Annotated in this window: 53 protein-coding genes and 3 pseudogenes (2 of these 56 cut by a window edge); 32 read left to right on the forward strand and 24 right to left on the reverse strand. The window is 64.7% G+C overall.

Annotated features, from left to right (window positions below; translation table 11 throughout):
- The 3 genes in view from F8197_RS03455 to F8197_RS03465 are tightly spaced (at most 18 nt apart) and all read left to right on the forward strand, a layout consistent with a single transcriptional unit that may run on beyond the window.
- On the forward strand, nucleotides 1-231 hold the 3' portion of the coding sequence (locus tag F8197_RS03455; protein ID WP_152879970.1) for a DUF3240 family protein. It extends 87 nt beyond the left edge of the window; 231 of the gene's 318 nt are visible here — the last part of the coding sequence; the start codon falls outside the window, past its left edge; the stop codon is at nucleotides 229-231.
- Complete coding sequence (locus F8197_RS03460; RefSeq protein WP_152879973.1) at nucleotides 228-1,556, forward strand: TolC family protein; 1,329 nt, start codon at nucleotides 228-230, stop codon at nucleotides 1,554-1,556. Before F8197_RS03455 ends, F8197_RS03460 begins: the two co-directional genes overlap by 4 nt.
- Before the next feature lie 18 nt (nucleotides 1,557-1,574).
- Complete coding sequence (locus F8197_RS03465) at nucleotides 1,575-1,910, forward strand: hypothetical protein (protein WP_152879976.1); 336 nt, start codon at nucleotides 1,575-1,577, stop codon at nucleotides 1,908-1,910.
- A 36-nt stretch (nucleotides 1,911-1,946) separates the two neighbouring features.
- On the opposite strand, the gene F8197_RS03470 is transcribed toward F8197_RS03465, so the two are convergent.
- The 7 genes and pseudogenes from F8197_RS03470 to F8197_RS03495 form a co-directional block, all read right to left on the reverse strand.
- A complete protein-coding gene (locus tag F8197_RS03470) occupies nucleotides 1,947-2,306 on the reverse strand; it encodes a DUF86 domain-containing protein (RefSeq protein WP_152879978.1) in 360 nt (119 codons plus the stop codon).
- Nucleotides 2,303-2,593 (reverse strand): nucleotidyltransferase family protein, encoded by a 291-nt coding sequence (locus F8197_RS03475; RefSeq protein WP_152879980.1) that lies wholly within the window; start codon nucleotides 2,591-2,593, stop codon nucleotides 2,303-2,305. The genes F8197_RS03470 and F8197_RS03475 overlap by 4 nt, the downstream gene beginning before the upstream one ends.
- A gap of 101 nt (nucleotides 2,594-2,694) precedes the next feature.
- On the reverse strand, nucleotides 2,695-2,832 hold the full coding sequence (locus tag F8197_RS28475) for a hypothetical protein (protein ID WP_193333314.1): 138 nt from the start codon (nucleotides 2,830-2,832) through the stop codon (nucleotides 2,695-2,697).
- Between the two features lie 32 nt (nucleotides 2,833-2,864).
- Nucleotides 2,865-3,053, reverse strand: a complete 189-nt coding sequence (locus tag F8197_RS28480) for a response regulator (protein WP_227012106.1) — start codon at nucleotides 3,051-3,053, stop codon at nucleotides 2,865-2,867.
- Between the two features lie 144 nt (nucleotides 3,054-3,197).
- Nucleotides 3,198-3,750: pseudogene (locus F8197_RS03485) on the reverse strand (sensor histidine kinase); the annotation flags it as partial.
- Nucleotides 3,638-4,447 carry a PAS domain-containing protein gene (locus F8197_RS03490; protein ID WP_152879986.1) on the reverse strand — a complete coding sequence of 270 codons (810 nt, stop codon included), beginning with the start codon at nucleotides 4,445-4,447 and terminating at the stop codon, nucleotides 3,638-3,640. The gene F8197_RS03490 and the pseudogene F8197_RS03485, both read right to left, overlap by 113 nt.
- 42 nt (nucleotides 4,448-4,489) lie before the next feature.
- Complete coding sequence (locus F8197_RS03495) at nucleotides 4,490-5,533, reverse strand: alpha/beta hydrolase (RefSeq protein ID WP_227012039.1); 1,044 nt, start codon at nucleotides 5,531-5,533, stop codon at nucleotides 4,490-4,492.
- A gap of 292 nt (nucleotides 5,534-5,825) precedes the next feature.
- Here F8197_RS03495 and F8197_RS03500 point away from each other — a divergent pair, with 292 nt between their 5' ends.
- From F8197_RS03500 to F8197_RS03540, 9 genes are all read left to right on the forward strand, one after another.
- Nucleotides 5,826-6,851, forward strand: coding sequence for a LacI family DNA-binding transcriptional regulator (locus F8197_RS03500; RefSeq protein WP_152879988.1), 1,026 nt, complete (start codon nucleotides 5,826-5,828; stop codon nucleotides 6,849-6,851).
- Entirely contained in the window at nucleotides 6,848-8,134 is a 1,287-nt protein-coding gene (locus F8197_RS03505; RefSeq protein WP_152879990.1) for an extracellular solute-binding protein, read from the forward strand. Before F8197_RS03500 ends, F8197_RS03505 begins: the two co-directional genes overlap by 4 nt.
- The gene (locus F8197_RS03510; RefSeq protein ID WP_227012040.1) at nucleotides 8,131-9,210 is read left to right on the forward strand and encodes a carbohydrate ABC transporter permease; all 1,080 of its coding nucleotides are present in this window, start codon (nucleotides 8,131-8,133) and stop codon (nucleotides 9,208-9,210) included. Before F8197_RS03505 ends, F8197_RS03510 begins: the two co-directional genes overlap by 4 nt.
- Nucleotides 9,207-10,094: a carbohydrate ABC transporter permease gene (locus tag F8197_RS03515; RefSeq protein WP_193333317.1), complete on the forward strand. Its 888-nt coding sequence runs from the start codon at nucleotides 9,207-9,209 to the stop codon at nucleotides 10,092-10,094. Before F8197_RS03510 ends, F8197_RS03515 begins: the two co-directional genes overlap by 4 nt.
- A gap of 14 nt (nucleotides 10,095-10,108) precedes the next feature.
- Nucleotides 10,109-11,086, forward strand: coding sequence for a family 43 glycosylhydrolase (locus tag F8197_RS03520; protein WP_152879992.1), 978 nt, complete (start codon nucleotides 10,109-10,111; stop codon nucleotides 11,084-11,086).
- Between the two features lie 42 nt (nucleotides 11,087-11,128).
- Nucleotides 11,129-13,657: a GH32 C-terminal domain-containing protein gene (locus F8197_RS03525; protein WP_152879994.1), complete on the forward strand. Its 2,529-nt coding sequence runs from the start codon at nucleotides 11,129-11,131 to the stop codon at nucleotides 13,655-13,657.
- A 1-nt stretch (nucleotide 13,658) separates the two neighbouring features.
- A complete protein-coding gene (locus tag F8197_RS03530; RefSeq protein WP_152879996.1) occupies nucleotides 13,659-14,762 on the forward strand; it encodes an ABC transporter ATP-binding protein in 1,104 nt (367 codons plus the stop codon).
- Complete coding sequence (locus F8197_RS03535) at nucleotides 14,759-15,697, forward strand: carbohydrate kinase (RefSeq protein WP_152879998.1); 939 nt, start codon at nucleotides 14,759-14,761, stop codon at nucleotides 15,695-15,697. Before F8197_RS03530 ends, F8197_RS03535 begins: the two co-directional genes overlap by 4 nt.
- A gap of 87 nt (nucleotides 15,698-15,784) precedes the next feature.
- Complete coding sequence (locus tag F8197_RS03540; RefSeq protein ID WP_152880000.1) at nucleotides 15,785-18,631, forward strand: TonB-dependent receptor; 2,847 nt, start codon at nucleotides 15,785-15,787, stop codon at nucleotides 18,629-18,631.
- Between the two features lie 117 nt (nucleotides 18,632-18,748).
- On the opposite strand, the gene F8197_RS03545 is transcribed toward F8197_RS03540, so the two are convergent.
- Nucleotides 18,749-19,132, reverse strand: coding sequence for a helix-turn-helix domain-containing protein (locus F8197_RS03545; RefSeq protein WP_152880002.1), 384 nt, complete (start codon nucleotides 19,130-19,132; stop codon nucleotides 18,749-18,751).
- A 192-nt stretch (nucleotides 19,133-19,324) separates the two neighbouring features.
- Here F8197_RS03545 and F8197_RS03550 point away from each other — a divergent pair, with 192 nt between their 5' ends.
- Nucleotides 19,325-20,467: an NADH-dependent flavin oxidoreductase gene (locus tag F8197_RS03550; RefSeq protein WP_152880004.1), complete on the forward strand. Its 1,143-nt coding sequence runs from the start codon at nucleotides 19,325-19,327 to the stop codon at nucleotides 20,465-20,467.
- Between the two features lie 43 nt (nucleotides 20,468-20,510).
- Here the strand turns inward: F8197_RS03550 and F8197_RS03555 are convergent, their stop codons facing one another.
- The 6 genes and pseudogenes from F8197_RS03555 to F8197_RS28780 all read right to left on the reverse strand — a co-directional run bounded on the left by F8197_RS03555 (nucleotide 20,511) and on the right by F8197_RS28780 (nucleotide 28,313).
- On the reverse strand, nucleotides 20,511-21,629 hold the full coding sequence (locus F8197_RS03555; RefSeq protein ID WP_227012041.1) for a glycoside hydrolase family 43 protein: 1,119 nt from the start codon (nucleotides 21,627-21,629) through the stop codon (nucleotides 20,511-20,513).
- A 22-nt stretch (nucleotides 21,630-21,651) separates the two neighbouring features.
- Nucleotides 21,652-25,029 carry a glycoside hydrolase family 2 TIM barrel-domain containing protein gene (locus F8197_RS03560; RefSeq protein WP_152880006.1) on the reverse strand — a complete coding sequence of 1,126 codons (3,378 nt, stop codon included), beginning with the start codon at nucleotides 25,027-25,029 and terminating at the stop codon, nucleotides 21,652-21,654.
- A gap of 119 nt (nucleotides 25,030-25,148) precedes the next feature.
- Complete coding sequence (locus F8197_RS03565) at nucleotides 25,149-26,663, reverse strand: tryptophan halogenase family protein (protein WP_152880008.1); 1,515 nt, start codon at nucleotides 26,661-26,663, stop codon at nucleotides 25,149-25,151.
- A 104-nt stretch (nucleotides 26,664-26,767) separates the two neighbouring features.
- Nucleotides 26,768-27,535 (reverse strand): annotated as a pseudogene (locus F8197_RS03570) (GMC oxidoreductase); the annotation flags it as partial.
- A pseudogene (locus F8197_RS29420) lies at nucleotides 27,502-27,600 on the reverse strand (FAD-binding protein); the annotation flags it as partial. The pseudogenes F8197_RS29420 and F8197_RS03570, both read right to left, overlap by 34 nt.
- 32 nt (nucleotides 27,601-27,632) lie before the next feature.
- Nucleotides 27,633-28,313: a helix-turn-helix domain-containing protein gene (locus tag F8197_RS28780; RefSeq protein WP_193333318.1), complete on the reverse strand. Its 681-nt coding sequence runs from the start codon at nucleotides 28,311-28,313 to the stop codon at nucleotides 27,633-27,635.
- A gap of 110 nt (nucleotides 28,314-28,423) precedes the next feature.
- Between F8197_RS28780 and F8197_RS28790 the strand changes: the two genes are divergently transcribed.
- The 4 genes from F8197_RS28790 to F8197_RS03585 all read left to right on the forward strand — a co-directional run bounded on the left by F8197_RS28790 (nucleotide 28,424) and on the right by F8197_RS03585 (nucleotide 30,210).
- Entirely contained in the window at nucleotides 28,424-28,603 is a 180-nt protein-coding gene (locus F8197_RS28790) for a hypothetical protein (protein WP_373996773.1), read from the forward strand.
- Nucleotides 28,604-28,624: 21 nt separating this feature from the next.
- Nucleotides 28,625-29,098, forward strand: a complete 474-nt coding sequence (locus F8197_RS28795; RefSeq protein ID WP_373996774.1) for a GMC family oxidoreductase N-terminal domain-containing protein — start codon at nucleotides 28,625-28,627, stop codon at nucleotides 29,096-29,098.
- The gene (locus F8197_RS28800) at nucleotides 29,095-29,247 is read left to right on the forward strand and encodes a GMC oxidoreductase (protein WP_373996775.1); all 153 of its coding nucleotides are present in this window, start codon (nucleotides 29,095-29,097) and stop codon (nucleotides 29,245-29,247) included. Before F8197_RS28795 ends, F8197_RS28800 begins: the two co-directional genes overlap by 4 nt.
- A 207-nt stretch (nucleotides 29,248-29,454) precedes the next feature.
- The gene (locus tag F8197_RS03585; protein WP_152880012.1) at nucleotides 29,455-30,210 is read left to right on the forward strand and encodes an alpha/beta fold hydrolase; all 756 of its coding nucleotides are present in this window, start codon (nucleotides 29,455-29,457) and stop codon (nucleotides 30,208-30,210) included.
- Nucleotides 30,211-30,212: 2 nt separating this feature from the next.
- Here the strand turns inward: F8197_RS03585 and F8197_RS03590 are convergent, their stop codons facing one another.
- Both F8197_RS03590 and F8197_RS03595 read right to left on the reverse strand, forming a co-directional pair.
- Entirely contained in the window at nucleotides 30,213-31,178 is a 966-nt protein-coding gene (locus F8197_RS03590) for a DMT family transporter (RefSeq protein ID WP_152880014.1), read from the reverse strand.
- Between the two features lie 75 nt (nucleotides 31,179-31,253).
- A complete protein-coding gene (locus F8197_RS03595) occupies nucleotides 31,254-33,035 on the reverse strand; it encodes a YbhB/YbcL family Raf kinase inhibitor-like protein (protein ID WP_152880016.1) in 1,782 nt (593 codons plus the stop codon).
- Between the two features lie 297 nt (nucleotides 33,036-33,332).
- On the opposite strand from F8197_RS03595, the gene F8197_RS03600 reads away from it, so the two are divergent.
- Nucleotides 33,333-34,892 carry a sigma 54-interacting transcriptional regulator gene (locus tag F8197_RS03600; protein ID WP_152880018.1) on the forward strand — a complete coding sequence of 520 codons (1,560 nt, stop codon included), beginning with the start codon at nucleotides 33,333-33,335 and terminating at the stop codon, nucleotides 34,890-34,892.
- On the opposite strand, the gene F8197_RS03605 is transcribed toward F8197_RS03600, so the two are convergent.
- Complete coding sequence (locus F8197_RS03605; protein WP_152880020.1) at nucleotides 34,889-35,500, reverse strand: hypothetical protein; 612 nt, start codon at nucleotides 35,498-35,500, stop codon at nucleotides 34,889-34,891. The genes F8197_RS03600 and F8197_RS03605 overlap by 4 nt on opposite strands.
- Complete coding sequence (locus tag F8197_RS03610) at nucleotides 35,497-37,803, reverse strand: serine/threonine-protein kinase (RefSeq protein WP_152880022.1); 2,307 nt, start codon at nucleotides 37,801-37,803, stop codon at nucleotides 35,497-35,499. The genes F8197_RS03605 and F8197_RS03610 overlap by 4 nt, the downstream gene beginning before the upstream one ends.
- 294 nt (nucleotides 37,804-38,097) lie before the next feature.
- Here F8197_RS03610 and F8197_RS03615 point away from each other — a divergent pair, with 294 nt between their 5' ends.
- From F8197_RS03615 to F8197_RS03645, 7 genes are all read left to right on the forward strand, one after another.
- Nucleotides 38,098-38,613, forward strand: a complete 516-nt coding sequence (locus tag F8197_RS03615) for a lysozyme (RefSeq protein ID WP_152880024.1) — start codon at nucleotides 38,098-38,100, stop codon at nucleotides 38,611-38,613.
- A gap of 93 nt (nucleotides 38,614-38,706) precedes the next feature.
- Nucleotides 38,707-39,489, forward strand: a complete 783-nt coding sequence (locus F8197_RS03620; RefSeq protein WP_056147330.1) for a DUF2589 domain-containing protein — start codon at nucleotides 38,707-38,709, stop codon at nucleotides 39,487-39,489.
- 71 nt (nucleotides 39,490-39,560) lie between these two features.
- Entirely contained in the window at nucleotides 39,561-40,208 is a 648-nt protein-coding gene (locus F8197_RS03625) for a DUF2589 domain-containing protein (protein ID WP_152880026.1), read from the forward strand.
- Nucleotides 40,205-40,396 carry a hypothetical protein gene (locus F8197_RS03630; protein WP_019924330.1) on the forward strand — a complete coding sequence of 64 codons (192 nt, stop codon included), beginning with the start codon at nucleotides 40,205-40,207 and terminating at the stop codon, nucleotides 40,394-40,396. The genes F8197_RS03625 and F8197_RS03630 overlap by 4 nt, the downstream gene beginning before the upstream one ends.
- 5 nt (nucleotides 40,397-40,401) lie before the next feature.
- A complete protein-coding gene (locus F8197_RS03635) occupies nucleotides 40,402-40,884 on the forward strand; it encodes a DUF2589 domain-containing protein (RefSeq protein ID WP_193333319.1) in 483 nt (160 codons plus the stop codon).
- A 19-nt stretch (nucleotides 40,885-40,903) separates the two neighbouring features.
- Nucleotides 40,904-43,117: a CTQ-dependent lysine 6-oxidase LodA gene (gene lodA / locus F8197_RS03640; protein WP_152880030.1), complete on the forward strand. Its 2,214-nt coding sequence runs from the start codon at nucleotides 40,904-40,906 to the stop codon at nucleotides 43,115-43,117.
- Between the two features lies 1 nt (nucleotide 43,118).
- Nucleotides 43,119-44,216: a tryptophan 7-halogenase gene (locus F8197_RS03645; RefSeq protein WP_193333320.1), complete on the forward strand. Its 1,098-nt coding sequence runs from the start codon at nucleotides 43,119-43,121 to the stop codon at nucleotides 44,214-44,216.
- A gap of 12 nt (nucleotides 44,217-44,228) precedes the next feature.
- On the opposite strand, the gene F8197_RS03650 is transcribed toward F8197_RS03645, so the two are convergent.
- Together F8197_RS03650 and F8197_RS03655 are read right to left on the reverse strand one after the other, a co-directional pair.
- Nucleotides 44,229-44,471 (reverse strand): hypothetical protein, encoded by a 243-nt coding sequence (locus F8197_RS03650; protein WP_152880034.1) that lies wholly within the window; start codon nucleotides 44,469-44,471, stop codon nucleotides 44,229-44,231.
- Nucleotides 44,468-45,235 carry a hypothetical protein gene (locus F8197_RS03655; protein WP_152880036.1) on the reverse strand — a complete coding sequence of 256 codons (768 nt, stop codon included), beginning with the start codon at nucleotides 45,233-45,235 and terminating at the stop codon, nucleotides 44,468-44,470. The genes F8197_RS03650 and F8197_RS03655 overlap by 4 nt, the downstream gene beginning before the upstream one ends.
- Before the next feature lie 193 nt (nucleotides 45,236-45,428).
- Between F8197_RS03655 and F8197_RS03660 the strand changes: the two genes are divergently transcribed.
- Nucleotides 45,429-46,967 carry a CitMHS family transporter gene (locus F8197_RS03660; RefSeq protein ID WP_152880038.1) on the forward strand — a complete coding sequence of 513 codons (1,539 nt, stop codon included), beginning with the start codon at nucleotides 45,429-45,431 and terminating at the stop codon, nucleotides 46,965-46,967.
- A gap of 77 nt (nucleotides 46,968-47,044) precedes the next feature.
- Nucleotides 47,045-47,230, forward strand: coding sequence for a DUF1289 domain-containing protein (locus F8197_RS03665; RefSeq protein ID WP_019924335.1), 186 nt, complete (start codon nucleotides 47,045-47,047; stop codon nucleotides 47,228-47,230).
- 1 nt (nucleotide 47,231) lies between these two features.
- On the opposite strand, the gene F8197_RS03670 is transcribed toward F8197_RS03665, so the two are convergent.
- Entirely contained in the window at nucleotides 47,232-47,948 is a 717-nt protein-coding gene (locus F8197_RS03670) for a hypothetical protein (protein WP_152880040.1), read from the reverse strand.
- A gap of 46 nt (nucleotides 47,949-47,994) precedes the next feature.
- The gene (locus tag F8197_RS03675; protein WP_227012043.1) at nucleotides 47,995-48,360 is read right to left on the reverse strand and encodes a hypothetical protein; all 366 of its coding nucleotides are present in this window, start codon (nucleotides 48,358-48,360) and stop codon (nucleotides 47,995-47,997) included.
- A gap of 103 nt (nucleotides 48,361-48,463) precedes the next feature.
- On the opposite strand from F8197_RS03675, the gene F8197_RS03680 reads away from it, so the two are divergent.
- Together F8197_RS03680 and F8197_RS03685 are read left to right on the forward strand one after the other, a co-directional pair.
- On the forward strand, nucleotides 48,464-48,649 hold the full coding sequence (locus F8197_RS03680; protein WP_019924338.1) for a hypothetical protein: 186 nt from the start codon (nucleotides 48,464-48,466) through the stop codon (nucleotides 48,647-48,649).
- Entirely contained in the window at nucleotides 48,646-49,635 is a 990-nt protein-coding gene (locus F8197_RS03685) for an alpha/beta hydrolase (RefSeq protein ID WP_152880042.1), read from the forward strand. Before F8197_RS03680 ends, F8197_RS03685 begins: the two co-directional genes overlap by 4 nt.
- Here F8197_RS03685 and F8197_RS03690 read toward each other — a convergent pair.
- Complete coding sequence (locus F8197_RS03690) at nucleotides 49,613-49,984, reverse strand: translational machinery protein (RefSeq protein ID WP_152880044.1); 372 nt, start codon at nucleotides 49,982-49,984, stop codon at nucleotides 49,613-49,615. The two genes, F8197_RS03685 and F8197_RS03690, sit on opposite strands and share 23 nt — an antisense overlap.
- Before the next feature lie 187 nt (nucleotides 49,985-50,171).
- On the opposite strand from F8197_RS03690, the gene poxB reads away from it, so the two are divergent.
- From poxB to F8197_RS03705, 3 genes are all read left to right on the forward strand, one after another.
- Nucleotides 50,172-51,893, forward strand: coding sequence for a ubiquinone-dependent pyruvate dehydrogenase (gene poxB / locus F8197_RS03695; protein ID WP_152880045.1), 1,722 nt, complete (start codon nucleotides 50,172-50,174; stop codon nucleotides 51,891-51,893).
- Nucleotides 51,894-51,908: 15 nt separating this feature from the next.
- Nucleotides 51,909-53,018: an NADH:flavin oxidoreductase/NADH oxidase gene (locus tag F8197_RS03700; protein WP_152880047.1), complete on the forward strand. Its 1,110-nt coding sequence runs from the start codon at nucleotides 51,909-51,911 to the stop codon at nucleotides 53,016-53,018.
- 105 nt (nucleotides 53,019-53,123) lie between these two features.
- Nucleotides 53,124-54,764, forward strand: coding sequence for a family 43 glycosylhydrolase (locus F8197_RS03705; protein WP_227012044.1), 1,641 nt, complete (start codon nucleotides 53,124-53,126; stop codon nucleotides 54,762-54,764).
- A 64-nt stretch (nucleotides 54,765-54,828) separates the two neighbouring features.
- Here the strand turns inward: F8197_RS03705 and F8197_RS03710 are convergent, their stop codons facing one another.
- Nucleotides 54,829-55,752, reverse strand: the 3' portion of a protein-coding gene (locus F8197_RS03710; RefSeq protein ID WP_227012045.1) for a sugar porter family MFS transporter. Its footprint extends 504 nt past the window's final position; only the last 924 of its 1,428 coding nucleotides appear in the window; its start codon lies off the right edge, out of view — the gene reads right to left on this strand; the stop codon is at nucleotides 54,829-54,831.

Raw genomic sequence — 55,752 nt, forward strand, 5'->3', positions numbered from 1 at the left:
CCGAAGTGGGCAGGTGGTTTTTCCATCATCGCCGCGCAGGGCATGGGGCAGGGCGCGCGGCTGCAATCGGCAATGGAGCTGGTGCAGGGCCGCAGCGCGCGCAAGCTGGTGCTGATTGCCGGCGTGTACGCCGAACTGCAACTGCTGATCGCGGCGCTGGCCGCCGAGATGCCGGCGCCCGATGTCGATTACTGGATGAGCCCCTTGCTGGCTAGCGGGAGGCTGGCATGAGAACGGTTTTGACCGGGATAGTGCTGGCCTGCGCGCTGGTGGCCGGCGCAGCCAATGCAGCCAATGCAGCCAATGCAGCCAATGCAGCCAATGTCGCCAGCACCAGCCTGCTGCCGGCCCCCAACGCCGCCGGCGCCAGCCTGCCGCTGGCCGGCGACCTGCTGTACGCGCTGCCGCCCGAGCAGGCGGTACGCCGCACGCTGGAGTCATTGCCGCCATTGCGGCTGGGGACCATGGAGCAGGAGCTGGCCACCGCCGAACAGGCCAGGCTCAATGCCGGCACCCACGAATGGACGGTCCGCGCTGGCGCCTCGCAGCGCCGCGTGGAGGGCGAGCGGCGCTACAAGGAACAGGAACTGGGCCTGGAGCGCGGCATCCGCTGGTTCGGCAAGGCGGACCAGGACCGCAAGATCGGCGAGAAAGGCGTGACGCTGGCGCAGGCCCAACGCGCCGACGCCTGGCACGAAGCGTGCCGCAGCCTGATGCAGGACTGGTACGACGCCCTGCGTGCGCTCGCCACCGTGCAGCGCCTGGCCGAACAGCACGCGCTGGTGCAGCAGCTGCAAGCGGCCGCCGAGCTGCGCGTCAAATCTGGCGACAGTCCGGCACTGGAAGTGATGCAGACCGGGACCGAACTGGCCCGGTCCGAAGTGCTGCTGGCGCAAGCCCGCCACGACGCCGCGCAGGCGCTGGCACTGCTATCGACCACCTACCGCCAGCTACCGCAACCGCAACTGGACCGCCTGCCGGAACCGCAAGGGGACCAGGACGACATGCCAACGCGGGTCGCCCGCATCACCGACGACAACCACGAACTGGAACTGGCCGAGGTGGAAGCGCAGTTCCAGGCATTGAAGGCGCGCCGCGCCGCCAGCGAACGCATGCCCGATCCGGTGCTGGGCATCCGCAGCACGCGCGAACGCGACGGCCAGGAACGCACGCTGGGCGTGAGCCTGTCGATCCCGCTCGGTGGCGCCGCCCGCACCGCCGAGGGCGACGCCGCTGCCGTGCGCGCCCGCATGGCGGAAGAGCGGGTCAGCCAGGTGAAAATCCGGGTGCAGCTCGATGCCCAGCGCGCGGTAGCCGCGCAACGCCATACTTACCAGGCCTGGACCAGCCTGCGCCAGGTGGCGCAGCAAAGCGCCCGCCAGGCGCAGTTGATGGAGCGCGCCTGGCAGGCCGGTGAAGCGAGCTTGAGCGACGCGCTGCTGAGCCGCCGCCAGGCGCTGGACACCACGCTGGCCGCGCAAACCGCCCAAATCGCGGCACTGGCCGCCGCCGCGCGCGTGCAGCTTGATGCCCACGCGCTGTGGACGATCGACTGATATCGAAAGGAACTGAACATGAACAGACTACGCAGCATGGTGGCGGTAGCCATAGTGGCGGCCACGAGTGGCTGCGCCACGTACGGGCCCGCCGACCAACGGCACGGCTACATCGACAAGGTGTACGCCGACGGCGAGCGTCCCGCGAAGCTGCCCGATTGCCTGGTGGCGCTCGATGCCGGCCAACTGGCCGGCACCCGCTTCGTGGCGGTACAGTACGGCACCATGCGGCTACGCAAATACACGATCGCACTGGCGCCTGCCGGGATGCGCCTGGCTGAGCGGGACAAGGTGGCATTTGTGCCGGCGCAGTGCCTGGGTGATGCGGTGCCGACAATTATTGCAAAACAGTAAATTGAAAAATTTCAGCTTTTCAATGTTCCTGATTCGCTACTCAACGTCAGCATCATGGCGCACGGCAGGTAGTTGCTCCAACAGAGCAGGCAGCGCTGTCTGCACCGTTTCCCACACCACATCGAGGTTGATGTCGAAATAGCCGTGAGCGATGCGATTGCGCATCCCTCGCATGCTGCGCCACGGTACGTCGGGGTGCGCCTGGATAAAATTGGCATAACCGTCCATCACCTTGGTTGCAGCTTCGCCGATAATGATGAGGCTCATGATAACGGCCTGCTGGGTACGCTTGTCCGCGAGGAAATTGGCTCGATCCAATCCTTCAACAAAGCTGCATGCGTCCTGGGCGGCCTGTTGCATATGGTCCAGGTAATCAGGAAGGCGATTTTCGTTCATACCGGCTGGGCCTCCGCGAGTACCTGGGCACGGAATTTTGGAGACAGGTCGGCAGGCGTCAACAGATCCACGTGTATCCCCAGGAGCGCTTCCAGTTCCGCCTGCAGGCCGCCAAGATCAAACAATGTTGCGCCTGGTAGAGCGTCAACGAGCAGATCCAGATCGCTACCGTCCTGATCGGTGCCATGTAGCACGGAGCCAAAGATACGAGGGTTCGCCGTGCGAAAGCGGCTCGTTGCTTCACGAACGGCATTTCGCTTGAGGTCAAGTGCCAGTGACGGTCGCATGAAGATCCTTTTTATTGAAACTCAACGAAATAATAAGAGATCGAGAATAGTACTTCAAGAAACGGGACTTAGCGCCCCGACTTTTCCTGCTTTCCGCTTTCTTATTCGCTCTGCCTGTGCGGTTGCCGCAGCAACGCCAGCAATTTTCCGTTATCGAGCGGCTTGGAAAAGAACTGGTCGAAGCCTGCCGCCTGGGTCGCCAGTTTGTCTTTTTCCTGCGCATAGCCGGTCAGTGCCACCAGTAACGCATGTTTTGTCTCCGGCTGGCTCCTCAACCGCGCGCCAGCTCGTTGCCATCCATTTCCGGCAAACCGATGTCGAGGATGCAGACTTCTGGCTTTTCCAGCGCGGCGCTAAGCAGGGCGCTGCCGGGCAGGTGTTCCACGAAGGTCTGGTGGCCGTATGCTTCCAGGTACTGGGCCAGCGTGCTGGCCGCCTCTTCATTGTCATCGACGACCATGATGCGCAACGGTCCACTCGATGGTAGCTGCCACGGTTCAACCGGTCGGGCCTGGGCAGATAAATCACCGTTCAACGGCAGATGTTTCGGCAGCGTCACCGTGAAGCGGCTGCCAGCGCCTTCCCCATTGCTGAAACAGCTGATCTCCCCGCCGTGCATTTCGGTCAGGCTTTTCGCCAGCGCCATGCCGATACCCAGGCCGCTGGGAGCGGTCGGAAGTGCGCTTGGCCTGGGTGAACAACTCGAAAACCCGTGATTGCAGTTCCGTCGCCATGCCGATACCGTTGTCCTCCACCGACAACGTGATGGTGTCCACCGTTGCAGTCACCTTGATGTCGATGGCGCCGCCCGGCGGCGTGTACTTGGTCGCATTGCCGAGCAGGTTGGTGACGATCTGCACCAGGCGTTTATGGTCGCCCAGCACAAAAACCGGGTCCGGGGCGACGTGCACGCGCAGTTGCTGCTGGCGGGATTCGATAAAGGAGCGCACCTGTTCTATCGCGCTGTCCACCACCGGCGCCAGGTCCAGCGGCACCTTCTCGATATCGACCAGCCCTTGCGTCACTCGCGACACATCCACCAGGTCATCGACCAGGGCGGTCAGGTGTTTTACCTGGCGCAGAACAATCGCCCAGCCGGCCCCGCTCAAGCACAGGAACGCTGACCGAGGCGGTTGCGGTGCCTGCACTGGCCGCATCACCCTCGGCGACGATGGGTTTTCCTTGCTTGAGATCATCGATGTGCAGACCGACATCGTGCAGCGAGAGCTGCTCGGCCTGCGGTGCGATACCGGCCGCATGCCATTCGCGCACGACGTGCAAGGTCTCGGCGTTGGCGTCGATGGTGGCGTAACCGACCCGGCTCGCACCCAAGGCCCGCCCCAGCGCTTCGGCGGCGCTCATGGCGATATCCTCCGGCGTGGTCAGATTGCGCAGCAGGTCGCTCAGGTTCGACAACGCCTGGCGCAGTGCTTCTTCCTTCATGCGCTCGGTGATGTCGCGGAAATAGATTGACAAACCACCCTCGGCCGGATAGACGTTGACGTCGTACCAGCGGTCATGATCGGGGTAATAGGCGTGGAAGCTGGCCGCGGTGCGCGTGCTTGCCGTTGCGCGACACACGCGCTCGAACTCGCTGCCGACAGTTCCCGGAAATACCTCCCAGATGCTGCGGCCGATCAGGTCACTGGCGGCATGTCCCAGCACCTGCTCGGTACGCCGATTGACATAGGCGAACTCCCAGTTGCGGTTCAGCGTAAAAAAAGCGTCGGTGATGCTGTCCAGGATGGTCTGGGCATCACCGAGTGCGACAGCGTGCGGAGCGGAATTGTGCGGCATACATTCGACAGGTGATTTTTCACCAGTGTAATGTAATTTTTCTGCGAGGTTCCGCATGATTGCACCGCAGCCCGGGATAGCCGGGCTGCGGTTTCCGCCTTACTTTTTCGCCGCGAATGCTTTGGTCAGCGCATCGGCCGCGAATTGCTCGGCGTCCTTTGCTTTCGGCACCACGGCGCCCATGCCGAAGAATTCGTGGGTGACACCGTTGTACAGCTTGTAGGTCACTGGCACGCCGGCCTTTTGCAGGGCGTCGGCGTAGGCCTTGCCTTCGGACAGCAGCGGATCGATTTCAGCGGCAATGACGGTCGCCGACGGCAGGCCTTTGAGGTCGGCGTTCTTGAGCGGCAGCGCCATCGGGCTCTTCGGATCGGCGGCGTAGTGCTTGAAGAACCACTCCATCATCGGCTTGTTGAGCGGCTTGGCAGCGGCATTGGTCACGTAGGACGGACGCGTCATGTCGTTGTCCACCACTGGGTACACCAGCAACTGGTGTACCGGCAGCGTCGCCTTCTTGTCACGCGCCATGATCGAGACCACGGTGGCCAGGTTACCGCCCGCGCTCTCGCCACCGACAGCTACCCGGGCCGGGTCGCCATTGAATTCCTTGGCGTGTTCCAGGGTCCAGGTGTAGGCTGCATAGGCGTCGCCAGGTGCGGCCGGGAACTTGTTTTCCGGCGCGCGGTGATAGTCGGCCGACACGATGATGGCCTTGGCCATCTTGGCCAGCGCGCGTGGCGAAGCGTCGTACACCTTGGTATCGGCGATCACGAAGCCGCCGCCGTGGTAGTACACCATCACCGGGAACGGGCCTTTGCCCTCGGGCGTGTAGATATGCACGGGGAAGTCGCCGGCCGGGCCTTTGACGGTCATCTGCTTGACGGTGACGCCCGCTTCCGGCGCGGTGCTCTTGCCCATGTCGGTCAATACTTTTTTGACCGCATCGGCCGGCGTGGGCTGTTTGCGCGCTGCTTCCGGCGTCAGCGTTTCGATCGGCTTGCCGCCAAGTGCGGCTAGTGCATCGAGCACTTTTTGCATGCTGGCGTCGGCTTTTGGGGGCGTGGCCGGGGCCGCTGCGAAGGCGGCGTTGGTGCAGAGCAGGGCGCCCAGGGCTACAGCGGAAAGAGTGAAGTTGCGTGTCATTGAAAATTCCCGGTAAGTTGTCAAGCGGCGCACGGTGCGCCGATCAGAGTTCCGGATCGAGATTAACGGCGCTGCCTGGTTCTGTGTGTTCGTGTACGTACCAATTCACGTAGCGAAAACACAAAAAAGTTGAAACCGAACGCAGGCCAGCCACGTAGTCGGGACAAAATTCGCAATGGTTTTTTGCGTTGACATTTTTCTCACGGCTGCTTATCATCGCTAAAAATGACAACGTTGGACATTTTCAGGTTGCAGCCGAGTCGATTCCAAAAACAGCAGCAGAGGAGACGGTGTGTCGACGATTCATGATGTCGCTGAAAAAGCGGGCGTATCCATCAAAACCGTGTCGCGGGTGCTAAACGGCGGTACCGAGGTATCGCTCAAAACCCGCACCCGCATCGAGCAGGCCATGCAGGCGCTCGAATTTTCGCCTTCAGCCGCAGCGCGCATGTTGCGCGGGCGGCCAACCGGGCTGGTGGCAGTGATTGCCGAGAAGCTGACCACCACGCCGGATTCCACCGAGATCATCAAGGGCATCCAGCAGGTGTGCGAGCAGATGGGCAAAGTCATGCTCATCGGCGAGACCGGCGGCCATCCGGACGTGGCCCGGCGCCTGGTGGCCGACATGCGCGAGCGCCGCGTGGAGGCGATCCTGTTTGCCACGCCATTCCACCGCCAGGTCACGCTGTCGGCCGCGCTGGGCGGCACCCCCACGGCCCTGGCCAACTGCTTCGAAGCCGCGCAGCACCACATGCAGGTCGTGCCCGACGATGAAGGGGGAGGATATGCCGCTGCGCAAATGGTGCTGCAGGCGGGGCACCGCAAGATCGCCTTCCTGCAGCTGATTTCGGGCATGGTGGCGACCGACCTGCGCCAGCGCGGCTTCCACCGCGCCATGCGCGAACATGGCGTCGCGCCCGATCCCGCCTGGCTGATCCATGGCGCCGAAGCGGACGACGCCAACGAATTCGCCCACCTGTCCGGCGCGGTGGACCGCCTGTTTGCCAGCGCCGACCGGCCCACCGCCATCCTGTGCGGTAACGACAAGATGGCCATGCGCGTGATCTTCATCCTGCAACGGCGCGGCTTGCGCGTGCCGGCCGATGTCTCGATCGTCGGTTTCGACGATTTTCGCCTGATTTCCGAGGCGCTCGATCCGGGGCTCACCACCGTCGCACTGCCATACCGCGAGATCGGCGAGATCTCCGGGCGCTACGTGCTGGCGCCCGACGCCGATGCGGTGCGCACCATCAAGGTGCCGTGCGCGCCGGTCATGCGCGGCACGGTCGGCGCGCCGGCCACCCGGAGCAAGGCATGAGCCGCGTGCGCCTGACGCTCGCCGCGCTGGCAGCAGCAACAGCAATGGCGGCAGCGCCGGCAGTGGCCGCGCCGGTGGACATCAAGGTATGGCGCCACGATACCGGCGACCTGGAAATGGCTGCCGGCCGCGCGGCGGTGGACCGCTTCAATAAGGCGCAATCGCGCTGGCGCGTGGTGGTCGAAGCGATACCGCAAGGCTCCTATACCGAGTCGATTACCGCCGCCTCGATGGTGGGCCAACTGCCGTGCGTAATCGCGCTGGACCAGCCCACGGTGCCCAATTTCGCCTGGGCGGGCCACATCCGCCCGCTCGATACGCTGCTGCCCGCATCCGCCTTGAGCGGCCTGCTCGAGGGCGGGCGCGGCATGTACAAGGGACACATTTACAGCGTGGGCCAGCTCGACGTGGCGCTGGCGCTGTTTGCCCGGCGCTCGCAGCTGTCCGCACTAGGCGTGCGCGTGGCCTCCATCGAGCATCCGTACACGGCGGCTGAGTTTCACGATATTCTGGCGCAGGCCAAACGCAGCGGCAGGTACCGCTTTCCGCTCGACGTCAACGGCCGCTTCAAGGGCGAGTGGTATAGCTACGCATTCTCGCCGTGGCTGCAAAGCGCCGGCGCCGACCTGATCGACCGCAGCGGCTACGTCCGCGTCGATGGCGTGCTCAATAGCGACCAGGCCGTGGCGGTGGGCCGTTACTACGGCCGCCTGTTCAAGGAAAAGCTGGTGGAGCGCCATCCGGCCGACGACCGCGCATTCGAGCAGGGCCGCGTGCTGTTCCACTACACCGGCTCCTGGAAGGCGCGCGAATACAGCGAGCAGTTCGGCGCCGACCTGGTGGCCATGCCGCCGCCCGATTTCGGCAAAGGGCCGAAGATCGGCGCCGCATCGTGGCAGTGGGGCATTACCCGCAGCTGCCGCCAGCCCGACGGTGCGGCGGCGTTTCTCGCCCACCTGGTGTCGCCGGCGGAAATCGGCGCCGCCTCGCGCATGACCGGGCTGGTGCCGGTCACCACCGCCGGCGCCATGCTCACCGATCACTACAAGCCGGGTGGCGACTGGCGCGTGTATTTCGAGTTTGCCCAGCGCTACGCGGTAGCGCGCCCGGCAACGCCGGCGTACCCGGCCATGTCGTCGTCGTTCGAAAAAGCCATGGCCGACATCCGCAGCGGCAAGGACGCGGCCGAGGCGCTGGACGAGGCGGTGGAAGCAATCGACAACAACATCGCCCGTAACAACGGCTACGGCTTCACCGTGCGCAAGGCAGGAGACGGAACATGAAAATCAAACTGGGCCAGGACCATCCGCTGGCAGTGGCGCTGTTCGCAATGCCCGCGGTACTGCTGTTCATCGTGTTCGTCGCGCTGCCGCTGCTGCTGGCGGCCGGCGCCACGTTCACCAACCACCGCCTGATGTCGCCGGAGCCTACCCGCTACGTGGGGCTGGCCAATTTCCAGCGCCTGCTCGCGCTCGACGTTGCGGTGGTCGAGCCGCTGCGCGGCGCCGATGGGCAGGTACGCACCGACGACGACGGCGTGCGCTACCCCACCTGGCGCCAGGTGCGCCAGATGCATCCCGAACTGGCAACGTATCGCGAAGCGTTTCGTCTCGACCTGCCGGCCATGCTGGGCCATGCCCGCGTGCTGCTCGCTGCCAGCGATCCGCTGTTCTACCGTTCGCTGATCAATACCTTCCTGTTTGCGCTGCTGGTGCTGCCGTTGCAGTGCGGCGTGGCGCTGGGGCTGGCGATCCTGGTCAACCAGAAGATACGCGGCCGGGTGTTTTTCCGTACCGTCTATTTCGCCCCGGTGGTGACGTCAATGGTGGTGGCGTCGATCGTGTGGGCGTTCATGCTCAACACCGATCGCGGCATGCTCAACGAATTGCTGCGCGGCCTGCTGGGCAATCCCGACGCCGGCCCCGACTGGCTCGGCGACAGCCGCTACGCGCTGCCGGCGATTGCCCTAATGTCGGCCTGGCAGGGCGCCGGGTTCCAGATGCTGGTATTCCTGGCGGGCTTGCAGTCGATTTCGCCGGAGCTGTACGAAGCCGCCAAGCTGATGGGCGCCAATTCCTGGCAGCGCTTCGTCCACGTCACCTTGCCGGGCCTGCGCAACACCATCGTATTCGTGGCGGTCTCGACGACCTTGCTGGCGTTCGGGCTGTTCACCCAGGTGGATGTGATGACCTCGGGCGGTCCGCTCGACTCGACCACCACCGTGGTGTACCACGCCGTGCGCAGCGGCTTCAAGGAACAGGATGTCGGTTACGGTTCGACCATCACCCTGGTGTTTTTTGCGATCGTGCTGGTGCTGTCGTGGATGCAGCGCACCCTGGCCGCCAAAGGAGAAAAATGATGACCACCACCTGGCGCAGTCGCCTGCGCGACGTCGCGCTGTTCCTGGCCATGAGCGCCATCGGCATCGTCTTCATCGCGCCGCTGCTGTTCATGTTCATTTCGTCGTTCAAGAGCGATAGCGCGATCTTTGCCAATCTCGATCGCTGGTCGGCCTACCTGCCGTCCGCCGACTGGTCGCTGGCCAACTACACGGCCGTTTTCGAGAAAAGCGATTTGCCGTCGTTCCTGCTCAACTCCACGCTGATCGCGGCGCTGGTTGTCGTCGGCGGTGTGCTGGTCAACAGCATGCTGGCGTTTTCGATTGCCCGCATGCGCTGGCGCGGCCGCAACCTGGTGCTGGCGCTGGTGGTGGCCATGGTGATCGTGCCGTTCGAGGTGATCGCCATCCCGCTGCTGTCGCTGGTTGCGCGCCTGCCGTGGCCGGCCATCGAGCACGGCCAGCTGGTGCTGCACACGGGGTGGTTCAACAGCTTGCAGGTGCAGGTGATTCCGTTCCTGGCCAACGCTTTTTGCGTGTTCCTGTTCTACCAGTTTTTCCGCGACATTCCGCCCGAGCTCGACGAAGCGGCCAAGATGGACGGCGCCGGACCGTGGACCGTGTATGCCCGCATCATCATGCCCAACAGCGGCCCGGTGATTGCCACCGCCGCCATCGTGCTGTTCATCTCGGCGTGGAACCAGTACCTGTGGCCGATCATGGTGATCCAGGGCGAAGCATTCCGCCCGGTGCAGCCCGGCATACAGCAGTTTTTTGGACGCACCAACTCGTGGGGGCAGATCATGGCCTACGCGTCGGTGATTACTTTGCCCGTGCTCGCGGTGTTCCTGGCTTTCCAGCGGCAGTTTGTCGCGTCGGTGGCGGGCGCCGGGGTCAAGGGCTAACCTTTGGAAGCAACATGACACTTCACATCAACGACAAATTCATCTGGGACTTCTGGCACTACGAGGAAGCAGGGCAGCAGCACCTGTTCTTCCTGCAGGCCGACCGCGCCATCGGCAATCCCGACCTGCGCCACTGGAATGTCTCGATCGGCCACGCCGTTTCGACCGACCTGCGCCACTGGACCCCGAAGGGCACCGTGTTCGCGCCGTCGGCCACGCCGGCCTGGGACGACTGCACCACCTGGACCGGCTCGGTCATCAAGGTGGACGGCGGCTACCACCTGTTCTACACCGGCACCAGCCGCGCGGAGAACGGCATGCGCCAGCGCATCGGCCACGCGGTCGCGGCCAGCATCGACGGCCCGTGGGAGCGGGTGGGCAGCGGCCTGGCGCTCGACCTCGACGAGCGCTATTACGAAGAACACGCGGAAGGCCGCTGGCACGACCGCGCGCTGCGCGACCCGTGGGTGCTGCCGGAGAAGATCGACGGCGTGTACCACATGTTCTTCACGGCCCGCCGCAACGACGGTCCCCTGTACGAGCGCGGCGTGATCGGCCACGCGGTATCACCGGACCTGGTGCAATGGCAGGCAATGCCGCCCGTGTACCAGGGCGGCCACTACGGCCAGCTTGAAGTGCCGCAGGTCTTCGAGCGGGAGGGGCGCTGGTACTGCGTGTTCTGCAACGTCGCGCCGCACTGGTCGGAAGCGATGCGCGCGCAGCACGGCGGCGGCGTGTCCGGCACCCACTACCTGGTGGCCGACCATCCGCTGGGACCATGGCAGCCGGCGCCCGGTTTCCTCGATGGCGATATGCCATGCCGCCGTTATGCCGGCAAAATCCTGCGCGATCCGGTCACCGGCGGCGACTGCCTGATGGCATTCGAAGACACCGGCGCCGATGGCCAGTTCGTGGGCCGCATCACCGACCCGATTGCACTGCGCATGGAGAACGGCCTGTACCATCTGGACCATCCTTTGGCTGCAAGATGACAACGATAGACATCGGCTTATAAAAATAATCGAGGAGACACGATGAACAAGGAAACCCCGGGGAATGGCGCCAAGGCATGCGGCCCTGGCCGGCTTGGCTGGTGGGTGCGGCTGGCTGGTTCGGGCCGGTCGGGCAAAGCGGCACGCCGGATCCGGCTGGCAGATGTGGTCCATGCTGCCGGTGCGGCCGGCGTGGCCGGACTAATCGGGCTGACATGGGCAGGATCGGCGGCACTGGCCTTGCCCGCAGCATCGGCAGCAGCGTCGGCAACGCCGGCAACTGCCGCCGCCGACCAGTCGCACGCACCGCTGGCCCACTGGCCGCTCGACGACGGCGCCGGCCATCTGGCCGCCGAAACGGTTTCGGGACGGCGCGACCCGGTCAATTACGTATTCAACCGCGCCCGCTTCAAGCCCGACTCGGCGCCGCTGTGGCGTCCGGCCGGCCAGTGCATTCGCGGCGGCTGCCTGCTGTTCGACGGCTATTCGACCGACATCGCGGCCCCCGGTCTGACTGCCGCGCAGGTCGCGCGCGGCTTCACGCTCAGCGCCTGGGTGGCGCCGCACGCGTTCGAGTGGGGCGACGGCGGCCACTACTCGGCTTTCCTGAGCCAGTTCGACACCAGGGCGCAACAGGGCCTGTCGTTCGGGGTGTACCGCTTCGGCACCTGGGGCCTCAAGCTCGGCTTCGGCAGCGTTGTGGTCGATGCGCGCGTCAACGACCGCAAGCTGCCCCCCGATGCGTGGTCGCACGTGGCCGCCACTTATGATCCCGCCACGCGCCGCGTTGCGCTGTTTCTCAACGGCGAGCGGGTGTTGCAGGTCGCGACGCCGGCCGACGCAGCGTTCGCTTTGCCGGCCCTGCCGCTGACGGTGGGCCGCTATTCGCAGCCCGAGCAGATCGGCCGCGTCTTCAAGCTCAACACCTTTCTCGGCTTGATGGACGAAGTGCGGATCGATGCCGGTCCGGCCGACGCTGGCGCTGTTTCGTGGTTGATGACGGCTGATTTGCAGGCGCGCCATGGCGTGGTGCCGACACTGGCGCCGGCCGACCTGCAGATCGCCGCCGCCACGTTCGAGGGCGACCCCGACCGCCCGCGCTACCACCTGCTGCCCGACGCAGGCTGGATGAACGAGCCGCATGCGCCGTTCTATTTCGGCGGCCAGTACCACCTGTTTTTCCAGAAAAATCCGTTCGGCCCGTTCTGGCACCAGATCCACTGGGGCCACTGGGTCAGCCCCGACCTGGTGCAATGGCGCGAGCTGCCCATCGCGCTGGCGCCCGAGGACGACGGCCTGGCTACCGACGGCGTCTGGTCGGGCAGCGCCACGTATGCAGCTGACGGCACGCCGGTGCTGTTCTTCACCGCCGGCAACGACGCAGTGAAACCCAACCAGCGCACGGCCATGGCCACGCCCGCCGACATCACCGATCCGGACCTGGTGCGCTGGACCAAATACCCGGCGCCGGTCACCGAGCAAACCGCAGGGCAGGGCCGCTTCGGCGAATTCCGCGATCCGTTCGTGTTCCGCGATGGCGACCGCTGGTTCCAGCTGGTCGGTTCGGCGCTGCCGGGGCGCAGCGGCACCGCGCTGGTGTACGAATCGTCGGATTTGCACCATTGGACCCCGCGCGGCCCGCTGTTCTCGATCGACGCCAAACAGTTTTCCGGCTTTGACGCCACCTGGGAGCTGCCGGTGCTGCTGCCGGTCGGCCAGGGCGTGGACGGGCGCGAACGCCACGTGTTCCTCAACGACGTGCGCGGCCAGGCATATTACTGGACCGGCGTGTTCGATCGCGCCAGCGCCCGCTTTATCCCGGACCAGGAGGCGCCGCGCGTGTTCGACGTGGGCCAGGGCCATTTTTCCGGCCCCAGCGGATTTGTCGATCCGAAGACCGGGCGCAGCATCGTGTTCTCGATCGCCCAGGGCAAGCGGTCGCTGCAGGATGAACATGACGCCGGCTGGGCCCATAACGGCGGCCTGCCGATTGCGCTGTCGCTTGGCGTGGACGGCGGCCTGCGGGTGGCGCCGATCGCCGAACTGGCCTCGCTGCGGCGCGCACAGTTGCTCGATCTGCGCAATGTAAGTGCGGCGCAGGCAGCGGCAGCGCTGGCCGGGCTGCATGGCACGGCGCTGGAAGTCGAACTGCAACTGGCGCCTTCGCCGGCAGCGGGCAAGCGCGGGCTCGCCGTGCGCGTGGCGCCAGCCGGGGCCGAAGTCACCGAACTGTATGTCGATACCGCGCGCCACCGGCTGGAGATCGACCGCAGCCGCAGCGCCACGCCGCGCACCGCGACCGGCGCCAAAGATCCCGGCATGATCGGTAACAACGCCGGTGGCGCCCCGGTGCAGGGCGGCGACTTCGTATTGGGTGGCGAGCCGCTGCGGCTGCGGCTGTTCCTCGACGGTTCCATGGTCGAGGCCTACGTCAACGAGCGCCTCAGCCTGACGAGCCGCATCTATCCCGCCCGGCCCGACGCAGACGGCCTGGGCCTGCTCGCGCAAGACGGCGACCGCATCGTGTCGCTCAAGGTATGGGCGCTCGGTTTGAACCAAAAGAGGAATTGAGATGGCAGCAATCGCATTGCACGGCGTAGGCAAGACCTACCCTGGAAAAGAAGCGCAGTACATCCTGAAGGGCATCGACTTCACCATCGACGATGGCGAGTTCGTGGTGCTGGTCGGCCCGTCGGGCTGCGGCAAGTCCACGCTGCTGCGCATGATCGCCGGCCTGGAAGACATCAGCGCGGGCGAGATTCGCATCGGCGGTGAAGTCGTCAACGACGTGCCGCCCGCCAGGCGCGGCCTGTCGATGGTGTTCCAGAGCTATGCGCTGTATGCCCACATGACGGTGTTCGAGAACATCGCCTTCGGCCTGCGTCTGGCCAAGGTGCCCAAGGCCGAGATCAAGGTGGCGGTGCAGGGCGTGGCGCGGATGCTGCAGATGGAGCACCTGCTCGAACGGCGCCCGCCGCAATTGTCCGGCGGCCAGCGTCAGCGCGTGGCGATCGGCCGCGCCATCGTGCGCAAGCCGCGCGCGTTCCTGTTCGACGAACCGCTGTCCAATCTCGATGCGGCGCTGCGCGCCGACATGCGCGTGGAAATCGCCCGTCTGCACCAGCAGCTGGGCGCCACCATGGTGTACGTCACCCACGACCAGGTGGAGGCGATGACCCTGGCCGACCGCATCGTGGTGCTGGGACCGTCCGGCGTGCAGCAGATCGGCGCGCCGATGCACCTGTACGACCAGCCGGCCAATGTGTTTGTGGCCGGCTTTATCGGCAGCCCGCGCATGAACATGCTGGCCGGGCGCATCGATGCCGGCGGCCAGTTGTGGCTGGGCGCATTGCGGCTGAGCTGGCGCGCCCCGGCCGGTACGGCGCCGGGCGACGTCACGGTCGGCATCCGCCCCGAGCACCTGGCGGCGGAACCGCATGGCGCCATCGAAGGCAAGGTGCTGCTGGTCGAGCGCCTGGGCGCCGAGTCGTACGTGCATTTGCAGGTGGCCGGACTTGACAAGGCGTTGATGGTGGTGGTGCGCGGCGAGCCGCCCGCCACCGGCGCCGCCTGGCGCGTCGGTCCCGTGGCCGGGCGCCTGCATGTATTCAACCAGGAGGGCCGCCGCGTGGATGCGCACGTGCCCGATATCACCACAGTACCGGAGGTAGCATGATCGTCGTATGCGGAGAAGCGTTGTTCGATGTGTTTTGCGATGGCGAGACGGCGCCAGGTTACGCGCTGTCGGCGCGGATCGGCGGTTCGCCATTCAACCTGGCCGTCGGCCTGGCGCGGCTGGACGCTCCGGCCATGTTCTTCGGCGGCCTGTCGCACGACCTGTTCGGCCGCAAGTTGGCCGCCGCCCTGGCCGCCGAGGGCGTGGATGTCACTGCGGCGCCCCGGCCGGCGGCAGCCACCGCGCTGGTGACGGTCGATGTCGATGCCGGTGGCGCGCCCACCTACACGCTGTACGGCAATGCCACTGCCGAGCGCCAGGTTGTCCCGGCCGATCTGGCCCGCGTGCCGCGCGACGCTGCGGCGATACACGTGGGCTCGTACTGCCTGGCCGTCGAGCCGGTGGCGTCCACCCTGCTGGCGCTGGTGCGGCGCCAGCATGGCCGCAGCCTGATCGCGTTCGATCCCAACGTGCGGCTGACCATACAGCCGGACCGCAACGTGTGGACCGATGCCATCGCCGCCATGCTGCCGCTGACCGACCTGCTCAAGATCAGCGACGAAGATATCGGCCTGGTCTATCCGGGCACCACGCCCGAGCAGTTCATCGCCACGGCGCTGGACGCGGGCGTGGCGCTGGTGGTCGTGACGCGTGGTGCGCACGGCGTGCTGGCAGCCACCCGCGCGGCCGGCACACACGCCTTGCCGGCGCATCGCGTAGAGGTGGTCGATACGGTGGGGGCGGGCGACACCTTCCAGGCGGCGCTGCTCGCCCACCTGGCGCGTCAGCAACTGCTCACGCGCGCCGCGCTGGCGGCGCTGGAACCCGCGCAACTGCTGGCCGCACTGCGCTTTGCCGGCCGCGCGGCGGCAATCACCTGTGCGCGGCGCGGCGCCGACATGCCCACCCTGCAGGAGGTGCCGCCCCAGGATTAACCATTTTTACTCCGCGATGACAACGATGGACATAATAAATTGCATGGCGGCTGCGCGCCGCCTGATAATCATAACAGGAGATGCAGCATGACTTACTCGATCACTCATTACCTCACCCGTTCGGCAGCCCTGGCGATTTGCCTGGCGCCCGCGCTGGTGTACGCCCAACAGCAACAGCAGGCCGCCCAGCCGGTTCCTGCCCCCGCCACCACGACGCCTGCGGATTCCGCTACTGATCCGGCCGCCGTGGTCATCGTCACCGGCGTGACCAAGAGCACCACCAAGAAGAATGCGACGTTCTCAATCAACACGCTGAGTGGCGAAGAAATCCAGCGCCTCGCGCCAATGAGCACGGCCGACATGCTGGCCAACTTCCCCGGCATTTATTCCGAGGGCGGCAGTGCGGGGGAGGCCAGCAACAACATCACCGTGCGCGGCTTGCCCGTAACCGGCGGCTACCGCTTTGCGCCGCAACTGGTGGACGGCTTGCCCGCCTATGAAGAACCGGAAGCGCCGTTCATGAACAACGACGTCTTCATCCGCGACGACCTGATGACCGAGAGCGTGGAGCTGGTCAAGGGCGGTCCCGGCGGCATCCTGTATTCGAACGGTCTCGGCGCCACCGTCAACCACGTCACCCGCACCGGCGGCGACCGCCTGGCAGGCGGCTACAAGGTGGAGTATGCCGACTACGGCTTCCTGCGCCAGGACGCCTTTATCTCCGGGCCGCTGGCGCCGAACCTGACCGGTGCAGTCGGCGGCTTCTACCGCCGCAGCGACGGCGTGCGCGACACCGGCTATACCGCCGATCGCGGTGGCCAGGTACGTGGCAACCTGGTCTATACCAGCAACGACCGCAAGACCACCGCGCGCGCGGACGTACTGGTGATCAACGACCGCACGGCGTTCTACCAGAACCTGCCGATCTCGGTGCCACGCTTTGCCAACCCCGGCACGCCGGCCAATCCCACCGCCATCAGCCAGGGCAGCATCGAGCCGTTGGGCATCGACTTTGCCCACGGCACCACGGCGTCGCAGTACAACCGGCGCTTCAACATGATCGGCGAGTATGGCAGCCGCACCGTGGACCAGGCCGACGGCATCCACCCGAACTTCAAGATGTTCACGCTCGGTGGTTCGCACGAGTTTGCCAATGGCTGGAAAGTCTCCAGCGGGCTGCGCCACACCACCGGCAGCAATGGCTTCAATGCCGTGTTCACCGGCAACGACACGGCCACCTCGACCAACTTCCTCGATGCCCGCTACCAGAACGACGTGATCTCGCCCGCGCATGGCGCCGCGCTCGGCTGTAATCTCACCAATGTCAAGCTGGTGGGTTTTTTCAACGTCCCGGCCAGCAACGCGTGCGCGTCGTTCGCCAACATCAGCCGCGAAGACTTCATCAAGCGCTATGCGAAAGCGAGCGGCGTGGCGGGGCGCTACCTGAACGACGGCTCGCCGGTGCCAGCCTCGGCCAACCTGAACTTCATGATTCCGTTCATCGCCGATACCGAGGCGCGCAGCACGTCGCTGGACCTGAAAACCCAGAAATCATTCAATCTCAAAGGTACCCACGACCTGACCTTCGGCGTGTACAAAAGCCGCTACGACTACGCGCCCAACTTCCAGCAGGCGCTACTGGTCAGCGACGTGTCCAACCAGTCGCGCCTGGTCGATCTGATTGCCGTCGATGCGCAAGGTAACCAGGTGGGGCCGAGCCTGACCCAGGGCGGCGCCATTTTGCCCGGCTGGGGCGGCTTCGTGAGCAAGATACGCGGTGACGGCAATGCCGCGTACCTGCTCGACCACTGGGAAACCATGGGCAGCAAGCTCAAGATGGACGTGGGCGTGCGCTGGCAAAACCTCAAGGCCGACGTGGCGCGGCGTGACCGCAACGTCATCACCGACCTGACGCCCGCCGGCGTGGTGCCCGGCTCGGTCCAGGATACGACTGCCGACAACGAGGTGAGCCTGCCGGGCGAGGCGCGCAAGCTCAAGGAAAAATACCACGGCTTCGGCTGGTCGATCGGCGGCAACTACAGCTTCAGCAAGGCGCTGGCGGTGTATGGCCTGGCGTCCGATTCATTCCGTCTGCCCAGCCTGCAGGACCTGAATGACCTCAGCACCGCCAACCTCACGGTGGTCAACGGCCAGCCGGTGAGGGTGAGCGCGGTCGAGCATATCCGCCAGTACGAAATCGGCCTGCGCTATCTGACCCGTGGCTTCGGCGCGTCGGTGGCCACGTTCTACAACAACTTCTCGCCGCGCAGCTCGATCAATGTCTATCGGGACATCAATTCGTCCGCGTGCGGCACGCAAGGTGGCGTCACGCAGATCAACTCCTGCCCGGAGGTCGCGCAGCTGTACGAGCGCGGCGTGCAGAATATCGGCGCGGAAGTCGAGCTGAGCTGGCGTCCGGCCGCCGTGGCGGGCCTGGAACTGAAAGGCAACGTGGTCATGCAAAACCCCAAGGTGAACGGCGCCAACTACACCATTACGCAAGAGGACAAGGACCCGCAGGGCATCATCACCGGCTACCACTACGTGCAGGTGAGCGAAGACGGTCGCCGGCCGCGCCGCCTGCCCAAGGTGATGGTCAACCTGATGCCGTCGTTCGACCTCAAGCCGCTGACGGATATCCCGCTGAGCCTGTACGGCCAGTACCAGTATTACGGCAACCGTTTTTCGGAAGCCACCGACAGCAACGTCACGCTGTACCCGTCGTACCACATCATCAACGCCGGGGCCCAGTACCAGTTGTCGGAGCGCTGGAGCGCGCATTTGCACGTGGCTAACCTGACCAACCAGCTGTCGTTCACCGAGGGCGATCCTCTGTTCAACGACCTGCTGTCGCCCGATGGTTCGCGCAATCGTGGTGTGGCGCGCCCGCTGTTCGGCCGGACCATGCGTTTCAGCCTGACGTATATGTTCTAGGCAATCGGAAGCGGTGGCTGGTGACCGATGCGGCCCGACAGGCGTAATGCATTCCTGTCGGGGTCACGACATCGGTGGCATCGCGCCGGTGCCTGCCAGTAAAGCAAACCAATCGGTTCAGGATGCATTGCGCTGATCGAAGTCGCTGCGGGCGGTTTCGACCATCGGCAACATGTCCAGCGTCCACGCATGCAACTGCCGCAAGGGTTCCTGCAGCGTGCGGCCCAGCGCGGTGATCTCGTAGCGCACCGCCAGCGGTGACGCGATCACGTGCCGCGACACCAGGCCATTGCGCTCGAGGCGGCGCAGACATTGCGTCAGCGCTTTCTGGGTCACACCCTCGAGCCGGCGCATGATGGCATTGAAACGATGGGGGCCGTCGTCGAGCACGGCGAGCACCATCATCGACCATTTATCGGCAATCTGGTCGAACAGGGCCCGGCTTGGGCAATCCGACGAAAAGCACTCGGGCGCGATGGGGACGGTCGACGATTCTTGCATGGCAGCTTCCTGGAATAAGGACTCCTCCTGGAGCCTGGTATCCATAGTATACCAGCCCGGGATTTTCGGCTGAACCGGGCATCGGTGATGGCATGAGGTTTCCTCGAGGATACCTAGTCACTTCAAAGTGCGTAATTGACACCAGATTTACAATGTATACCATTGGGCTTCATCTTTCATGGAGTCTTCGCTATGTCCGACCTGTCTGCCAATCACCTGCTGCGCCCGTTCGACCTGATCCCTGGCATCACCGTGCGCAATCGCGTCACGATGTCGCCCATGACCACGTGGTCCGGCTCCGACGAATTCCAGATCACCGAAGAAGAGGAGGCCTATTACCGGCTGCGCGTCAAAGGTGTCGGCCTGGTGATCACCGGCTGCGCCCAGGTGACCGCCAACGGCATCGGCTTCACGCACGAGTTTTCCGCTGCGGACGACAGCTTCGTGCCGAGCCTCAAGCGCCTGTCCGACGCCGCCAGGAGCGGTGGCGCACCGGCGATCCTGCAACTTTTTCACGCTGGTAACAAGGCGCTGCCCCACCTGATTCCCGGCGGCGATGTCGTCAGTTCCAGCGCGGTGTTGACGGCAGCCACGCCGTTCCAGGCGCCGCTCACGCCGCGCGCCCTGTCCGCCGACGAGGTGGAGGAACTGGTCGCGGCCTTCGGTGCCGCCGCACGGCGCGGCATCGAGGCCGGCTTCGATGGCATCGAAATCCATGGCGCCCACGGCTTCCTGTTGCAAAACTTTCTGTCGCCGGCAACCAATCTGCGCACCGACGCGTGGGGCGGTTCCCTGGAGCACCGCATGAGGTTCCCGTTGGCCGTTGTTGCCGAGGTCAAGCGCGTGATTGCCGAACATGCCGACCGGCCGTTCGCGCTTGGTGTGCGGCTCTCGCCGGAAGAACCCGGCGAGCACGGTTACCGCATCGACCAGACCTTGACGTTTATCGACCGCTTGCTGGAACTGGGCGTCGACTACCTGCACGCCTCGCTGGCCTACCTGTTGCGCGACCGACCCATCGACGACCCCGACGGCCAGACTATCGTGCGCCGCATCGTCGAGCGCGTGGCCGGGCGGGTACCGGTGATTGCTGCCGGCAGCATCCTGACTCCTGCCGACGCCAGCGACGCGCTGGACGCCGGGTTGTCGCTGGTGGCGATCGGTCGCGGGTTGATCATCAACCCGGACTGGGTAAGCCGGTTGCAGCAGGGGCAGCCGGTGGATCTCGAAATTGATCCGGCCCAGGTGGGGGCGCTGGCGATTCCGCCCAAGCTGTGGGGCATCATCGAGGGCTTCCAGGGCTGGATACCGGTGCGGCAGCAGGCAGTCGCCTGATTGCTTTGCCACGCGGACAGGGCGCCGGTTCGGTAGCGGTATCCTACTTCGCCGCCGGGCAAGCCATCTGCGGCGCCTGCTCCGCCACCCCCATCAAATGGTCGCCATCGAGATCCACGCGCTGGTTCACTATCTCGAAGCGCCCACCGGCGTCGCGCACTTCGTAGAGCTTGCCGCGTGCGTTCTTGAACGGCCGGTGCACGACCAGCATGCGCTTGCCGTCGAAGGTATCGAACAGCATGCCGTGACCGGAATCGCGCTTGAGGATAGGCGGCAGCTGGGTCCACGGCCCGCGCACGTCGCCGGACGCCGAGCGGGCGACCGACTGCACGTAGCCGTTCTTGTCGTAACTCGACCACAGCATCAGCAGGCTGCCGTCGGTTGACGGGTACAGTTGCGGACCATCGGTGACGTACACGGGCGCCTTGGCGGGTTTGCCGTCGGGGTCCACCGGTTTTTGGCCGTTGCTCCAGTCGGCCTCGGACGCCTTGAACAGCAGCACCGGTGCGCCAGCGGGCTTCAGGGCGCTGGTCAATGGCATCGCTTCGATGGTGCCGTCGGCAGTTTGCACCCATTCATGCGCGTACACATACCAGGGCTTGCCGGCGCGGTCGATGTGCAGCGTGCCGTCGAGCGTCATCAGGTCGCTGGGGACGACCGGCTCGCCGTTATTGAGCGGGACGAACGGGCCGCGCGGACTGTCGGCCACTGCCATGATGGTGCCGCGCCGGAATGCTTTCCAGCCCGATGCCGACGGCTTGTCGAGGGTGAGCTTCTCGTTGTACATCGTGGTGAGCAGGTAGTACTTGCCTTGCCAGGCATGGACTTCGGGCGCCCAGGCGCCATCGTTGGCCCAGCCGCCTTTTGGCAGGCGGAACACCACGGTGGGCTTGCGCCAGTGTTTCAGGTCGGTACTGGTGTATGCCATGACGCCGACGCCGCATTCGCCGGACATGCCAGGTACATTCGACGTGTACAGGTAATAGGTGCGGCTGGCCTGGTCGGCTACGATAAACGGATCGTGCAGGTGCATGGCGGGCAGTTGCAGCGGGGCGTCGGCCTGCGGCGCGGACTGGCTGGTTGCTGGCGGTTGCTGTGCCTGCGCCATGGCCGGGATGGCGCAACACAGCAGGATGGCGGACAGGGTGGTCAGGCGGGGCATATTGGCCTTTCGTGGGAATATATTAATCGAAGCGCAAGGTCAGGCTGCCCTGGTAGGCGCCGTTGGCGACGGGCCAGGCGGCCGAGGGGCCCAGTGCTTCGGTGGGTGTGAATTTTTCGCCGATGGCGGGAATCGCGTGCAACCAGGACAGATCGCCGGCGGGGAATTCCACCGTCGTATTGGCGTGAGAAATGCGCGGCGTGCCCACGCGCAGGTAGCTGGCGGCTGCGTTGTTGTGACTGTTGCTGCTCACCCGCAGCGTGCCGGTGGTCGTGTCAAGGCGCGCCCAGCGCACGTCGGCAAAAAAACCCTGCGATTCGGGGTAGCGGAAGCTCTCGCCCGGTTGCTGGTCGAACTGCGCCACCTCGTGCACCCCGAGCCAGGTGCCCTGCAGGCGGTTCTTCCACACGCGGTACGGTCCCTCGCCGAGCCAGCGCATCCCGCGCAGCGCGTTCTCCGGATGGTCGAAAGTGATGCCGTGGTACTGCACCACGCCGTCGAGACGATAGCCATAATCGAGCCGCAGGTCGCCGTTGGCCGCCATGGTCCAGCGCAGTCGGTCGAGGCCGGTGCTGTGGCTGGCTTCGATCCAGGCCACCGGCTTGCCGCCGTCATCGATGCCGGTGCCGCTGCGCACGCTGGCTGGATCAGCTGAATTGGTGGCAGCGGCCAGCGCAGGGAAGCGCTGCGTCGCGTGGCCGAGGCGCACGCTGTTCAAGGCGATCGGCTGGCCATACTGACCGGTAGGGCTGGTGATGCGCACGGCCAGCACGGGCTGCGGCGGGAAACGATAGTCGTTGCCATCCGATTTGCGGCGGGTGGCGTCGAACAGGGTCTTCCAGTTGACGCCGTCGGCGCTGATCTCGAGCTTGAAGCGGGCGTAGGCGGTGGCCTTGTCGAAGGCGGGAATCACTTCGATCACGCTGGCTGTCTGCGGCGCGGCCAGGCGGTGGATGGTGGCGCCGGCTTGCCTGCCGGTGCTGCCAGCGGTGCTGTCGTCCGCGTGAGCGGTCAGCGGCAGCCATGCGACTTCGGTCCCCGGTGCCGGCAGCGGGCGGGCATAGGCCAGGCGTGGCCCGTTGGACAGGGCCGATACGCGGCTGCCGTGCTGCAGCGTGCGCAGTCGGCCGGTGGTAGCGTCGAACGTAGCGCTGATCGGACCAGCGGCCAGGCGCAGTGTAGATCTCTCTGTGGTCACGGTTGGCGTGGACCCGGCGGAAGCAGCGCTGGTTGCGGCAGCAGTACCGGAGGAAGCGGTCATCGGCGCAGTGCGCGTCGCCGAATCGGTGGGGGAGCTTGCAAGCGGCGGCTGGTGCAGGAGGGCGGTGCGCGCCAGGCGTGCCGACAAATCGCTGGCCGGATACGTCCAGGTCCAGATGTGCTGCCCGTCCGCGCCGGTCGCGGTCACCGCGATCGCATCGGCATCGAGTTTGCGCCACCCGGCCGGCAGGCGCAGGTCGAGTTTGCCATCGCTGCGCGCGGCCACACCGCTGGCGCTGCCTGTGCCTTTAGCCAGTATGTGCGCTGCCGTGGAAGCCGCATCCGGCGCGGCAAAGCGCAGCAGTTGCCAGTCGAAGCGCACCTGGTCCAGGCCGGCAAAGTCGTAGCGATTGTGTACCGGCAGCGTGCCGTCGAAGCCGGTATCGAACGACGCCGCCCCCAGTTTGACCGGCGACCAGATATCCTTCACCGCGTAGTAGCTGCCTTCTTTTTCGTGGTGCGGGCCGACGATGCCGTCCGGACCGTAAGTGCCGTAGGGATCGACGCGGTTGCCCTGGTCGGTGCGGACCACGCCTTCGTCCACCAGCGCCCAGATCACGCCGCCCACGCCCATCGGCGAGGCCATCATCGCATCCCAGTAGTCTTGCAGGCTGGCGCCGCCGCCACCGTCGTACAGCGCGTGCATGAATTCGGTGGGCATGAACAGGTTGGGGCCGCGCAGCCGCTCGTTGACCAGGTTCCAGTTAGGATAATGCTTGGTGTCGAGCCCGTTGAAGATGGCCCACGGATGGATCACCGGGCGCTGCTGCGGATCGTGCTTGCCGTACTCCGCGTCGAGATCGGTATTGAAACCGCCTTCGTTGCCATTGGCCCAGAACAGGATGCTGGGATGGTTGACGTCGCGCGGCACCATCTCCGCCACCAGTTGGCGACCGATGGCGGTGCCGTGCGCGGCCTGCCAGCCCGACAGCTCGTCGATCACGTACAGGCCCAGTTCGTCGGCGGCTTCCAGAAAGGCCGGATCGGGCGGGTAGTGCGACATGCGCGCCGTGTTCATGTTCATCGACTTGATCAGGCGCGCGTCGGCGTAGTTGTCGTCGCGGTCGAGCGCGCGGCCTGTTTCGGGCCGGAAGCTGTGGCGGTTGACGCCCTTGATGATGATCTTGCTGCCGTTCAGGTACAGGCCGTCGCCCTGGCGCACCTCGAAGGTACGGAAGCCGAAGCGCGTGCTCTGGGTGTGGATCGGCTTGCCGTGTTGGCGCACGGTGAGGCGCAGCGTGTACAGGTTGGGTGTTTCGGCGGACCACAGGCGCGGGGCGGGCAGTCTGCCGCGCAAGGTGACCAGTGCGGGATCGGCGCCGGCGCCGGCGCTGGTCTGGGCGGTGCTGGTGCCGGTGGAAGAGACCGGGGTGACTGCGGAGGTAGCAGCAGTCGAAATCGCCAGCCCCGCGCGGAACACCGGCCCGACCGCCTTGCCGGCCGCATCGAACACCTGGCCGTCTACTACAGCGCCCGGCGCCGCTTGCGACAGGCGTACGCGCGCGGTCAGCGTGCCGTCGGCCCGCGCATCGATGGCCACGCCGGTTATCGCCTGCGCCGGTGCTGCTTCCAGCCATACGGGACGGAAGATGCCGCCAAATACCCAGTAGTCGCCGCCACGTTCTGCTTTTTCGCTGGCCGCGTTAGACGCCACCTTGTTCACGTCCACTTCCAGCACATTGTCGGCGCCGGCGGACAGCTTGACCAGTTGCGTGATGTCGTAGCCGAAGCGGTAGAAGCCGCCGATGTGGGCGGGGCCGGCCGGCATGCCGTTCACGCGCACCGTCGCTTCCGTCATCACGCCTTCGAACACCAGCCGGATGGTGCGCCCGCGCCAGGCCGGCGGCACGGCAAATTTCACGCGGTACTGGCCTTGCTCGTTGTGGCGCTTGGCGCCTTCGCCGTAGTCGTAGCCGCCAAAGCCTTGCAGCTCCCAGTTCGATGGCACCGGTATCGTGCTCCAGGCCCCGGCGCGCCGGCCATCGGATATCTTGAATTCCCACGGCACCGCCGTCTTCGGTCCTTGCCCGGACAGGTAGCGCTGTTCGGTGACGGGAACGGCTGACCGCGCTGCGGGCGCAGCGCCGGCCAGAAAGGCGAGTATCAGCAAGCGGACGAACAATGTGCCAACTGGGTGCATGGCGGGCCTCCGTCTGGAAACCGACCAGCATAACCACACTGCGACTCGAAGTCATCCATTGTCCGGCCGGACAGCGCAAGTGATCGTCATGCTGATCGTTTGACGCGCCGGGACAGGTTCTACGGCTTCTCCGCCGGGCAGTACCGCTCCACGTAGGCCTGGTGCGCCGGCATCTGCGCCACGGTGCGGTCGATGCCGGTACGGATGCCGTCGAGGAATGCCGCCAGCTCACGCTCGGGCATCACGTCGGCCGTATGGTGTTGCGTGCGCGGATTCAAGCCCTGGCCCAGCATCACCTGCACCCACGAGTTTTCCGAGAACAGCTCGTTCTGCGACCGGAACACCCGTCCCGAACCGCCGAACAGATCGAGCCGGTGCTGCAGCGACGGCGGCACCGTCATGTCGCGCGCCGCGCGCCAGTACGGGCTATCGTCACGCTCGGTCACCTTGTAATGCAGGATGATGAAGTCGCGGATGGTCTGGATGTCGTCGGCGGCCTGGGTGTTGAATTCGGCCACGTCGGTCGGTTCTATACCCTCGGTCGGGAACAGCTGCAACAGGCGCACGATGCTGCGCTGGATCAGATGGATGCTGGTCGATTCGATCGGCTCCAGGAAGCCGGTCGCCAGCCCCAGTCCCACCACATTGCCGGCCCACACCTGGCGGCGCTGGCCTGGTGTAAAACGGATCACGCGCGGTTCGGTTAGCAGCTTGCCCTCGATATTGGCCAGCAGTGCGGCTCTCGCGGTGTCGTCATCGACGAAGCGGCTGGAGAACACGATGCCGTTGCCGGTGCGGTGCTGGAGCGGGATGCGCCACTGCCAGCCCCAGTCGTGGGCGATTGCGCGCGTCAGCGGCACGGCCGGTCCCACCGACTCGGTTTGTACGGCGATCGCGCTGTCGTTGAACAGCCATTGCGACCAGTCCTCGTACTCGACGCCCATGGTCTGGCCCAGCAGCAGCGAGCGGAAGCCCGTGCAGTCGATGAACAGGTCGCCATCGAGGCGGCGGCCGGAATCGAGCACCAGCGCCGCGACGTTGCCATCGACCGGGTCGCGCTGCACGTCGGCGATCTTGCCTTCGATCCGTTCGATGCCGAAGTGCTCGGCGTAGCGGCGCAGGTAGCGCGCGTAGCGGCTGGCGTCAAGGTGGTAGGCGTACACCAGGCCGTCGTCGGGCAGGTGGCCGAAGCGCAGCGCCCGCGCCGCCCTGTGCTCGAGGCAGTAGTCGCCGTAGTCGGCGGCGATGCCGCGTTCGCGGCCCTTTTGCCAGAAGTGGTGAAAGCCGGCGGTCCAGTGGTCGATGCCGGTGGAGCCGAACGCGTGAATGTAATTTTCGCCGCGGGCGCGCCAGTTCTCGAAGCTGATGCCCAGCTTGAAGGTGGCCTGGGTGGCCGCCATGAATTCGCGCTCGTCGATATCGATCAGGCGGTGGAACTGCGCCAGGCTGGGAATGGTGGCCTCGCCCACGCCCACGGTGCCGATGTCGTCGGACTCGATCAGCTTGATATCTAGCACCTTGCCCAGCGTGCGCGACAAGGCGGCGGCGGCCATCCAGCCCGCCGTACCGCCGCCGGCGATGATAACCCGGCGCACCGGGCGAGATGGTTGAGGTTGTTGGTTCTGTTGGGGCATGTCTCAGTCTTTCTCTCTGCGTGGAGATGGTTGTTGTAGTAATGCCAACCATTGATTCTACACGTTCGTTGCCCTAACGAACATATTACGACGCTGCCCGAGGGTTACGTGTTTTCGGTGCCGGTGGCATCCCACAAATTTTCGTCGCATGGCGATACATGGCTCATCGCATGCTCGGTCAATGCGGTGATGGTCAAACTGGGATTGACGCCGAGGTTGGCGCTCAGCATCGAGCCATCGCAGATGTACATATTGCGGTAGCCGAACACGCGGTTTTTGCCGTCGCATACACCGTCTGCGGGCGTGCGGGCCATGCCGGCGCCGCCCATGCAATGCGCGGTCATCGGGATGTTGAGCAGGATTTCCGTTATCGACGTGAGCGGCACGCCGCCGGTGGCCTTGGCGGCCTTGATGGCGAAATCGTTGGCAGAGGCGATAAAGGTCGGGATGCGGTCGCCGTGCGTGGTCAACTGCTTGGAAAAAGGCCAGAACCAGCGGCGCTTGTGCTTCATGGTGAGGTGGCCGTCGAGCGTCTGCATGCACAGGAAAATCATCGACTCGCGCGCCCAGCCGGCCGGCGACAGCGCACGCAAGGTGGTTACCGGGCGGGTGACCAGCAACTTGAGCAGGGTGGCGGCCCAGGTCACGATCCTGGTCCAGCCGGGCCGTCCCAGCGTCATCACGGTGGTCAGCAGGCCCATGGCGTCCGAGCCGTTCGGATAACGCACGGTTTCGATATGCGTATGCTCGTCGATATAGATGCCGGAGCCGATGGCAATGCCGCGCGACAGGTCGGCTTCGGAGCCGGCCGCGCGGCGGTCCAGCGCCGACCCTGTTCGACCACGACCACGCGATAGCCTTTTTCCAGCAGCCGCAGCGCGGAAACGCTGCCGCCGAAACCGGAGCCGATCACGACAAAATCGTAGTCATAGTCCACTCTTGCCTCCCGTGACCGATGTAGTGGCTTGCTTACCTGGGCCGCGTCTGTCCCCGGCTGCCGCGTGCGATTTCCGCCGTGACCAGGCTGGCCAGTCGCGCCAGGATTTCCTTTTGCACGGCGTTCAGCCGGCGTGGTTCGTTGGCGGCGACCGGGAAGGGCGCCTCGCGCAGCGCGGCCGGCAGCGGTTGCACCCGCAACGGTTGCAGTTGCGTATGGCGTGTCAGTTCCTCGCCCAGGCTGCCGGCAGTCGGTTGCAGGTGGATGACCGTGGCTGGAAAGTCGGGCGCTGCCTGCGGTGCGGCCGACGCGATCACGATTTGCAGCCGGCTCAACAGGGCGATACCGCGCAGCGTCGCAAGAAAATTGTCGGGCAACGCGTGCAGGTCTTGCGCCTCGATGATCAGCTCGTCCGGCACGGTGGCGCCGAGCATGACGGCAGCGGTGACCGGGGCGGCGGCCAGGCTGACGTCGGTGACGTCCAGCGTGGCCAGCGCGTGCGACCAGGCGCTGTGACGCCCACTTGGCGCCAGCACCAGCACCCGGCGCGGCTGGACCACGATGTCGTCGCTGCGGTGCAGGACGGCGACCACATCCTCTTCGAACATGCGGCGATGCCCGCGCGGCGTTTTCCACGTCGGGATGACGCCACTTTCCGTCCATGGCTGGGCCGTACGCGGCGACACGCCGAGGATTTTGGCCGCCTGTGCCATGGTGATGATGGATTGCGGCTGCCGTCCGCGCCAACCAGGCTGCGCTGCGTGGCGCCCTCGCTGCCAGTTATGACTTCATCGTTTGCGGCGCCGGTTTCTCGGGCTCGGTGGTGGCCGCGCGCCTGGCCGAATATCCCGAATTGCGCGTGCTGCTGCTGGAGGCCGGCGGCGCCGACGAAGTGGCCAGCGTGATCGAACCGGCGCAATGGCTGCTCAACCTGAACACCGAGCGCGACTGGGGTTTTGTCGCGCAACCGAACCGCCACCTGAACGGCCGCGCGATTCCATGAACATGGGCAAGGTGCTGGGCGGTGGCCCCAGCCCGCGATGGCAAGCGCTTGTCGGTGTTCCGCTCCTGCACCTATCCGCGCATGGCGCAGCCCAACCTCACCGTGCTGACCGGCGCGCTGGTGTCGCGGCTCACGGTCGAGAACAACCGGGTGACCGGGGTGGAAGTGCTGCTCGATGGCGAGCCGCGCGTGTTCGGCGCCGCGCGCGAGGTGGTGCTGTCGCTGGGCGCGGTCAGCACGCCCAAGCTGCTGATGCAGTCCGGGATCGGGCCCGAGCAGGAACTGCGGCGCCATGGCATTCCGGTGCGCCAGCACCTGGCCGAGGTAGGGCAGAACCAGCAGGACCACGTGTCGTTCGGCTGCATCTGGGAATACAAGGCGCCGCAGGAAGTGGGCAACGGCGGGTCGGAAGCCACGCTGTACTGGGAAAGCGATGCCGCGCTCGATGTACCCGACATTCTCCATTGCCAGGTCGAATTCCCGGTGCGGTGGTGAACGCCGACCTGCAGGTGTATGGCATTGCCCGCCTGCGCATTGCCGACGCGTCGATCATGCCACGCATTACAACCGGTAACACCATGGCGCCTTGCGTGGTGATCTGCGAGCGTGCGACCGAGCTCATCAAGGCAGATTACGGCATTTGAAACTCGGCCTGATCATCAACTTCGAATTGAAAGCATGTGATCAACCACTGTTTCGCCGCCGAGCACGTGATCGACGGCGGCACCGTCCCCACCGTTTAAGCGAGACACGCAAAATAATTTAAAAATAACTTGTGCGCTATTAAATTGCGGACTATGATTAATACATAGCGCACTACTTAATTCACCCCAAACTGAAGGAGCACCATCATGAAACGCTCGCTGATCGCCGCCGCCCTGTTTGCCACCACCGCCTTCGCCAACGCTGCCGATGTACCCGCCGCCGCTGCGGACACCACCATCGTGCTGGTGCATGGCGCCTTTGCCGATGGCTCCAGCTGGGACAAGGTGATTCCCCTGCTGCACGCCAAGGGTTACAAGGTGGTGGCCGTGCAAAATCCGCTCAGCTCGCTGGCTGACGATGTTGCTGCCACCAGGCGCGTGGTCGATGCGCAAACCGGCAAGGTGGTATTGGTCGGCCACTCGTGGGGCGGCACCGTGATCACGGAAGCGGGTACCAGCGACAAGATCAAGGCGCTGGTCTATGTGGCGGCATTTGCGCCATCGGAAGGGGAGGCCAGCGGCAACCTGGGCAAGGACTATGCCGTGCCGCCTGGCGTGCCAACCCTGCAACAGGATGCCACCGGCTACCTGTGGCTGCCGGCCGACTCGGTGGCGAAAAACTTTGCCCAGGACGTGCCGGCCGCCACCGCCCGCATGATCGCCGCCACCCAGGGCCCGATTGCCGCCAAGGCCTTTGCCGACACCACCACCGTGGCAGCCTGGAAAAACAAGGCCAACTACTACATCGTGGCCGACCATGACCGCATGATCGCGCCGGAATTGCAGCAGGCGTTCGCCAGAAAAATCAACGCAGTCACCACCACGCTGCCGACCAGCCACGTGCCGATGGTGTCGCAACCGGCCAAGGTGGCTGACGTGATCATTGCGGCTGCGCGGCGGTAATGCTAACTGGCGGTTGACGCGGCCACGGGCGGCGCCTGTGTTCGCGTGACCAGCCATATGCCGCCGCACACCAGCAGCAAAGCGGCCAGGTTTTTCCATTCGAGGATGGTCTCGTTGAGGAACACGGCCGACAACGCAGAGCCAAAGACGGGAACCAGGAAAGCAAACACGCTGATTTTGCCGACCGGGTTGTATTTGAGGAGCAGGCTCCACACGGTAAACGCCACGGCCGACAACAACGCCAGGTACACCAGCAGCGCGGTCGATGCCGCCGTCATGGCGCCGACGGTGCCGCCGGTCACGTAGCCGCCCACCAGCAAGGCCAGGCCGCCGATGGCCAGTTGCCAGCCGGTCATCACCATCGCATCCATATTCCTGGAAACATATTTGCCGTAGATCGACGCTGCCGACAGCACGAACGCGGCAATGACAATGAAGCCCTCGCCCAGCAGCGACGGCGGCGCCGTCAGCGGACCGCCGCCGGCATTGACCGCCAGCACGCCGGCAAAGCCGAGCAGGCAACCCACGCTCTTGCGCGGCGACAGCTTGTCGTTCCGGTACACGAAATGCGCAAGCAGCACGCTGAAGAAGGTCGTGGTTGCATTCAGAATCGATGCGCGCACGCCGGTCGTGTAAGCGAGACCGATGTAGAAGAACACATATTGCAAGCCGGTTTGCGCGATGCCGAGGGCGGCCAGCTGGCCGAACTGGCGCCGGTCCAGCCGCAGCACGGGTTTGCGCATGCACACTGCCAGCACCAGCAGGACCACGCCGGCGAGCAGGAAGCGATAGCCGGCAAAAATCAGCTTGGATGGCACGTCGTGCCGGGCGATGCCGAGCATCTCGTAACCGCTCTTGATCGCCGGGAAGGAGCTGCCCCACAAGATGCAGCAGAGGGTGGCCAGAGCCAGCACCACCGTCGGGTTGGAGAAAAACTGTGGGCCGTACGGTGATGCTGCTTTGCTCATTGATTGCTTGTTAATCGATTAATGAAGGGCGCGATGATACTGCACATTTGCAGATGCCGTACTTCAGCCCGGGTCTTACTTCATTGGCGCCTGCTTTTGCGCATATCGGCCGATGACCTCGCCTTTCGAGAGGACATGCCCCTGTATCGCTTGCAGCAGCTGATCGCGGTCGGCGCCCCAGCCTGGTGGCAGCACGATGTCGAGCGCGAAAACCTGGAAGTGGTAGTGATGGGCCGGATCGCCGACCGGCGGCTTCGGTCCGAAGTAGCCCATCGAGCCGCGCGTATTGCGTCCCTGGAGTACGCCTTCCGGTGCGGTCAGGCGCGCCTGCTCCTGCAGTCCTTCAGGCAGGCTGGTCACGTTTGCCGGGATATTCCACGCCAGCCAGTGCACGAACGGCTTGTTCGGCGCATCCGGGTCTTCCATGATCACGGCGTAGGACTTGGCGCCGGCTACCGCCTGCCATGACAGCGGTGGCGATACCCCTTCCGCGTATTCGCTGTACTTGGCCATCATGGCGCCGTTGGCGTTGAAGGCCGGGCTCTGCACGCGCAGCTTGCCATCACCGGCGGTTTCGGGCCGCACCAGCGCCAGCGGCACGTTGTCGCCGCGTTGCGCCTGCTGTTGCATGGGGGCGGCGGGCGACGCCGGCAGCATGGCCGTGGCTTTGCCGGCGCCGGTGTATGCCACGCGGTACAGCACGCCGTTGGCGTCGTCGGCCATCAGCAGTGCGCCATCGTTGGCCATCGCCAGTCCGACGGGGCGCGCGATGTGGGTCTTGCCGCCATCGGTCAGGAAGCCGGTGACGAACGATTCCACCGCAGTGGCCTGGCCGTTGGCAAAGCGTACACGGACGATTTCGTAGCCGGACGGCGTGGTGCGGTTCCAGGAGCCGCGCATGGTGACAAAGGCGTCACCCTGGTACTCGGCCGGGAAGCCGGTGCCGCGGTAGAACAGCATTTGCATCGGCGCCGCGTGCGCGGTGTAGCCCAACACCATCGGGGTGCTGTGGGCTTTCCAGTCTTCTTTGCTGATGTCGCCCTGCGGCGTGCTTTGCGGGTAGATGGCGCCGGCGCCGTACACGTGTGGCCAGCCGTACTGTTTACCCAGTTCGAGCTTGTTGATTACCTCGGGCTGTTCGTCGTCGCCCAGAAAATCGATGCCGTGGTCCATGCTCCACAATTCGCCAGTGCGCGGATGCCAGTCGAAGCCGATGGTATTACGTAGCCCGGTGGCAAAGATGCTGCGCTGCTTGCCGTCGGGCGAGGCGCGCAGCAAGGTGGCGTTTTCCGGATTGCTTTCGTTGCACGCATTGCAGGTGGAACCGGCGCTGATGTAGAGCATGCCGTCGGGACCGAATGCGAGCGTGCGGTTTGGATGCTGGCCGGAGTCCGGCAGGTCGCCGATGATCAGTTTCAGCGGTCCCAGCGTGCCGTCGGTGCGGATCGGGGCGACGAATACCTCTTTCACGGTGGCCAGGTACAGCTTGCCGTCGTGGACGGCCAGCCCGTGCGCACCGGCGCGATTGGCCACGGTGACTGGCGGGCCGTCGGCGCGGCCGTCGCTGTCGGCGTCCTTGAGCATCAATACGTCGCCCTGGTCGCGCCGGCTAACGTAAATCGTGCCATTGGGCGCTACGGCGATGATGCGGATATTTTTCAGGCCGGTGGCAAAGGCGGAGACCGTAAATCCGGCCGGCGCCTTGAGCGCGGCCATGCGCGCAGGCGTGGCGTCCACCTTGTCGGGCTTGACGATGGCGGTGGCGATCGCCACGCGGCTGCCGTCGCCTTGCTGGGCATGGCCGGACAGGGACGTGGCGGCTAGCGCCAGCGCGGTAAGGTGCAATCGAAGTCTCATGACGGCTGTTCCTGATGAATGGTAATTGGGTATCGGCGTTACCGATGTGATCGATCAGTGACGAGTGTCGCGGTGGCTGGGGCGGCACTGTGTGCGCGCGTTAACCGATCGGTGGAGTTGCTGCGAAACGCCGCGAGCGGACGCCAGTAATGTGTCGAATTCGGTACGGCTGCGCGGCGTAACCTGCGGCGGCGCCAGTAAAGCATTGCGTTGAAAAATTCCGGCGTGGCACTGGGACCATTCGGGCCGGAAGTCCGTTAAGATAACGCCCACTCGACAAACAAGGGCAGGGCGCTGATGGACCAGGACGCGGAAAACACTCTCACCTCGCTGCTGTCGTCGCTGACGGGCAGTGCGCAGCGCATGCTGACGTTCACGGTGCTGTGGCACCCGGAACTGGCGCGCGTGGGCGAGCAGGCGTTTGCCAGTCCGGGTTCGCGCCAGATCGCCCTCAACCGCTTCGCGCCGCTGTTCGGCCGTCCCGGCGGCACGCCGCTGGGCCTGGGCGACCGCCGCATCGCCCGCGACCCCTTGATGCTGCTGCGCGATGCCGCCGACCAGGTCACCATCGTCACGCCGCAAAGCCGCATGAGCATCGGTGTCGATGGCGAGACGCTGGCGGGCGGGGCCACGCTGTCGGTGGCGGCGGTCGAACGCGGCGTGGTGCTGGCGCTCGGCGGCTGCGTTTTGCTGTGCATGCACTGGAGCGATCAATTGCCGCGCCTGAACAGCAGCAAAACCTTGCTTGGCGTGAGCGGCGCCGTGCTGCGCCTGCATGAATCGATCAGGCAAGCGGCCGGCACCTTGCTGCCGGTGCTGCTGCTCGGTGAAACCGGTACCGGCAAGGAACTGGTGGCGCAAGCCATCCACGCCGGCAGCCCGCGCCGCGACCGGCCGCTGGTGGCGGTCAACATGGCCACCTTGAGCGAGACGCTGGCCGCAGCCGACATGTTCGGCGCCGTCAAGGGCGCCTACACCGGCGCCGACAACGTGCGGCGCGGCTGGTTTGCCGAAGCGGGCGACGGCACCCTGTTCCTGGACGAAATTGGCGACACGCCCGGCGCGGTGCAGCCGATGCTGCTGCGGGTGCTGGAAACCGGCACCTACCGGCCGCTGGGCGCTGCTGCCGACGTCAGGAGCGGCGCCCGCGTGATCGCCGCCACCGACCAGGACCTGGGACACGGATACAACCAGGCGCTGCTGCGCCGCCTCGAGGGGTTCGTGATCCACCTGCCGCCATTGCGGGCGCGGCGCGAGGATATCGGCCTGCTGATCCGCCACTTCATCACGCAGTGGGAAAACGCCGGCAATGCACCGGCGGAGCTGCCGACCACGCTGATCGATGCGCTGTGCCGCTACGACTGGCCCGGCAATGTGCGTCAATTGGCGATGGTGGTGCGGCGGGCGCTGATTGCGGCCGTGGACGGGCCGGCGCCGGCGTTCGAGGTGCTGGTGCCGGAAGTGGTGCCGCAGGCGCAGCCGAACCACGGCGGGTCAACCGGTGGCATGCAAAACGGCGATATGCACACCGGCAGCCTGGCACCAGGCGACGCGGCGCGCAAGGTCACGCGTCGCGCCAAGCTGTCCGAGCTCGATCACGATGCCGTGCTGGCGGCGCTGGAAGATAATGGCTGGCAGGTGGGCGCGGCGGCGCTGGCGCTGGGCGTGTCGCGGCCATCCATGTACAAGCTGATCGACGATCATCCGGAGATTCGCCCGGCGGCGGCGATTCCGCTGGCCGAACTGCAGAGCGCAGTCGGCGCCTGCGGCGACGACGTGGTGCTGTGCGCGCAGATGCTGAAAACGCCGAGTGAAGCATTACGGCGGCACCTGCGCGGGGTAGGGCTGCTCGCTTAGGGGAAGCGGGGCAGCGTTGGCATGGTGCCGACGCCGCCAACCTCGGCCTCGGGATCGAAACTGAACACCCGCACTTCATCGACTTCGCCGACGCCGCGCACGATGCGTACGGTCAGTACCATGGACAGTTCCCACAGGCCCGGGCTGTAAGCGACGTCGAGCGTTTGTTTCCAGTTCTGCGTCAGCTCGAAGTAATTCTCGTCGTCGACGGTGATGTGGGTCGAGAAGTCCAGCGCCAGCGGGTAGCTCGCGCTCAGCGCTTGCGAGAACGGCGATGGGGGCGCGTACTCGGTACGCACGCCCTTGTCGCGTCGCACCACTTGCGGCTTGGTGATGATGGTGCAATCGACGATCTGGAACGACACGAAACCAGGCTTTTTATCGACCTTGTCGCCGCCGCCGACCACCCGTATCGTGACCTGTTCGCCCGCCTTGAAATACAGCGCATTGGCGTAGCCGCCACGGCGCGGGTTGGGATCGGGTTCCGGCGGGAACAACGGATCGGGCAGCAGGCGGTAGGACAGCTGATCGGATTGCTGATCGACATCGAAGCGGACTTCAAGTATCAGCCGCGCTGGTGGTTGTGGAATGGCCGGGGTATCGCTCATCGTAGTTTTTCCTCAATGGTGGTGGTGTAACGGGGATCGCGCCGCAGCGCGATAAGGTCGGGCTCCGCCTCGAGCAGCTTGAGTGGGTAGCCCAATTGCCTGGCACGGGCGAGATGCGCGAGCGCCTGGTCGCGCCGGCCCGTGAGTTCGTTGGCGATGGCGGCGCGGAAGCGCACGTCCGGACTGTCCGGTTCCTGGCGCAGGCTGCGGTCGATCCAGGTCAGTGCCGCAGCATCCTTCACTCGCGCGGCGTACAGGCCCATGCGGCTCAGGTAGGCGCCATTGGCGGGATTGCGCTCGACCAGGGGCGCCAGCAGGCGCGCGGCGCGCTGGTAAGCGTTGCGCGCTTCTTCCGCACGGCCAGGTATCCAGTTCAGGCTGTCGGCCAGATTGGCCCATTTCAGGTAGTCGTTGGGGCTGCCACGTGCGCTCGAGACGGCCTGTTCGAAAGCGCGCGCCGCCTCGGTGTAGTCGCCGCGCGTAAACAACGCGTTGCCCAGGTTGGTGTACAGCGCGCCGCTCGGGCGCACGCGCAGCCCCTGTTGCAGTACATGCAGCGCCTCATCGAGGCGGTCCTGGCGCATCAGTGCTGCGCTGAGGTTGGCGTACGCGCGCATGCCGTCCGGTTCCAGTTGCAAGCTGGTGCGAAACGCTTGCTCGGCGCGTGCGTAGTCGCCGCGCCGGTAGTGCATCGTGCCTTCGATGTCGGGGAACATGCGTTGCTTCGGCAGCTTTTTCCTGGCCATTTCCAGCAGCGCGCTCAGCGGCTCGTACCGCCGCAGGTCCAGCAATATATTGAGCTTGGCGTTCAGCGCTTGCAGATCGAGGGGATCGAGCGCCAGCGCGCGGTCGGCGGCAGCCAGTGCCGCTTCCTTGTCGCCGCCCAATGCCAGCGACCAGGCTTGCGCCACGTGCGCCAGCGCCAGGTGGTCGTCCTGCCTGAGCGCGGCCTGCGCGCCGGCTTTGGCAAAGCGCAGCCAGTTGTCATCGCGGCCGTCGCCAACGTAGCGCAGGCTGTAGGCGATCGAAGCGCCTGCGGCCGCGCCCGCATGATTCGGATTGCGTTCGAGGATGGTGTTAAAGCTCAGTAGCGCCTGCTCCAGCGCACCATCGCGGTCGCCGTGGGCCAGTTTTTCCAGGCCGCTTTCCATGGCACGCGCCTCGGAATAGGGCGTCAGCGCGGCGCCCAGGCGATCAAGCGGCAGCGATGGCCAGGCCAGTACCGTGGCCGCGACCGTGCCAGCCACCAGTATTGCAGCCATCGGCCAGCGCCAGCGTTGCCAGACCGGCCGGACCGGTGCGGCTGGCGCCAGCGCGATAGCACGCTCTTGATGTGCCGTGGTCGCCGGAAGCAGTTGCGACGTGGCGGCAGACAGCTGCTGCGCCATCTGCGGCGACGAAGGCTCGGCTATCGCCAGGGATGCGTGCCGCGATGCCGGTTGCAATGCCAGCGCTGCCGGCGGCGTGCCATCGGCGCTGCGCAGCACCGCAATGCGTTCGCGCACCGCGTCCATCGACGGCAGCCGCCGCGCCGGATCGTGCGCCGTCATGCGCCGCACCAGTTCGACCAGCGAACGGTCGGTGCTGGCCGGGAACGGCCAGCTTTCCGAAGTGGTATGCACATGGGCGGCGGCCAGGGCCAGTCCGTTGAGCGTGGCGAACGGCCGCTCGCCAACCAGGAACTCGTACAGCACCACGCCCAGTGCATAGATGTCGCTGCCGCGGCTGAGCGGGCAGCCCATCAGGCGTTCGGGCGCTGTATAGGCCACCGTGGCGCCATCGTCCTGGCCGGCGGTGAGATCGGTGGCCAGCGGATCGACCTTGCGCGCCAGGCCGAAATCGAGGATGCGCACCGCGCCCGAAGGCTCGAGCATCAGATTGGTCGGTTTCAGATCGCCGTGGATCAGGCCGGCGCCATGCGCTTCGGCCATGGCGTCGGCCACCTGGTCGACGATATCGAGCGCCAGCGCCACGTCGGGCGCCGCGCTGCCGATGTGCGCACGCAGGGTAGCACCGGGCACCAGTTCCATCACGATGGCCTGGATGTCGTTCCACTCCTGGAAAGCGAAGATCTTGACGAAGGCGCGGTGCCGCAGCGATGCCGCGCGGCGTGCTTCGTCGATCAGGGTATCGGGGCTGGCGTGGTGGTTGGCCGTCTTCAGGCACTTGAGGGCGACAGTGCGCTGCAGCGCCGGGTCCCACGCCTGGTACACGCGGCCGAAGCCTCCTTCGCCCAGGCTGCCACGCAGCTCGTAGTCGCCGAACCGGTCCAACACCGCAGCTGAAATTTCTACCGAAATCATCGCAAACTCCTGTGACCGGGGGCGGGGGAAAGACTTGTCAAATGCGTTAATGATTATCAATTGGCAATTGCCTAAAGTCAATGTTTAATTGTAACAATTGCGCTACGCGTTGCGACCCGTTGCCGGACTTATTTCAGCCCGGGTTGACATGTAAAAAGCGGTTGTTGACATGTAAAAAAACGCTGGCATCGCGGGTTGGAATCGCCATAAATGGCTTGCTGGGCGGTAGTCGGGGGTGGCACGGTGCTTGCGGATACATGCAGCCATTACCGGTGTTTTTTCTCAGGAGGTTATATGGCTGCACGCGCATGCAACGACGCGGGTATCGCGTTGATCAAGCAATTCGAAGGGGCGGGGGGCTGGGATACCACGGCACAAGTCTTCCGTCCGTATGCCGATCCCATCGAGATCTGGACCATCGGCTGGGGCCACGAAATCACGGTCAACCATGAGCCGCTCAAGGGCTCGGCATGCGGTGCGCAGGCCGATCAGCTCTATCACGGCGGGCTGTGCGTGGCCGACGCCACCAGCCTGTTGCAGGACGATGTGAGCGCGACCTGCGCGGAGGTGCAGGGCTTGCTCAAGGTGACCGTCAACGACAACCAGTTTGCCGCGCTGGTCAGTTTTACCTATAACCTCGGTGTGGAAAATCTTGCGGCTTCGACCCTGCTCAAGCTGTTGAACCAGGGCGACGTGGCAGGCGCGGCGCAGCAATTCAAGCTGTGGGACCACGCCGGTGGTGTGGTGATGCCGGGGCTGGTCAAGCGTCGTCAGGCGGAGGCAAATTTGTTTCTTTTGCCGGTGGCATGACCTTTGCAGTAGAGCGCTGGCGGCGCCGGTCCGGAACGGCGCCGCTGATGCAAATACCAATGCAAACCCAAAACTGAAAAGGGAAACAAGAAGATGGATTCCAATTTGTTATCGATGGCGCAGCAGTTCTCCGGACTGCCGATGGACGCGCTGATCGGCGGCCCGCTCAATGCCGCCGCCCGGGCCAACTCCGCCATGGCGCTGACCCAGACCAAATTCATGCTCGATACCTGCTTCAACCTGCAGCCGGTCGCGGCCACGGCGGAAGTCAAAGGCGTACCGGCGGTGGTCGATGCCCACGGCGTGGTGACGACGCCGGAAGTGGTCGGCAAACCGGCAATGGCGGCGTACAACAATTACTCGCCGATCATGGTGGTGATGTCGCTCACGCGCGGCGTGGTCACACCGGGCTCGCCCGCAGTGCTGGGCCCCGACGGCAAAACCATCGTGGTACCCGCCACCGCCACCAGCTTGCAGTCGCTGACCACGCAGTTCAACCTGCCTTTGCTGACCATCGTCCCGCTCAATTCGCTGGCCGTGGACACGGTCGACATCAACTTCGAAATGGAAGTGAACTCGAGCTTCTCCGAAGAACAGTCGGACCAGAAGTCGTCGGAAAGCAAGGGCGAGGGCAGCTTCGAAGCCAAGGTGGGCTGGGGTCCGGTGTCGGTCACCATCCGCGGTAGCGCCAGTTACGACTCGAAAGATTCGTCCACGCATAACACCCACTACCAGAAAAGCAACTCGGCGAAATACACGGTGGCGGTCCACGCGGCCCAGTTGCCGTTGCCGCAGGGCGTGAACACCATCATCGAGGCGTTCACCCAGTCGATCTCGCCGATCACCCTGGACGCGCCTGCAGCGCCCAAATCTTAAGCGTTCCCGTTTTGGCCGGCCCTTGACCGGGGCCGGCCTGTTTAACCCACTTCGCCACCGTGCGTGAACTTATGGCCGACTCCGGAAACAAAACGTTCAAACCCAACTTCAGCAAGGAACTCGATATCGAAGCCATGATCAGCGCCCCGCTGGTCGCAGCGTCGAAAGCCAACGCGGTGATGGTGACCGGGCAAACCAGGTTCCTGCTGGAGTACTGCTTTACCAAAGACCAGAACGACGTCTATGCGCCGATCATGATCGTGATGTCCATGACCAGGGGCGTGGTCGATGACGCAGCGGACGATGGCGAACCGGGCCAGGTGAAGATGGTGGAGCTCAATTTTTCGATGCCGCTGCTGTGCATCATCCCGATCAACTCGCTGGCAGTGGATAAGGTCAGCATCGATTTCGATATGGAAATCACGTCCACCATACCGAAAAAAGCGGTTGCCGCCAACGGCACCGATAACAAGGTGACCGACCACCGCGCCAGGTTGAATGGAAAAATTGCCCGGTCATCGCAAGGTGGCAAGGGGTCGGACCAGCGCAGCAATTTGAAGTTGAGCCTGAATGCCAGCCCGCTGCCGTTACCGACCGGCGTGCTGACCATCCTCGACCTGTACACCAAGGCCATCCAGCCCGTCGCCGTTCCCACTTCCGCTCCTGCTCCCGCGTCGGCGCCGGCTAACAGAAACCCAACTATTTTAAACAAATCATGATCAATTCCGAACAGTCCATCCCGTGCCCTGTGTGCAATAACAAGATTCCCTTCAATACCCACCAGTTGCTGCTTGGCGTGCAGTTCATCTGTTCGCAATGCAGTGCCGCGATCGGGCTGGCGGTGGAAAGCAAGCCTCTGGTAGCGAACGCCATGGAGAAACTGGAACAAGTGAAACGACGGGGGTAACACCGATGATCAGCCTGAAATCATTTATAGCCGCAATCCACGCAGCCCTGGTCGGTGCGAGCGATGCGCTGATGGATGCGAATACCAAGATCCTCGATAAATATTTCATCGAGGTGCCCGCCGATCCTGCAACAGGCAGCCAGCCGGGCGACCAGAAGACCCTGGTGCCGCGCACGGTCACGCTGGAATACCCGCACGTGAACGAGGCCGGCCAGATCGAGAACCTGGAAGTGGCGGTACCGCTGGTCACGCTGGTGCCGTTCACGATGGCAAAGGTGGAAAAGGCCAGGTTCACGGCCAGCTTCGAGATGGAAATCGTCGGGGGCGAGTTGCAGTTGAATTTTCCGGGCGGACAGAGTGGGGGCTTGTTCAAAAAGAAGCCCAAGACTGGCACGCTCGACATCACGCTGTCACCGCAGGAAACGCCGGAGGGCTTGCGCCTGCTGGTGGAGGGGTATGAAGCGATCTTGAAACGACAGATGTCTTGATAAACTCAAAGGAAAACACATGAGCAACAATGCGCAGTACTCGATCCACCCGGCCATCGGCATCGGCCGCGTCGGTAACAGCCTCGATTCGTTCTACCTGGCGCCGGAAACCACCGGCGGCCTGCCGTTCGAAGCCGACGCCAACGGCAATCCCGTCCTCCAGAACAACCAGCCGGTCACCGTCAGCCAGTTCAAGGACAGCCTCGGTCGCGTGCGCCGCCAGGCCGCCAAGTTCCAGATCTACCGCAACCTGCCCGGCCAGGCGCCCGTTGCCATTGCGCTCGACGATCCGGCCATCGCCAAGATCGAATGGAAGGTCCACGTCGCCAACAAGAAGGCGGCCTGGTGGAACTATGTGCCACTGCTGGGCGACCTGATGTTCGGCCAGAACAACAGCTACGAAACCTGGACCAATACCCCGGAAGCGTGGGGCTTGAGCCAGCAGAACTGGATCGATTTGCGCAATCCCACCGTCACCGGCACCGACCGCCAGAAGCTGATCGTCGATCCGGGTCCGCGCGTGCTGGCGGGAGTGCAGCAAATCGCCCACTTCGACGCCCAGGGCGCGGGTAATTATCCGCACGTGTCGTTCCCGGATGCCAATGTCGTCACCCAGGGTCTGCCGGTACGCACGCTTGGCGAAATGCGCACGGACAGCGCCGGCAACCTGCTGGTGATCGGCGCCTACGGCCGCGCCGGCGGCATCGATCCCATCACCGGCTTCGGCGGCGGCGACACCTGGAACGATGACATCGCGGACGGCCCGGTCACTGCCACCGTGTATTTCAGGGACGGCAGCGCGCCCGTGGAACTGAAAGCCTGGGTGGTGATCGGCTCGCCGAAGTTCGCGCCCGAACTGGTCAATATCTCGACCTGGGACGACGTGGTGGCCGACCTGTCGATCAAGTACAAGGGCGCGTTGCCGGCCGCCTACGATGCGGTCCAGTGGGCGGCCACCGACGGCTGGAACCCCGACTACGTGGTCAACTTCGAGCAGGACATCCGGCCGTTCCTTGAGCGCATGGGCGACTACCAGTGGGTGGCCACGGTGCCAGCCATGACCGCCTTCATTCGCCCGGCCTTCGACGTGGCCGATGCATCGGACAACAATCGCGCCAACCGCGAAAAATTCCTCAGCTATTTCCGCAAGCCATCGAAGATCAAGCAGGCCTCTTTGACGCAGCCACCGGGCTTCTCGGGCGGGCAGGGCAACCAATTATTCAGCGGCAATACACAGTCCGATCCGGCTGCCGGCATTCCGCTGATGCCGCTCAATTCCGGTACCAACTCGGTTCGCAACAACATCATCAGCAAGTTCTCGGTGCTGACCGACACCCAGTATTTCGCCCTTCAGCAGTGGGCTGCCGGCAAGTTTTCTCCCACCGCGCCGGGCCTGGCGCTTGCCGGCATCGCCGCGCTCGATCGCGCCGCCATCGGCAACTGCGTGGGCGAGCCGATGTGCCCCGGCATCGAGGTGACCTGGAGCGTGCGCAACCCGGTGATTTACGAGCGTCCGTACGCGATCCTGCACCGCGCCGATGCCGATTATGAAAAGAACGGCCTGTCGCCCGGTCGCGACGAGTGCGAACCCATCGACTGGAACAATCCGACCGTCGGCAGCGGTTGCGAGCCGGGCGACCTCACCAAGCGCATGGCAATTCCATGGCAGGCGGACTTCTACGACTGCTCGGTGCAGATGATCAATTTCGACAACCCGGACCTGGTGAAAAATCCCGCTACGTCGATCCCGGTGCCGCCGACATACTACGCGTACTGGTGGCCGCCGCAAAGCCCGTGGAACGTCATCAGCGGCGCCACCACCAAGGAAGAGCAGCTGGTAGCTGGCGTGCCTGCCGGCATGCAGGTGATGTACAGCCGTGGCATGAACAGCTTCTCGCAGATGATCAGCTCGTGGCAATACCTGGGCTTCGTGGTCAACCAGAACAAGGACGCGGATGCCGGCCGCCTGTACCCGTACTTTGTCGAGAAGGAACGCAACCACGATAAATTCGTCGTGGCCAGCGTGGGCGTGGGCAATGCCAGCAGCTTCATTACCGGCGACGACTCGAATTATCTGCCCGCCTGGTTCCTGAAGGACGAAGACCCGCAGTCGCCGAAGGAGAAGCTGCATGCACTGCAAGCCAGCGTGGCAAGCAGCAACGGTGCGCAGGCGTCGCAGCATGACGTGCCGCAGAAAATCGTTGCTGCCGGTCGTCGTCGTTACGGGCACTAGGATGGATGCGCCGCTTGATTACGACGTGGTAGTGATCGGCGGCGGCGCCGCCGGCACTGCTGCCGCTCTGGCGCTGTCCCGCTACACGCGCCTGCGGGTGGCGCTGGTCGAGCGGCGCCTGTTCGAGGACTTCCGGGCCGGGGAATCGGTCTCGTCATCGCTGTTGTCGCTGCTCGATTACCTGGGCGTGCCGCGCGCGGCGCTGGCGGGGGCGCAACTGCCCACGTACTCGCACGCGGCAGCGTGGGGCAACGACGCCCTGGTGATGCGCGAGACCATTTTCAGCAGCCAGGGCAATACCTTGCAGCTGGACCGCAGGCGCTACGACACCATCCTGCTCGACCAGGCAGCCAGGGCCGGCGTGGCACTGTATCGGCCTGCCGAGGTCGTCCAGCTTGCGCACGGCGATGCCTGGCGCTTGCAGTTGCTGGTGGGGGGCAAGGAACTCGACATCTCGGCGCGCTACCTGGTAGATTGCAGCGGCAAGAATGCGCTGGTGGTCAAAAAGCGCGGGCGCCCGGTGCATACCGAGGATGGCCTGGTGGCGCTGTACTGCTACTACGACCTGGGCGCCCCCACGTTCCTGCCGCAACAGACGCTGGTGGAAACCACGGAACACGGCTGGTACTACGTCACCCCGTTGCCCGGTGACAAGGTGGCGGTAGCCTTCATCACCGATACCGACATCCTCAAGCGCCTTGAGCTCAACGAGGCAGACAACTGGCGCGCACAAGGACTGGCAACGCCGCACGTGGGCCGGATCATGGCACGCCTGCCGGCACCGGCTGCCATGCGCCACTACGCCATCCACAGCCGCGTGGCCTCACTGCCTGATAACGAGAACTGGACCGCCGCCGGCGACGCGGCCGTTTGTTTCGATCCGATCTCATCGATGGGCATCGGCCAGGCGGTCAGCTCCGGCATCCACGCCGCGCGCGTGGCCGAAGCGTACCTGGTGGGTGACACCAATATGGCCCGCCACTACAACCGCTCGCTGTTCGACAACTTCGAAACCTATCTGCACATGCGCCACGGCTATTACGCGGCCGAGCAGCGGTGGCCAGATGCGCCGTTCTGGCAGCGCCGCAGGCTGCGCTGAACCGGTCGATTTCTACTTCAGTTTTTGGCGTTCGGTTCGGAACTCAGGAATGTCGATGCTGGACTTGCCGAACAGTGCAGCCTGTTCGGCACGGGTAAGTGCGGTGCCAGTCAAGGCCACATGCAGGCGGCCATCGACCGGCATGATTTCATCGGGATGCGGAATATAGTTCGCTGTCACCTTGGCGCGGTGCAGGGCGGCAGCTACCTTGTAGTTGCTCTCTATATCGAAAGGGATTTTTTTCGCGGCAGTCATGGTCCGTCCTCCAGCAGGGCAGCGTACAAATAGTTTAGCAGAATCGACCAACTGCGACTGCCGGAGTTCAGATCGAATAGCATGGTTCTACCGCTACCGTGTTCTGCCCACCAGCCGGGTACGGCGTTCAAAACATCCTGGACTGCGCTCGCACGAGCCAGGGCAGGGCGGGGGAACCGATTCAGCTCGACAGGTAAAACAGGTGCATCAAAGCCGAATTTTGGCCAAACCGCGTAGCCGATCATCGCATCAGGATCATCGTTGCGCAGCGGCCCGCGCCCGGCCGCATACAGGCTGATATGCTGGAAGCCGAGACGGTACGCTGCGATGGTCATGAGGCCGAATGCAATTGTCGCCAGACGCATCGGCGCCTGCGGTGCCAATATCAAATTATCGATGTGCAACGCATCGATCCACAGTGCAGGCCCAACTGCCTCGCGGAAGGCGATCACGCTGCCGTTTTCCCCCGTCGCGTGTAAGACGCTGCTTGATTGGATGTTCAGTCCGGCTGGAGCATCGTTCCGGGCGCAGATATGTCGCGCCTTGACAATGGAGCCGTCGGGGGCCATGAACACCCGGCCAATGGTGGATTCATCAAGGATTAACGATGCTTCAGGCAGGCGGTCAATGACGAGAGTGCGCAGCCGTTGGCCATGTCCGTCATAGAGCTCCCCTTGAAAATATTTACGCGCGATCGGATGCGCGAGCAGCAGCGGCTCGATCTTGGCGAGGTTTTGGATATCGAATAAGGGATCTACGGTCATACCGCCATACTTCTCGCGTCCACAAGCTGCGGCATGAGATAAGTCAAAGGTTTCCGAAAGCTCTGGCAGCGCCGCACTGAAAGTGAATTGAAAGCTTCAGGCACTTATAGTATTCACGTCGCTGATGTTGCATATGCGAGAAAACTATAACCCCGGTGTGGTTGCCGGAGACGAAATGCCTGGAGGAAATCAAATGTTGACCGTGCTTGCTTATTCGATGGTCGTTGTGTTTATGTTCTTGATCATGACCAAGCGCCTGCCGGCGCTGGTGGCGCTAATCCTGGTGCCGATCATCTTCGGCGTGATCGGCGGCTTTGCTCCCGAGCTCGGCCCGATGATGCTGGCCGGGATCAAGCAACTGGCGCCGACCGGCGTCATGCTGATGTTTGCCATTCTTTACTTCGGCGTCATGATCGATGCCGGCCTGTTCGACCCTGTCGTCAAGCTGATCCTCAAGCTGGTCAAGGGCGATCCGATGAAAATCGTGGTCGGCACGGCCGCGCTGACGATGATCGTCTCGCTCGACGGCGACGGCGCCACCACCTACATGATCACCGTCTCGGCCATGCTGCCGCTGTACCAGCGCCTCGGCATGAGCCGCCTGGTGATGGCCTGCGTGATCATGCTGGCTGGCGGCGTGTTCAACATCCTGCCGTGGGGCGGTCCGACCGCCCGCGCTGCCAGCGCGCTGGGCGTTGACGTCGGCCACATCTTCGTGCCGATGATCCCGGCCATGATCGCCGGCGTGTGCTGGGTGCTGTTCGTGGCCTACATGCTGGGCCGCAAGGAGCGCAAGCGTCTGGGCGTAGTGGAGTTGCAGCCGCTGCAATCGAAAGCGGCCAAGGCTGCCAAGCTGGCCCAGGAAGAGCAGGATGCCGCACTGGTTCCGCAAAAGGCTTATGCCGGTTTTGAGCAGCCGCGCCAGGTGAATGCCGCCATGAGCGGTTACACGCCGGCCGCTGGCGCCACCCAGTTCGGTCACAGCGACGGCGCCCGTTTCGTGGGCCGCCGCGCCGGCGCCGACCGCAAGGTCGTGCACCTGAACTGCCCGCCCGAAGTCGAGAACTGCGACGACATCAAGGTCGGCGATCCGAAGACCGCGCGTCCCAAGCTGATCTGGGTGAATTTTGGGCTGACGCTGGCGCTGATGGTGATGCTGGTGCTGGCCGTGCTGCCGCTGCCGGTGCTGTTCATGATCGCGTTTGCGATTGCCATCATGATCAACTACCCGAACATGGAAGAGCAAAAAGAGCGCATCGCCGCTCACGCCGGCAATGTGCTGCCGGTGGTGTCGCTGATCTTCGCGGCCGGCATTTTCGTCGGCATCCTGCAAGGCACCAAGATGGTCGATGCGATTGCCGCCAGCGTGATCTATGCAATTCCCGAGTGGATGGGCCCGCACCTGGCCATCGTCACCGGCCTGCTCAGCATTCCATTCACGTTCTTCATCTCGAATGACGCGTTTTATTTCGGCATCGTGCCGATCCTGGCCAAGGCCGCCGCCGTGTACGGCATCACCGGCGCCGAGATCGGCCGCGCGTCGATCATCGGCCAGCCGGTGCACTTGCTCAGCCCGCTGGTGGCCTCGACCTACCTGCTGGTGGGCATGGCGAAGGTGGAGTTCGGCGATCACCAGCGCTACACCCTACTGTGGGCCATCTCGGCGTCGCTGGTGATGCTGGTGGCGGCGCTGGTGTGCGGTGTGATTCCGTTCATGGGTGTTGCCAGCTAGGCCGTACTGGTAAGATAGCGAATGTCAGCGTATCGAAGGCCGACTTGTTGTCGGCCTTCTTATTTCCATAGGTAATCATGGCAGTCAAATCTCCCTGCACCGGCGTGTGCGAATTCGAAGGCCGCACCGGCTATTGCGGAGAATGCCTGCGCACGCTGGACGAGGCGCGGTCGTGGAAGAAAATGACCGACCACAAGCGGCACCAGATCATCAACGACAAACCGCGCCGCATCCAGAAGCTGGCCAAGGCAACCGCCGCCTGATTTATTTTCCCAGCAAGCGCAGCGATTCTTCCCAGTTGCCCCGCCACGCGTGCAGGAAATCCTGCGATGTGAAGGCCCGCTTCAAGGGGCCGATCGGTGCGCGGTACACATCGTGCAGGCCCAGGGCCAGCGTGACTGGATTCCACACCGCGTTGCGCTTCGATTTCTTGGCGCTCGCCTTGACGCGGGCGCCATCGTCGCCAAAGATGCCAATCGCTTCGTCGAGCGCCTGGTCCAGGTTCAATTTCACCAGCGCGCCGAATGCCTGCAGCACTTCGGCCTTGCTGATGCCCGCCTGGGTTTCGGTCGTGGCGAGTTTCTGCTTTTCCTCCTGTGCCGCCTGCGCCTCCTGTTTCAGCTTGCCCACCAGCCGTTCCAGGTCGCGCTTCTGGAAGCGCAGCTGGTCGAGCGGCCGCGTAAAGCCTGGCTCCGGCAGCCGCACGGGCAGCTTGTAGGCGTCCTTGGTCATGGTGATCAAAATGTCCGCGCTCCCGGCGGCCAGGCGGGCGACATCGTCTGCAAAATAAATCGGCGCGGCATAGCCGCCATTGGCGTCGCCAAACAGGTCGGGATAAGCGGCATCGTAGTCGAGCCAGACAACCGGGATCAAGCCGCTATCGAGCATGCGCGCCAGGGTCCACGGCGTGCCGGTCTGTTGTTCGAGCCAGGCGCAGGCTTCGGCGGTGGTGGCCCGGAAGGGCAGATCAGGCGTGCTCATGGTATCTCTCGGGATATGTGGTGGCGCGCAGAATATCACGCGTGCGTCAAAAGCACGAATTCTGGGTAAACCGCTTACCCACGGCGCGCACCAGGCCGGTGGCGGGGTCGATGTTGAATACCACGTAGCGGCGTTGCGGGCAGACCAGTTCCAGCGATTTTTTGCTGCACTCGAGCATATCGGTCTTGCGCACGCCGTCCTTGGTCGATACCGATACGTCCCGGTTGATGTACGGGCTGCATTCGAAACCGTGTTCCGTGGCGACCTTTCTGGCCGCGTCCGTGGTCAGGCCGACCGCGTGCAGCTTTTCGGCTTCTTCGGCCAGGGTGGCGTCGGAGACGCGGGTGAGGGCGCAGCCGCCCAGCGCCGAGCAGGCCAGCAACGGTAATATCCATCGTAACGTCGGTAACATCGATTCTTTCCTGGCTATAGAGCAACGCAGTGTACCGTGGAACATGGTCCGCACCGTTCGCCGCCGTACTGTGCGGTGCGGCGCTTTATGCGATAGTGGCACGATGGATACCAAACAACTCCCCCGTACCGATGCCCGCCAGGCATCGATCGTCCGCCAGGGCCTGGAATGGGCCCGTACCTATGGCCAGCGCAGCGCCGCCGCCTTTCTGCTGGTGCGCAAGGTACCGCGCCCGGTGGTCGAGCGCATACTCGCTGCCGCCATCCGCAAGGAAGACCGCGCCCGATGACGTTCGCGCTGGTGGTTGAACCCGGGGCGATCGAGCAAATGCGCAGCTTCAACCGCAAGCTGGCATGGGCGCCGCGCTTCAAGATCAGCAACCGCGTGATGCCGTTCGTGATCCAGTCGCTGTTGCGGCTGTCCCAGTTCGTGCCCGATGTGCGTACGATACGGTCCGGCGTGCGTATTTCACGGTTCGCGGCGCAGGCCGATGGACTGCGGGTGCCGGTGCGGGTATTACGAGGAAACAGGCCGCCGCGCGCGGTGATACTGGATTTTCACGGCGGCGGCTGGGCGATCGGCAATGCGCAGATGAACGACCAGCTCAACGGCGAACTGATCGCGGCGTGCGATGTGGCGGTGGTGTCGGTCGATTACCGGCTGGCGACCAACACGCCGCTGGCGGCCATCATGGACGATTGCCTGGCTGCCGCGCGCTGGCTGCTCGATGGCGGGCTGCCGGAATATGACGGGTTGCCGGTCTATGTCCTCGGCGAATCGGCCGGCGGCCACCTGGCGGCGGCCACGCTGCTGCAATTGCAGCGCTGGCCGGCGCTGCTGCGCCGTATCGATGGCGCCATCTTGTACTACGGTATGTATGACCTGGCCGGTACGCCCAGCGTGCACGCGGCGGGCGCCGATACGCTGGTGCTGCACGGCCCGTCAATGGCCGCTTCGCTGCGCCTGCTCACGCCCGGCTTGACCGACGAAGAACGCCGCGCGGCGCCGGCTTCGCCCCTGTATGGCGACCTGGCCGGCCTGCCGGCGGCAATCATGTTTGCCGGTGAGCGCGATCCGCTGCTTGACGATACCACCCTGATGGCTGAGCGCTGGGGCGCCGTAACAGACGTCGAATGCCACGTGGTGCCCGAGGCGCCACATGGTTTCGTCCGTTTTCCGGTAAAGATTGCTGCGCAAGTGCGCGGCCGGGTCCACGCATGGATCAACGGCCGCGTGCAGCAGGCAAAGACGATCAGTGCGTCAGGTCCGACTTGACGAAGTACTTGCGTGCATAGGTCAGCAGTTGCACGTCGGTCGGATGATCGACGGTTTCCACGCTGACGACCTTGTCGGCAGTCTCGGCATGGCTCTTGGTCATGTGGCGCATGAAGGCCAGCTTTTCCATGCCGGGGCCGACGACCAGGATTTCCTTGGCATCGGTCAGCACGGCAATGACTTCGTCCATGTAGGTGTAGTCGGGTTCGGCGCGGTTGTTGCTCGGTACACCGGCTTTCTGGTGCTGCGAAGATGTTTTGATGACGTCGGTCTCGGAGTCATCGCGGGTGAAGTGGATGACATGGGCTTCGGTCTGGTCGAGCCAGACGATTGCGTGTTGAAACGACATTGAGGTTTTCCTTGAAGTGAGAGGGCGGCAAAGCACCCAGCCATGCGGCTTGCGCCCCTGGGCGCCATGCATCTGTGCGTAAGCGTACCCAGCGGGAAATGGGGCGCCTCCACTATAGGAGAGGCGAAACGCGGCAACCCTCCGCTACACTCGTTTCATTCTGATTGTTCACCGAGGAGAGACAGCCATGAGCGGTACAGCAGCGGATTGCCTGGCAAGCACGCTGGCCCAGGCGCGTGTCAAGCGCATCTATGGCGTGGTGGGTGATTCGCTCAACGGCCTGACCGACTCGCTGCGCCGGCAGGACAAGATCGACTGGGTGCACATGCGCCACGAAGAAGGCGCCGCCTTTGCGGCCGGCGCCGAAGCGCATCTGACCGGCGAACTGGCCGTGTGCGCAGGCAGCTGCGGGCCCGGCAACCTGCACCTGATCAACGGCCTGTTCGACTGCCAGCGCAGCGGCGTGCCGGTGCTGGCGATTGCCGCCCACATTCCAAGCGCGGAAATCGGCATCGACTATTTCCAGTCCACTCATCCCGAAAGCCTGTTCAAGGAGTGCAGCCATTACGTCGAGCTGGTGTCCCATCCGGCGCAGCTGCCGCAGATTTTGCACCGCGCCATGCGCATCGCGGTAGCAAAGCGCGGCGTGGCCGTGGTGGTCATCCCCGGCGATATCGCCACCCAGCGCCTGCATGCCGAGCCGCCACCGTGGCTGCTGCCCACCGCGCCGGCGATCCTGCCGCCGCCCGCCGACGTGGCGCAACTGGCCACCATCCTCAACGAATCCGAGCGCGTGGCCCTGTTCTGCGGCGCCGGTTGTGCAGGCGCCCATGCGCAGGTGATCGAACTGGCGCGCACGCTGCAAGCGCCCATTGTCCACACGCTGCGCGGCAAGGAGCACATCGAATACGACAATCCCTACGACGTGGGCATGACCGGCCTGGTGGGCTTTGCCTCTGGCTACAAGGCCATGAAGCGTTGCGATACGCTGGTGGTGCTGGGGGCGGACTTCCCGTACCGCCAGTTCTTCCCCGAGCATGCGCGCATCGTGCAGATCGACGTGCGGCCCGAGGCGCTGGGCAATCGCTGCCCGCTCACGCTGGGGCTGCTGGGCGGCGTCAGGGAGACCTTGGCCGCGCTGCTGCCCCTGCTCGAGTCCAAAGCCGACGACAGCTTCCTGGCCAGCGCCCGCCAGGACTACATTGCCGCCCGCAAGGACCTAGACCAGCTGGCCGCGCTCGATGACGGCACCCGCCACATCCATCCGCAAGCGGTCACCCGCATCGTCAGCGAACTGGCGCTTGATGACGCCATCTTCACCTGCGACGTCGGCACGCCGATCGCCTGGACCGCGCGCTACCTGAAACTGAACGGCAAGCGCCGCCTGGTCGGCTCGTTCAACCACGGCTCGATGGCCAACGCCATGCTGCATGCGATCGGCGCGCAGGTATCGCACCCGGATCGGCAAGTGATTTCATTCTCGGGCGACGGCGGCTTTGCGATGATGATGGGCGAATTCCTCACGTTGCTGCAGCTGGACCTGCCGGTAAAAGTCGTCGTGCTCAATAACGGCACACTGGGCTTTGTCGAAATGGAAATGAAAGCCCACGGCTATCCGGATGTCGGTTGCGATCTGAAAAACCCCAATTTCGCCGCCATGGCCGAGGCGATGGGCATCAAGGGCATCCGCGTGGAAGACCCGCAGCAGCTCGAAAGCGCCATCGCTGCCGCGCTGGCCCATAACGGCCCGGTGCTGCTGGACGTGGTCACGCCGCGCCAGGAACTGATCATGCCGCCGACCACCACGGTGGAAGAGGCCGGCCAGTTCGGACTGTTCATGATGAAGGCGGTGCTCGACGGCCGCGCCGGTGAACTGATCGACCTGGCCAAAGTGAACCTGCTGCGCTAATCTCAAGGAATCGATATGCCCCAATCTCAATTGTTCACCCCGCTGCAAGTGCGCAAACTTACGCTGGATAATCGCATCGTCATCGCGCCGATGTGCCAGTACTCGGCCGTCGATGGCTGCATGACTGACTGGCACCAGATGTACCTGGGCCAGCTTGCGCAATCGGGCGCCGCGCTGCTCACCATTGAAGCGACCGCAGTGCTGCCCGAAGGACGCATCAGCTATGGCGACGTGGGCCTGTACGATGACGCCACACAGACCGCCATGGGCCGCGTGATCGACTCGATCCGGCACTGGTCCGCCATGCCGATTGCGGTGCAACTGAACCACGCCGGCCGCAAGGCTTCTACTCAAAAGCCGTGGGATGGTGGCGGGCAGATCGCTCCGGGCCAGCCCGGAGGCTGGCCCACGATTGCGCCGTCGGCAGTGGCGTTTCACGACAACTACGTGGCCCCGGCTGCGCTCGACCACGCAGGTCTGCGCCGCATCCGCGACGGCTTTGCTGCCGCCGCGCGCCGCGCCGCCGACCTCGGCATCGACGTGATCCAGATCCACGCCGCGCACGGCTACCTGCTGCACCAGTTCCTCTCGCCGCTGGCCAACCTGCGCACCGACGAATACGGTGGTTCGCTGGACAACCGCGCGCGCTTTCCGCTCGAGGTATTCGATGCGGTGCGCGCGGCATTCCCGCCAGATCGCGCCGTCAGTGTGCGCATCTCGGCCACCGACTGGGTGCCGGGGGGCTTTACCGTCGAAGAAGCGCAGGCCGTGTCGAAAATGTTCGAGGACCATGGCGCCGATGCGATCCACGTCTCGAGCGGCGGCCTGCATCGGGACCAGGATATTCCGGTCGGCCCCGGCTACCAGGTGCCGCTGGCGCGCGCCATCAAAAACGTGGTGCAGATTCCCGTGGTGGCCGTGGGCCTGATCACCGAACCGCTGCATGCCGAAGCGATCATCGCCAACGGCGACGCCGACCTGGTGGCGCTCGCGCGCACCATCCTGTACGACCCGCGATGGCCATGGCACGCGGCTGCCGCGCTGGGTGCGCAGGTGCCGGCGGCCAGCCAGTACCTGCGGTGCCAGCCGTCGCAGTACAAGCAGCTGTTTCGCTCAGATCGGTGATTAAACACCGGCCATGCCGGTTTTGATATGGCTGTCGTCCGAACCGGCATAGCAGCGCAGGTCGTCCTCCGCTAGAATTTCCCGGATAACAACGAGGAGAGACTGATGCGGTATCCGATACCCCGAACCACAACCAGCGCCCGCTGGTTGCCCGGCTTGCTGCTGGCGCTGGCCGTGGGCGGCGCGGCCGGCACCGGGCCGGTCATGGCGGCCACCGCCGATACGCCGGCTACCGCCGATGCGCCGGCCGATGACGCTGCTTCTGCCACCGCCACTGCTACCGCCACCGCCGCTGCTACTGCTGCGGCGAATCGCACCATCCGCAACGGCGACTTCTGGCGCGATACCAGCGGCGCGCCGATCTATTCGCAGGGCGGCGGCGTGCTCAAGGTAGGCGAAAAATACTACTGGTATGGCGTCAAGTATGAGGAAGCGGTCGGCTATATCACCAGCCGCAAACCCGACGGCTCGGCCACCAGATTCAACGCAGTGACCGCCTATTCATCGACCGACCTGGTCAACTGGACCAACGAGGGCGAAGTGATCAAGGTGGCGGCGCCCGGCAAGATCTTCGAGCGCGATGCCTGGCTCGGCCGGTTGGGCGTGGTCTACCACCAGCGCACCAAAAAATACGTGCTGATCACCCAGTACGGCAGCAAGGGCGCCGGTAACGGCGTGCTGTTCGCCACCAGCGATACGCCCACCGGCCCTTTTAAATACGACAACCTGCAGACCCAGGTGCCCAATGTCAACGGCGCGGCCACCGGCGACCAGACCGTGTTCATCGACGACGACGGCCAGCCTTACCTCATCTTCAGCAATTCCGGCGAGCGGCGCCATTTGTACGTGGCGCCGCTGCGCGCCAGCGACTTCTTGCAGGTAGGCCCGGCCAAGCTGGTGCACCAGGCGCCGGCCGGCGGGCGCGAAGGCAACGCCATGTTCAAGCACAATGGCCTGTATTACTTCTGCTCGTCGGAGCTGCATGGCTGGAATGCCTCGCGCAGTTATTACATGACGTCGCCCAGCATCGACGGCGCGTACACGCCCGAGCGCCTGATCAAGGGCACGGAAAACGACTTCTCGCACGTCTCGCAAAACGGCTTTTTCATTCCCGTCGCCGGCGGCAAGCAGGGCACGGTGCTGTTTGCCGGCGACCGCTGGAGCAATTACGCCGGCAACGGCAATGGTTACAACATCTGGGTGCCGCTCACCTTCGAGGGCACGGCGCCGGTGTTCCACTCGCTCAGCGAATTCTCGCTCGACGCCGAACGCGGCACCTGGCAGGTGGGCAAGGGCAACAACTACGTGCTCAATCCCGGCTTCGAGGCCGACCGCGTGGCGCAGACCGGCGTGACCGGCTGGGTGGTCAGCTGGACCAACCTGAAAGGGCCGAGCCCCACCGTCAACGTGCTGGACAGCCGCACCGGCCGCTGGGCCCTGACGCTGGCGCACGACCAGCACACGATGGGCAGCGCGGTGCAGAACGTCACATTGCCGAACGGCCGCTACACGCTCAGGGCGTGGATAAAAGGCAGCGGCGGCCAGAAGGTGGCGCGGTTGTACGCCTACGGCCACGGCGGGCCGGAAGCGGCCATCACGCTCGAAACGGCCCGCACCGCGTGGACCGAGGTCAGCGTGCCCAACGTGGACGTCAAGAACGGCAGCGTGCAGATCGGCCTGTATTCGGAGGGCAGCGATGGCCAGTGGCTGAAGGTCGATGATGTCAGCCTGGTGGCAGAGCAGTAAATAACCTCGACCATGAAACAGGCCGGCGCCCTGCAAGGGGCGCCGGCCTTTTACGTTGATGAAATCAACGCCAGCCTTGCTCGATCTCTTCCAGGCTCTTGCCGCGTGTCTCCGGCAATTTGCGCAGCACGAAGACAAAGCCCGCCAGGCAGATCACCGCGTACAGCCAGAACGTCATGCCGGTGCCCATTGCGGCGTTGATCAGCGGGAAGGTGTAGGTCAGCAGGAAGCACGCGGCCCACAGCGCCGTGGTGGCCACCGCCATGCACGCGCCGCGCACTTCCTGCGGGAAGATTTCGGACAGCGCCACCCAGGTCACCGGCGCCAGCGTCATCGAGTACACGGCAATCGCGGTCACGACCAGCAACAGCAGTGGCCAGCCTTGCCAGCCGGCCAGGTAGCAGGCGCCCAGCGCCAGGTAGATCACGAACAGGCCGGCGCAGCCGAGCAGCATCAGCCGGCGGCGGCCCCAGCGCTCGACGGTTGCCAGCGCCACCAGCGCGAACACGCAGTTGACCACGCCGGTGATGACGATGTTGAACAGCATGTCCGACACGGCGTAGCCGGCCGAGGCGAAAATCTCCTGGGCATAATTGAAAATCACGTTGATGCCGCACCATTGCTGCAATACGGCCAGCACGACGCCAATCACCAGCACGCGCGCAAAACGCGGCTCGGCCAGTACCTGTTTCAGGCTGCGTCCCCTGGATGCGCCGAGCGCAGTGCGGATGTCATGCATGGCGCCGCGCGCATAGTCGGCGCCGCCCAGCTTGTGCAGCGCTGCCAGCGCATCGTCGGTGCGGCCACGGCCGGCCAGCCAGCGCGGGCTCTCCGGGATCAACAGGCAGCCGAGCAGAAACGCAACTGCCGGCACGGCGGCAGCGGCAAACATCCAGCGCCAGCCGGTGGTGCCGTTCCAGCTGGCGGCCAGCTGGGCGGTGGTGGCGCCGGCCGGCACCGGTTCGGCAATCAACAGGTTGACGATTTG

It is taken from the genome of Duganella sp. FT27W (assembly GCF_009295655.1).
Classification (GTDB): domain Bacteria; phylum Pseudomonadota; class Gammaproteobacteria; order Burkholderiales; family Burkholderiaceae_D; genus Rugamonas; species Rugamonas zoogloeoides.

What these genes read in the sequence shown, in the direction of transcription:
- F8197_RS03460 (WP_152879973.1), top strand. Translation starts at nt 228, where the DNA reads ATGAGAACGGTTTTGACCGGGATAGTGCTGGCCTGCGCGCTGGTGGCC.
- F8197_RS03465 (WP_152879976.1), top strand. Translation starts at nt 1,575, where the DNA reads ATGAACAGACTACGCAGCATGGTGGCGGTAGCCATAGTGGCGGCCACG.
- F8197_RS03470 (WP_152879978.1), bottom strand. Translation starts at nt 2,306, where the DNA reads ATGAACGAAAATCGCCTTCCTGATTACCTGGACCATATGCAACAGGCC.
- F8197_RS03475 (WP_152879980.1), bottom strand. Translation starts at nt 2,593, where the DNA reads ATGCGACCGTCACTGGCACTTGACCTCAAGCGAAATGCCGTTCGTGAA.
- F8197_RS28480 (WP_227012106.1), bottom strand. Translation starts at nt 3,053, where the DNA reads ATGGTCGTCGATGACAATGAAGAGGCGGCCAGCACGCTGGCCCAGTAC.
- F8197_RS03490 (WP_152879986.1), bottom strand. Translation starts at nt 4,447, where the DNA reads ATGCGGAACCTCGCAGAAAAATTACATTACACTGGTGAAAAATCACCT.
- F8197_RS03495 (WP_227012039.1), bottom strand. Translation starts at nt 5,533, where the DNA reads ATGACACGCAACTTCACTCTTTCCGCTGTAGCCCTGGGCGCCCTGCTC.
- F8197_RS03505 (WP_152879990.1), top strand. Translation starts at nt 6,848, where the DNA reads ATGAGCCGCGTGCGCCTGACGCTCGCCGCGCTGGCAGCAGCAACAGCA.
- F8197_RS03510 (WP_227012040.1), top strand. Translation starts at nt 8,131, where the DNA reads ATGAAAATCAAACTGGGCCAGGACCATCCGCTGGCAGTGGCGCTGTTC.
- F8197_RS03515 (WP_193333317.1), top strand. Translation starts at nt 9,207, where the DNA reads ATGATGACCACCACCTGGCGCAGTCGCCTGCGCGACGTCGCGCTGTTC.
- F8197_RS03520 (WP_152879992.1), top strand. Translation starts at nt 10,109, where the DNA reads ATGACACTTCACATCAACGACAAATTCATCTGGGACTTCTGGCACTAC.
- F8197_RS03525 (WP_152879994.1), top strand. Translation starts at nt 11,129, where the DNA reads ATGAACAAGGAAACCCCGGGGAATGGCGCCAAGGCATGCGGCCCTGGC.
- F8197_RS03530 (WP_152879996.1), top strand. Translation starts at nt 13,659, where the DNA reads ATGGCAGCAATCGCATTGCACGGCGTAGGCAAGACCTACCCTGGAAAA.
- F8197_RS03535 (WP_152879998.1), top strand. Translation starts at nt 14,759, where the DNA reads ATGATCGTCGTATGCGGAGAAGCGTTGTTCGATGTGTTTTGCGATGGC.
- F8197_RS03540 (WP_152880000.1), top strand. Translation starts at nt 15,785, where the DNA reads ATGACTTACTCGATCACTCATTACCTCACCCGTTCGGCAGCCCTGGCG.
- F8197_RS03545 (WP_152880002.1), bottom strand. Translation starts at nt 19,132, where the DNA reads ATGCAAGAATCGTCGACCGTCCCCATCGCGCCCGAGTGCTTTTCGTCG.
- F8197_RS03550 (WP_152880004.1), top strand. Translation starts at nt 19,325, where the DNA reads ATGTCCGACCTGTCTGCCAATCACCTGCTGCGCCCGTTCGACCTGATC.
- F8197_RS03555 (WP_227012041.1), bottom strand. Translation starts at nt 21,629, where the DNA reads ATGCCCCGCCTGACCACCCTGTCCGCCATCCTGCTGTGTTGCGCCATC.
- F8197_RS03560 (WP_152880006.1), bottom strand. Translation starts at nt 25,029, where the DNA reads ATGCACCCAGTTGGCACATTGTTCGTCCGCTTGCTGATACTCGCCTTT.
- F8197_RS03565 (WP_152880008.1), bottom strand. Translation starts at nt 26,663, where the DNA reads ATGCCCCAACAGAACCAACAACCTCAACCATCTCGCCCGGTGCGCCGG.
- F8197_RS28780 (WP_193333318.1), bottom strand. Translation starts at nt 28,313, where the DNA reads ATGGCACAGGCGGCCAAAATCCTCGGCGTGTCGCCGCGTACGGCCCAG.
- F8197_RS03585 (WP_152880012.1), top strand. Translation starts at nt 29,455, where the DNA reads ATGAAACGCTCGCTGATCGCCGCCGCCCTGTTTGCCACCACCGCCTTC.
- F8197_RS03590 (WP_152880014.1), bottom strand. Translation starts at nt 31,178, where the DNA reads ATGAGCAAAGCAGCATCACCGTACGGCCCACAGTTTTTCTCCAACCCG.
- F8197_RS03595 (WP_152880016.1), bottom strand. Translation starts at nt 33,035, where the DNA reads ATGAGACTTCGATTGCACCTTACCGCGCTGGCGCTAGCCGCCACGTCC.
- F8197_RS03600 (WP_152880018.1), top strand. Translation starts at nt 33,333, where the DNA reads ATGGACCAGGACGCGGAAAACACTCTCACCTCGCTGCTGTCGTCGCTG.
- F8197_RS03605 (WP_152880020.1), bottom strand. Translation starts at nt 35,500, where the DNA reads ATGAGCGATACCCCGGCCATTCCACAACCACCAGCGCGGCTGATACTT.
- F8197_RS03610 (WP_152880022.1), bottom strand. Translation starts at nt 37,803, where the DNA reads ATGATTTCGGTAGAAATTTCAGCTGCGGTGTTGGACCGGTTCGGCGAC.
- F8197_RS03615 (WP_152880024.1), top strand. Translation starts at nt 38,098, where the DNA reads ATGGCTGCACGCGCATGCAACGACGCGGGTATCGCGTTGATCAAGCAA.
- F8197_RS03620 (WP_056147330.1), top strand. Translation starts at nt 38,707, where the DNA reads ATGGATTCCAATTTGTTATCGATGGCGCAGCAGTTCTCCGGACTGCCG.
- F8197_RS03625 (WP_152880026.1), top strand. Translation starts at nt 39,561, where the DNA reads ATGGCCGACTCCGGAAACAAAACGTTCAAACCCAACTTCAGCAAGGAA.
- F8197_RS03630 (WP_019924330.1), top strand. Translation starts at nt 40,205, where the DNA reads ATGATCAATTCCGAACAGTCCATCCCGTGCCCTGTGTGCAATAACAAG.
- F8197_RS03635 (WP_193333319.1), top strand. Translation starts at nt 40,402, where the DNA reads ATGATCAGCCTGAAATCATTTATAGCCGCAATCCACGCAGCCCTGGTC.
- lodA (WP_152880030.1), top strand. Translation starts at nt 40,904, where the DNA reads ATGAGCAACAATGCGCAGTACTCGATCCACCCGGCCATCGGCATCGGC.
- F8197_RS03645 (WP_193333320.1), top strand. Translation starts at nt 43,119, where the DNA reads ATGGATGCGCCGCTTGATTACGACGTGGTAGTGATCGGCGGCGGCGCC.
- F8197_RS03650 (WP_152880034.1), bottom strand. Translation starts at nt 44,471, where the DNA reads ATGACTGCCGCGAAAAAAATCCCTTTCGATATAGAGAGCAACTACAAG.
- F8197_RS03655 (WP_152880036.1), bottom strand. Translation starts at nt 45,235, where the DNA reads ATGACCGTAGATCCCTTATTCGATATCCAAAACCTCGCCAAGATCGAG.
- F8197_RS03660 (WP_152880038.1), top strand. Translation starts at nt 45,429, where the DNA reads ATGTTGACCGTGCTTGCTTATTCGATGGTCGTTGTGTTTATGTTCTTG.
- F8197_RS03665 (WP_019924335.1), top strand. Translation starts at nt 47,045, where the DNA reads ATGGCAGTCAAATCTCCCTGCACCGGCGTGTGCGAATTCGAAGGCCGC.
- F8197_RS03670 (WP_152880040.1), bottom strand. Translation starts at nt 47,948, where the DNA reads ATGAGCACGCCTGATCTGCCCTTCCGGGCCACCACCGCCGAAGCCTGC.
- F8197_RS03675 (WP_227012043.1), bottom strand. Translation starts at nt 48,360, where the DNA reads ATGTTACCGACGTTACGATGGATATTACCGTTGCTGGCCTGCTCGGCG.
- F8197_RS03680 (WP_019924338.1), top strand. Translation starts at nt 48,464, where the DNA reads ATGGATACCAAACAACTCCCCCGTACCGATGCCCGCCAGGCATCGATC.
- F8197_RS03685 (WP_152880042.1), top strand. Translation starts at nt 48,646, where the DNA reads ATGACGTTCGCGCTGGTGGTTGAACCCGGGGCGATCGAGCAAATGCGC.
- F8197_RS03690 (WP_152880044.1), bottom strand. Translation starts at nt 49,984, where the DNA reads ATGTCGTTTCAACACGCAATCGTCTGGCTCGACCAGACCGAAGCCCAT.
- poxB (WP_152880045.1), top strand. Translation starts at nt 50,172, where the DNA reads ATGAGCGGTACAGCAGCGGATTGCCTGGCAAGCACGCTGGCCCAGGCG.
- F8197_RS03700 (WP_152880047.1), top strand. Translation starts at nt 51,909, where the DNA reads ATGCCCCAATCTCAATTGTTCACCCCGCTGCAAGTGCGCAAACTTACG.
- F8197_RS03705 (WP_227012044.1), top strand. Translation starts at nt 53,124, where the DNA reads ATGCGGTATCCGATACCCCGAACCACAACCAGCGCCCGCTGGTTGCCC.